At 48.8% G+C, this 57671-nt stretch carries 54 protein-coding genes, 1 other RNA gene and 1 riboswitch (2 of these 56 cut by a window edge); of the genes, 26 read left to right on the top strand and 29 right to left on the bottom strand.

What is annotated here, in order from left to right:
* Positions 1-234, bottom strand: the 5' end (the start) of a protein-coding gene (locus DUW71_RS01535) for a disulfide bond formation protein B (protein ID WP_119393469.1). Its footprint begins 273 nt before the window's first position; the window shows 234 of its 507 coding nt (coding positions 1-234); its start codon is at positions 232-234; its stop codon lies off the left edge, out of view.
* A gap of 15 nt (positions 235-249) precedes the next feature.
* Between DUW71_RS01535 and DUW71_RS01530 the strand changes: the two genes are divergently transcribed.
* On the top strand, positions 250-675 hold the full coding sequence (locus tag DUW71_RS01530) for a flagellar basal body-associated FliL family protein (RefSeq protein ID WP_119393468.1): 426 nt from the start codon (positions 250-252) through the stop codon (positions 673-675).
* 4 nt (positions 676-679) lie between these two features.
* Here DUW71_RS01530 and gshA read toward each other — a convergent pair whose 3' ends face one another.
* The 5 genes from gshA to yrfG all read right to left on the bottom strand — a co-directional run bounded on the left by gshA (position 680) and on the right by yrfG (position 6483).
* On the bottom strand, positions 680-2215 hold the full coding sequence (gene gshA / locus DUW71_RS01525) for a glutamate--cysteine ligase (RefSeq protein WP_119393467.1): 1536 nt from the start codon (positions 2213-2215) through the stop codon (positions 680-682).
* Positions 2216-2301: 86 nt separating this feature from the next.
* Positions 2302-4584: a Tex family protein gene (locus DUW71_RS01520; RefSeq protein WP_119393466.1), complete on the bottom strand. Its 2283-nt coding sequence runs from the start codon at positions 4582-4584 to the stop codon at positions 2302-2304.
* Positions 4585-4592: 8 nt separating this feature from the next.
* A complete protein-coding gene (gene hslO, locus DUW71_RS01515) occupies positions 4593-5453 on the bottom strand; it encodes an Hsp33 family molecular chaperone HslO (protein WP_119393465.1) in 861 nt (286 codons plus the stop codon).
* Positions 5450-5836 carry an RNA-binding S4 domain-containing protein gene (locus DUW71_RS01510; RefSeq protein ID WP_119393464.1) on the bottom strand — a complete coding sequence of 129 codons (387 nt, stop codon included), beginning with the start codon at positions 5834-5836 and terminating at the stop codon, positions 5450-5452. Before DUW71_RS01510 ends, hslO begins: the two co-directional genes overlap by 4 nt.
* Positions 5824-6483, bottom strand: coding sequence for a GMP/IMP nucleotidase (gene yrfG, locus DUW71_RS01505; protein WP_119393463.1), 660 nt, complete (start codon positions 6481-6483; stop codon positions 5824-5826). Before yrfG ends, DUW71_RS01510 begins: the two co-directional genes overlap by 13 nt.
* A 56-nt stretch (positions 6484-6539) precedes the next feature.
* Here yrfG and DUW71_RS01500 point away from each other — a divergent pair, with 56 nt between their 5' ends.
* Positions 6540-7328, top strand: a complete 789-nt coding sequence (locus DUW71_RS01500) for a 3'(2'),5'-bisphosphate nucleotidase CysQ family protein (RefSeq protein ID WP_119393462.1) — start codon at positions 6540-6542, stop codon at positions 7326-7328.
* Between the two features lie 15 nt (positions 7329-7343).
* On the opposite strand, the gene DUW71_RS01495 is transcribed toward DUW71_RS01500, so the two are convergent.
* Positions 7344-8201 (bottom strand): HDOD domain-containing protein, encoded by an 858-nt coding sequence (locus DUW71_RS01495; RefSeq protein WP_119393461.1) that lies wholly within the window; start codon positions 8199-8201, stop codon positions 7344-7346.
* A gap of 129 nt (positions 8202-8330) precedes the next feature.
* Here DUW71_RS01495 and DUW71_RS01490 point away from each other — a divergent pair, with 129 nt between their 5' ends.
* A complete protein-coding gene (locus DUW71_RS01490) occupies positions 8331-9518 on the top strand; it encodes a class I SAM-dependent rRNA methyltransferase (RefSeq protein WP_119393460.1) in 1188 nt (395 codons plus the stop codon).
* Here the strand turns inward: DUW71_RS01490 and DUW71_RS01485 are convergent.
* The gene (locus DUW71_RS01485) at positions 9508-10194 is read right to left on the bottom strand and encodes a hypothetical protein (RefSeq protein WP_119393459.1); all 687 of its coding nucleotides are present in this window, start codon (positions 10192-10194) and stop codon (positions 9508-9510) included. The two genes, DUW71_RS01490 and DUW71_RS01485, sit on opposite strands and share 11 nt — an antisense overlap.
* Positions 10170-10823, bottom strand: coding sequence for a histidinol-phosphatase (locus tag DUW71_RS01480; protein WP_119393458.1), 654 nt, complete (start codon positions 10821-10823; stop codon positions 10170-10172). The genes DUW71_RS01485 and DUW71_RS01480 overlap by 25 nt, the downstream gene beginning before the upstream one ends.
* Positions 10824-11086: 263 nt before the next feature.
* On the opposite strand from DUW71_RS01480, the gene DUW71_RS01475 reads away from it, so the two are divergent.
* Both DUW71_RS01475 and ptsP read left to right on the top strand, forming a co-directional pair.
* Positions 11087-11569 carry an RNA pyrophosphohydrolase gene (locus tag DUW71_RS01475; protein ID WP_119393457.1) on the top strand — a complete coding sequence of 161 codons (483 nt, stop codon included), beginning with the start codon at positions 11087-11089 and terminating at the stop codon, positions 11567-11569.
* Between the two features lie 9 nt (positions 11570-11578).
* Positions 11579-13870, top strand: a complete 2292-nt coding sequence (ptsP, locus tag DUW71_RS01470) for a phosphoenolpyruvate--protein phosphotransferase (RefSeq protein WP_233545997.1) — start codon at positions 11579-11581, stop codon at positions 13868-13870.
* A 237-nt stretch (positions 13871-14107) separates the two neighbouring features.
* Here ptsP and DUW71_RS01465 read toward each other — a convergent pair whose 3' ends face one another.
* The 7 genes from DUW71_RS01465 to DUW71_RS18030 all read right to left on the bottom strand — a co-directional run bounded on the left by DUW71_RS01465 (position 14108) and on the right by DUW71_RS18030 (position 21748).
* Positions 14108-14716 carry a 2OG-Fe(II) oxygenase gene (locus DUW71_RS01465; protein ID WP_119393456.1) on the bottom strand — a complete coding sequence of 203 codons (609 nt, stop codon included), beginning with the start codon at positions 14714-14716 and terminating at the stop codon, positions 14108-14110.
* A 118-nt stretch (positions 14717-14834) separates the two neighbouring features.
* Positions 14835-16643 carry a translational GTPase TypA gene (gene typA / locus DUW71_RS01460; protein WP_119393501.1) on the bottom strand — a complete coding sequence of 603 codons (1809 nt, stop codon included), beginning with the start codon at positions 16641-16643 and terminating at the stop codon, positions 14835-14837.
* A gap of 58 nt (positions 16644-16701) precedes the next feature.
* Positions 16702-17313, bottom strand: a complete 612-nt coding sequence (locus DUW71_RS01455; RefSeq protein WP_119393455.1) for an exonuclease domain-containing protein — start codon at positions 17311-17313, stop codon at positions 16702-16704.
* On the bottom strand, positions 17306-19084 hold the full coding sequence (locus tag DUW71_RS01450) for a DUF294 nucleotidyltransferase-like domain-containing protein (RefSeq protein WP_119393454.1): 1779 nt from the start codon (positions 19082-19084) through the stop codon (positions 17306-17308). Before DUW71_RS01450 ends, DUW71_RS01455 begins: the two co-directional genes overlap by 8 nt.
* Positions 19085-19149: 65 nt before the next feature.
* The gene (locus tag DUW71_RS01445) at positions 19150-20850 is read right to left on the bottom strand and encodes a sodium:solute symporter family protein (protein WP_119393453.1); all 1701 of its coding nucleotides are present in this window, start codon (positions 20848-20850) and stop codon (positions 19150-19152) included.
* A 14-nt stretch (positions 20851-20864) separates the two neighbouring features.
* On the bottom strand, positions 20865-21131 hold the full coding sequence (locus DUW71_RS01440; RefSeq protein ID WP_119393452.1) for a DUF4212 domain-containing protein: 267 nt from the start codon (positions 21129-21131) through the stop codon (positions 20865-20867).
* Between the two features lie 80 nt (positions 21132-21211).
* Positions 21212-21748 carry a response regulator transcription factor gene (locus DUW71_RS18030; RefSeq protein WP_119393451.1) on the bottom strand — a complete coding sequence of 179 codons (537 nt, stop codon included), beginning with the start codon at positions 21746-21748 and terminating at the stop codon, positions 21212-21214.
* Between the two features lie 94 nt (positions 21749-21842).
* Here DUW71_RS18030 and glnE point away from each other — a divergent pair, with 94 nt between their 5' ends.
* From glnE to dapA, 5 genes are all read left to right on the top strand, one after another.
* Positions 21843-24674: a bifunctional [glutamate--ammonia ligase]-adenylyl-L-tyrosine phosphorylase/[glutamate--ammonia-ligase] adenylyltransferase gene (glnE, locus tag DUW71_RS01430; RefSeq protein WP_119393450.1), complete on the top strand. Its 2832-nt coding sequence runs from the start codon at positions 21843-21845 to the stop codon at positions 24672-24674.
* A 9-nt stretch (positions 24675-24683) separates the two neighbouring features.
* A complete protein-coding gene (locus tag DUW71_RS01425; RefSeq protein ID WP_199671118.1) occupies positions 24684-25616 on the top strand; it encodes a branched-chain amino acid transaminase in 933 nt (310 codons plus the stop codon).
* A gap of 69 nt (positions 25617-25685) precedes the next feature.
* Positions 25686-26576 carry a lysophospholipid acyltransferase family protein gene (locus DUW71_RS01420; RefSeq protein ID WP_119393449.1) on the top strand — a complete coding sequence of 297 codons (891 nt, stop codon included), beginning with the start codon at positions 25686-25688 and terminating at the stop codon, positions 26574-26576.
* 93 nt (positions 26577-26669) lie between these two features.
* Positions 26670-27152, top strand: coding sequence for a GNAT family N-acetyltransferase (locus DUW71_RS01415; RefSeq protein WP_119393448.1), 483 nt, complete (start codon positions 26670-26672; stop codon positions 27150-27152).
* Positions 27153-27204: 52 nt separating this feature from the next.
* Positions 27205-27381: riboswitch (Lysine riboswitch) on the top strand.
* A gap of 55 nt (positions 27382-27436) precedes the next feature.
* Positions 27437-28333, top strand: coding sequence for a 4-hydroxy-tetrahydrodipicolinate synthase (gene dapA, locus DUW71_RS01410; protein ID WP_119393447.1), 897 nt, complete (start codon positions 27437-27439; stop codon positions 28331-28333).
* A 235-nt stretch (positions 28334-28568) separates the two neighbouring features.
* Here the strand turns inward: dapA and nagB are convergent, their stop codons facing one another.
* Genes nagB through DUW71_RS01390 form a run of 4 tightly spaced genes read right to left on the bottom strand, consistent with a single transcriptional unit; the run spans position 28569 to position 32166 of the window.
* Positions 28569-29363: a glucosamine-6-phosphate deaminase gene (nagB, locus tag DUW71_RS01405; RefSeq protein ID WP_119393446.1), complete on the bottom strand. Its 795-nt coding sequence runs from the start codon at positions 29361-29363 to the stop codon at positions 28569-28571.
* 15 nt (positions 29364-29378) lie between these two features.
* Positions 29379-30518: an N-acetylglucosamine-6-phosphate deacetylase gene (gene nagA, locus DUW71_RS01400; RefSeq protein ID WP_119393445.1), complete on the bottom strand. Its 1140-nt coding sequence runs from the start codon at positions 30516-30518 to the stop codon at positions 29379-29381.
* A 9-nt stretch (positions 30519-30527) separates the two neighbouring features.
* Positions 30528-31292 carry a GntR family transcriptional regulator gene (locus tag DUW71_RS01395; RefSeq protein ID WP_119393444.1) on the bottom strand — a complete coding sequence of 255 codons (765 nt, stop codon included), beginning with the start codon at positions 31290-31292 and terminating at the stop codon, positions 30528-30530.
* Position 31293: 1 nt separating this feature from the next.
* Positions 31294-32166, bottom strand: a complete 873-nt coding sequence (locus tag DUW71_RS01390) for a BadF/BadG/BcrA/BcrD ATPase family protein (RefSeq protein WP_119393443.1) — start codon at positions 32164-32166, stop codon at positions 31294-31296.
* Between the two features lie 508 nt (positions 32167-32674).
* Here DUW71_RS01390 and DUW71_RS01385 point away from each other — a divergent pair.
* The 4 genes from DUW71_RS01385 to DUW71_RS01370 all read left to right on the top strand — a co-directional run bounded on the left by DUW71_RS01385 (position 32675) and on the right by DUW71_RS01370 (position 37236).
* Positions 32675-33949: an ABC transporter substrate-binding protein gene (locus DUW71_RS01385; RefSeq protein WP_119393442.1), complete on the top strand. Its 1275-nt coding sequence runs from the start codon at positions 32675-32677 to the stop codon at positions 33947-33949.
* Positions 33950-34028: 79 nt separating this feature from the next.
* Positions 34029-34955 (top strand): carbohydrate ABC transporter permease, encoded by a 927-nt coding sequence (locus DUW71_RS01380; protein ID WP_119393441.1) that lies wholly within the window; start codon positions 34029-34031, stop codon positions 34953-34955.
* Positions 34956-34964: 9 nt separating this feature from the next.
* Positions 34965-36122, top strand: coding sequence for an ABC transporter permease subunit (locus DUW71_RS01375; RefSeq protein ID WP_119393440.1), 1158 nt, complete (start codon positions 34965-34967; stop codon positions 36120-36122).
* Between the two features lie 22 nt (positions 36123-36144).
* Positions 36145-37236 carry an ABC transporter ATP-binding protein gene (locus DUW71_RS01370; protein ID WP_119393439.1) on the top strand — a complete coding sequence of 364 codons (1092 nt, stop codon included), beginning with the start codon at positions 36145-36147 and terminating at the stop codon, positions 37234-37236.
* A gap of 346 nt (positions 37237-37582) precedes the next feature.
* Here DUW71_RS01370 and DUW71_RS01365 read toward each other — a convergent pair whose 3' ends face one another.
* The 5 genes from DUW71_RS01365 to smpB all read right to left on the bottom strand — a co-directional run bounded on the left by DUW71_RS01365 (position 37583) and on the right by smpB (position 41006).
* Positions 37583-39136: a DUF6056 family protein gene (locus DUW71_RS01365; protein WP_119393438.1), complete on the bottom strand. Its 1554-nt coding sequence runs from the start codon at positions 39134-39136 to the stop codon at positions 37583-37585.
* Positions 39137-39374: 238 nt separating this feature from the next.
* On the bottom strand, positions 39375-39683 hold the full coding sequence (locus DUW71_RS01360) for a type II toxin-antitoxin system RelE/ParE family toxin (RefSeq protein WP_119393437.1): 309 nt from the start codon (positions 39681-39683) through the stop codon (positions 39375-39377).
* Positions 39683-39931 carry a type II toxin-antitoxin system ParD family antitoxin gene (locus tag DUW71_RS01355; protein WP_119393436.1) on the bottom strand — a complete coding sequence of 83 codons (249 nt, stop codon included), beginning with the start codon at positions 39929-39931 and terminating at the stop codon, positions 39683-39685. Before DUW71_RS01355 ends, DUW71_RS01360 begins: the two co-directional genes overlap by 1 nt.
* A gap of 158 nt (positions 39932-40089) precedes the next feature.
* Positions 40090-40459: a transfer-messenger RNA gene (ssrA, locus tag DUW71_RS01350) on the bottom strand.
* Between the two features lie 70 nt (positions 40460-40529).
* On the bottom strand, positions 40530-41006 hold the full coding sequence (smpB, locus tag DUW71_RS01345; RefSeq protein ID WP_119393435.1) for an SsrA-binding protein SmpB: 477 nt from the start codon (positions 41004-41006) through the stop codon (positions 40530-40532).
* A 92-nt stretch (positions 41007-41098) separates the two neighbouring features.
* Here smpB and DUW71_RS01340 point away from each other — a divergent pair, with 92 nt between their 5' ends.
* Together DUW71_RS01340 and DUW71_RS01335 are read left to right on the top strand one after the other, a co-directional pair.
* Entirely contained in the window at positions 41099-41527 is a 429-nt protein-coding gene (locus tag DUW71_RS01340; protein ID WP_119393434.1) for a type II toxin-antitoxin system RatA family toxin, read from the top strand.
* 2 nt (positions 41528-41529) lie between these two features.
* Entirely contained in the window at positions 41530-41811 is a 282-nt protein-coding gene (locus DUW71_RS01335; RefSeq protein ID WP_119393433.1) for an RnfH family protein, read from the top strand.
* On the opposite strand, the gene DUW71_RS01330 is transcribed toward DUW71_RS01335, so the two are convergent.
* The gene (locus DUW71_RS01330) at positions 41812-42093 is read right to left on the bottom strand and encodes an outer membrane protein assembly factor BamE (protein ID WP_158583821.1); all 282 of its coding nucleotides are present in this window, start codon (positions 42091-42093) and stop codon (positions 41812-41814) included.
* A 58-nt stretch (positions 42094-42151) separates the two neighbouring features.
* Here DUW71_RS01330 and fur point away from each other — a divergent pair, with 58 nt between their 5' ends.
* Positions 42152-42565, top strand: a complete 414-nt coding sequence (gene fur / locus DUW71_RS01325; RefSeq protein WP_119393431.1) for a ferric iron uptake transcriptional regulator — start codon at positions 42152-42154, stop codon at positions 42563-42565.
* Between the two features lie 21 nt (positions 42566-42586).
* A complete protein-coding gene (locus DUW71_RS01320; RefSeq protein WP_119393430.1) occupies positions 42587-43081 on the top strand; it encodes a TlpA family protein disulfide reductase in 495 nt (164 codons plus the stop codon).
* A 304-nt stretch (positions 43082-43385) separates the two neighbouring features.
* Here the strand turns inward: DUW71_RS01320 and recN are convergent, their stop codons facing one another.
* Positions 43386-45158 carry a DNA repair protein RecN gene (recN, locus tag DUW71_RS01315; protein ID WP_119393429.1) on the bottom strand — a complete coding sequence of 591 codons (1773 nt, stop codon included), beginning with the start codon at positions 45156-45158 and terminating at the stop codon, positions 43386-43388.
* 53 nt (positions 45159-45211) lie between these two features.
* On the opposite strand from recN, the gene grpE reads away from it, so the two are divergent.
* From grpE to DUW71_RS01285, 6 genes are all read left to right on the top strand, one after another.
* Positions 45212-45814: a nucleotide exchange factor GrpE gene (grpE, locus tag DUW71_RS01310; protein WP_119393428.1), complete on the top strand. Its 603-nt coding sequence runs from the start codon at positions 45212-45214 to the stop codon at positions 45812-45814.
* Positions 45815-45921: 107 nt separating this feature from the next.
* Positions 45922-47853, top strand: a complete 1932-nt coding sequence (gene dnaK / locus DUW71_RS01305) for a molecular chaperone DnaK (protein WP_119393427.1) — start codon at positions 45922-45924, stop codon at positions 47851-47853.
* A 154-nt stretch (positions 47854-48007) separates the two neighbouring features.
* Positions 48008-49135: a molecular chaperone DnaJ gene (gene dnaJ / locus DUW71_RS01300; RefSeq protein ID WP_119393426.1), complete on the top strand. Its 1128-nt coding sequence runs from the start codon at positions 48008-48010 to the stop codon at positions 49133-49135.
* 249 nt (positions 49136-49384) lie between these two features.
* On the top strand, positions 49385-50185 hold the full coding sequence (dapB, locus tag DUW71_RS01295; protein WP_119393425.1) for a 4-hydroxy-tetrahydrodipicolinate reductase: 801 nt from the start codon (positions 49385-49387) through the stop codon (positions 50183-50185).
* 490 nt (positions 50186-50675) lie between these two features.
* Entirely contained in the window at positions 50676-51884 is a 1209-nt protein-coding gene (locus DUW71_RS01290) for a hypothetical protein (RefSeq protein WP_119393424.1), read from the top strand.
* A 253-nt stretch (positions 51885-52137) separates the two neighbouring features.
* Positions 52138-53685: an MDR family MFS transporter gene (locus DUW71_RS01285; RefSeq protein WP_119393423.1), complete on the top strand. Its 1548-nt coding sequence runs from the start codon at positions 52138-52140 to the stop codon at positions 53683-53685.
* Here the strand turns inward: DUW71_RS01285 and DUW71_RS01280 are convergent.
* Entirely contained in the window at positions 53627-54535 is a 909-nt protein-coding gene (locus DUW71_RS01280) for a LysR substrate-binding domain-containing protein (RefSeq protein ID WP_158583820.1), read from the bottom strand. The genes DUW71_RS01285 and DUW71_RS01280 overlap by 59 nt on opposite strands.
* Before the next feature lie 112 nt (positions 54536-54647).
* On the opposite strand from DUW71_RS01280, the gene DUW71_RS01275 reads away from it, so the two are divergent.
* Complete coding sequence (locus DUW71_RS01275) at positions 54648-55466, top strand: pirin family protein (protein WP_119393421.1); 819 nt, start codon at positions 54648-54650, stop codon at positions 55464-55466.
* 238 nt (positions 55467-55704) lie between these two features.
* Here the strand turns inward: DUW71_RS01275 and rpsT are convergent, their stop codons facing one another.
* Positions 55705-55971 carry a 30S ribosomal protein S20 gene (gene rpsT, locus DUW71_RS01270; protein WP_119393420.1) on the bottom strand — a complete coding sequence of 89 codons (267 nt, stop codon included), beginning with the start codon at positions 55969-55971 and terminating at the stop codon, positions 55705-55707.
* 245 nt (positions 55972-56216) lie between these two features.
* Here rpsT and murJ point away from each other — a divergent pair, with 245 nt between their 5' ends.
* Positions 56217-57671, top strand: partial view of a murein biosynthesis integral membrane protein MurJ gene (gene murJ, locus DUW71_RS01265; RefSeq protein ID WP_233545995.1) — the 5' portion only. 84 nt of this gene lie beyond the right edge of the window; only the first 1455 of its 1539 coding nucleotides appear in the window; it begins with the start codon at positions 56217-56219; its stop codon lies off the right edge, out of view.

Genomic DNA, 57671 nt, shown 5'->3' with positions numbered 1-57671 from the left:
TGCCGATATAAATGCCAAGGCCACAACCCAGCGATAGGCTTTGCCCTTGTGAACAAAGATGGCGACGAATGCGATGGCGCCAACGGCAATGGTGGCCAAACGCTGGAAAATACATAGGTTACATGGCTCTAGGCCTAGGTATATTTGAAAATAATAGCGGGCAACCAACATCATTATGATGGTGCCTAGCACGGCGGCGATGTTGAGCGTGCGCCAGTTTATTGTTGTTAACATCTTGGAGGCTCCTTAGTGACCCAATATCACAATGGCTTAAGCATACGAGCGTGGTTATTTTGTTCTTTGCTCTTGAGCATGTTTTTTACATTTATTTCTACCAGCGCGGTCGCGCAAGAGCGATATATTGCACTGGAACCCGAATTCGTTGTTAATTACGGCAACGGAGAGGATACCAAGATTCGCTATGTTGCGGTGAACATAACCTTAAAAGCACGCAACGATTTAGCATCTATAGACGTAATTCAACATTCTGATGCACTACGCCATGCCATCATCATGACGTTATCGCGCCAGTCTGTAGAAACCATGCACTCTGCGCAAGCGCAGGCAGCTATGCGTAATCAGCTTTTGGATGCGGTACAAGGTGTGATGTTGCAGGAAACTGGTGACACACTAATCGATCAGGTGTTGTTCACCAGTTTCGTATTGCAAAGTTAACCGGCTACTTGGCTAACCAGGCAGCTAGGTAGTCATTAAAGCTGCCTTGGCTCTCTTTGCTTAGTTGCTGTTCGGCAAGATGAGACGCTTTCGTTTGTTCGGTAAGGGTCGCCTGCCACTCTGGGTTTGGTGCTTGCGCCAAAATCGTTTGTTTATGCGCCACGGCTAGCCGCTCAGCCCAGTCTTGAAAATCAGCTTGTTCTGCTTTCATCTCGCGCACCATTCGCTGGGCAACCGTTTCACTATTGCCCTTAAGTTTTTCGCGCATGGTGTCTAGTGCCGCACGCGTGCCTGAGTATTGGCCTTCAAGTTGGTCGGCAATGGCTTGCATGTCATCGATTAACGCCAGTCCCCATTCACCAATGGTTCGTTCGGTGTCGCCGTCTTTCAGCAGCGCATCTTTGTTAAGACCATGATTGATTGCTCGCTGCTGGTTTACCCGAACTGCATGGCATTCTTCATCAGAAAGTTTTGGGCTGTCGCTCATTAAACACCATAGTAAGAAGGTGTCTAAAAACTGTAGTTGGGCAAGGTTAGAGCCCAGCGGTTCAAATGGGTTTAAGTCTAAGCAGCGAACTTCGATATATTCAACGCCATATTTGGTAAGCGCTTGCAGTGGTTTTTCGCCGTTTTTGGCATTGCGCTTTGGCCGTATGTCGCTGTAATACTCGTTCTCAATTTGCAACACGTTGGTGTTGAGCTGTTTCCACTGTTTGCCATCTTGCAAACCAATGTTTTCATAGCCAACAAACGAGGTTTGCATGGCGTTCGACAAGGTTGCGGCATAACTATTAAGGCTGTTGAAACAAACGAACAGGTCACTCTGCACGTTGTTGGAGTACCCAATGTCACTCATTCTAAGCGTGGTGGCCGTGTCGAGCAGGTGACTGCGTTTGGCAAACTTAGGCAAGCTGGCCGAGCGACCCACTTTAAAGCTTTGGTCAAATGCCGGTGAAGCGCCAAACAAGTGCAGTAACAGCCATTGGTAGCGTCGGAAGTTGCGAATTAGGTTGAAGTACAGCTCGGTTTGTTTGTCTTGTGTGAGCTCGCTGCCTTGTGCTTGCGCAATTTTAGCCAGCAAGCTTTCAGGTACCGAGAAATTATAATGCATGCCAGCAATAGCCTGCATGAGTCGCCCATATCGATGCCAAAGCCCGTGGCGATACACATGCTTAAGTTGGCCTAAATGGCTATCACCATACTCGGCAATACGAATATCTAACTCGCCATCTACCTTGCAAGGCATAGATGCTGGCCAAATGGTTTGTGATGGCATTTGCGTAAGTGTGAAGTGGTGCAAAGCGTGCAGGTCATCGAGTACCGCTTGCGCACTGGTTCGAACAGGCGTGATGAACTCAAGCAGGGCTTCCGAGTAGTCGGTGGTAATATGTGGGTGCGTTAAGGCAGACCCAGCACCGTATGGATGATCGTCTTGCGCAATATGCCCATAGGCATTCACTCGCAATCCTTCTTTCTCGATACCACGCGTTACCAATAAGTCTTCTTTGGTAAGGGTTGGCAGTAGTTCTTTCACGCTCATTGAGTGCGCTTCCAATTAGTAAACGTAATAGCAAGCAAATGGGGGCTGCATAATAGAATTCAATGCAGCCTGCTAGCACGGTTTGGTTAACGTTTCAGTAACGCACTTAGTTGGTCAGCCATTGCTGAGTTGCCAGGTGCTGGTTGCTGCTGGGTTTTTCGTGGCGACTTATTTGCTTTATTCGGTGCCTGGGCAACGGGTTCAGCATTTTGCTTCATCGACAAACTAATGCGCTTACGTTCTGGTTCCACTTCTAATACCGTGACTTTCACGACGTCACCGGCTTTCACAACCTCTCTTGGGTCGCTAACAAACTGGTCCGATAGTGCCGAGATGTGTACAAGGCCATCTTGATGCACGCCAATATCAACAAAAGCACCAAAGTGGGTGACGTTGCTCACCACGCCTTGCAGTTTCATGCCTGGTCGCAGGTCACTAATTTTTTCGATGCCATCGGCAAACTCTGCTGTTTTAAACTCAGGTCGAGGGTCGCGCCCTGGTTTGGCTAGTTCGCTTAGGATGTCTTTTAGGGTTGGCTCACCGATGCTGTCGGTCACGTAGCGGCGAATATCAATTTGCTTTAGTTTGCCACTGTTGCCAAGCAACTGATCCAGCGAAAGCGACTCCTGGGCCACAATTTGTTCTACCAAATCATAAGCTTCTGGGTGCACCGCTGTGTTGTCGAGTGCCACCTTGCCGTCGCGAATGCGCAAAAAGCCTGCACATTGCTCGAATGCTTTTGGCCCCAGTCGCGGTACTTTCAGCAACTGCTTGCGGGAGTCAAAGCGGCCAAGCTGGCTGCGCATGGCAACAATGTTGCTCGCTAACGTTGCCGACAAACCTGCTACTTTGGCAAGTAGATGTGGCGACGCTGAGTTCAGCTCCACCCCAACGGCGTTTACACAGTCTTCAATCACATCGTCCAGCGATTTCTTCAGCTGGCTTTGGTTTACATCATGCTGATATTGCCCAACACCAATTGCTTTTGGATCAATTTTAACCAGCTCTGCTAATGGGTCTTGTAAACGGCGTGCGATTGAAATTGCGCCTCGAATTGTGACATCTAGGTCGGGGAACTCTTTTGCTGCAAGCTCTGAGGCAGAGTAAACCGAAGCGCCTGCTTCGCTCACCATAACAGGCGATAGCTTAAGCTCTGGCAAGGCTTTGGTAAGTTCGCGGGCAAGTTTTTCGGTCTCGCGCGAGGCCGTGCCGTTGCCAATTGCGATATATTTTACTTGATGTTGCTTACACAGGGCGGCAAGGGTAGCGAGCGCGTCATTCCAACGGTTTTGCGGCGCATGCGGGAAGATCGCCGTATGATCAAGCAGGTCACCGGTATCACTGACCACGGCCACCTTAACGCCGGTGCGATAACCAGGGTCTAAGCCTAGGGTGGCAAATTGCCCGGCTGGCGCTGCCAGTAACAAGTCTTTTAGGTTGCTAGCAAATACCTTAATGGCCTCGGCTTCGGCACTATCACGTAGGCGAGCAAATAGCTCGGTTTCGATATAGGTCGAAATTTTTACCCGCCATGTCCAGCGAATGACCTCACTTATCCAGGTATCGGCTGGGCGCTTTTGATGCTGCCAACCGAGCTGTTCGGCTAAATATAACTGGGCCATGCTCTGGGCTGCTTTATCGTCTTCGGCAACTGGCTGAATTTTAAGCTGTAAAACGCCTTCGTTACGCCCACGAAACATGGCTAGCGCCCGGTGACTTGGCACTTTCTTGATGGGTTCTTGATACGCGTGCCAGTCTTTGAACTTCTGTCCTAGTTCGGTTTCTGCTTGTCCTTCTATCACTTGGCTAACTAACAATCCGTCGTTCCATAGCCAGTTGCGCAGCGCCGATAGAACGTTTGCTTGTTCGGCAAAGCGCTCCATTAGAATAAACCGTGCGCCTTCTAATGCGGCTTTGGTATCTAGTACTTTGTCATTAACAAAGCTAGCAGCAAGCGCTTCTGGGTCATTGTGAGGGTTTTGCCAGAGTTCGTTTGCTAATGGCTCTAGACCGGCAGCAATGGCTTTTTGACCACGTGTTTCGCGCTTGGGTTTAAACGGTAAATAGAGTTCTTCGAGGTCAGACTTGCTCAACGCTTGTTGAATTTGTTGGCGCAGGGCATCAGTCAACTTGCCTTGCTCATCTATGCTGGCCAAAATTGCGTCTTTTCGGCTTGCGAGTTCACGCTGATAAGTTAAACGCTCGGCAAGTTTGCGCAGCTGCTGGTCGTCTAAGCCACCCGTTGCTTCTTTACGGTAGCGGGCAATAAACGGCACGGTCGCGCCGTCATCTAATAGTTGAACAACAGCCTCTACCTGACTGGTGCGGATGCCAAGCTCATTGGCAACAAGTTGTAATACCGTAGACATAAGGTTCCTTAATGGCGCGAGCTGTCAAACATCTCATCGAGGTCGTCATTGTTAAAGCGATACACATGACGACAGAACTGGCAGTCTGCTTCAATTGCGCCTTGCTCAGCAACAATTTCCCGCGCTTCAGTTTCGCCTAGTTGCGTGATGGCTCTTGCAACACGAGCTTTTGAGCAGCTGCAATTAAACTGCAGGTCAGTTGGCTCATACACTTTTATTTGCTCTTCGTGATACAAGCGGAATAACAACTCTTCGCTGTTAAGCTCTAGCAGTTCTTCTTGCTTAACCGTATCGGCAAGGTGTACTAAGCGGTCCCATGCATCGGTATCTTGGCGCTGTAAGCTGCTTTCTTCGGCTGCGTGGGGGAGTGCCTGGAGCAACAAACCACCAGCACGATTACCATCACTGGCCAACCAAATACGAGTTTTTAATTGCTCAGAGCGCTCAAAGTAGTCTTCTAGTGCGCCAGCAACATTGTCTTTTTGCAGCTCCACAATGCCCTGGTAGCGCTGGCCAATATAAGGCTCAATGGTAATGGCTAAGCGCCCTTTGCTGAGCAGTGGTTGGCTTTGGTCAATGTCGTTTTCAAAGCGAGCAATGGCGCGAATATTTTTATGATCAACAATTTCGGCCATCAGCATATTGATTTGGCCTTCACCTTGCGCCTGCAAAATAATGCTGCCATCTACCTTTACTCGAGCAGCAAGTAAGCTTACTGCTGCAACAAACTCACCTAGCACCTGCATAACGTTGGCAGGGTAGTCGTGACGTTCTTTAATGGCAGCAAGCGTATCGCCAAGCTGAGTAAGCTCACCGCGTACTTCGGTTTGCTCAAATAAAAATCGTTGATTGCTATCGGCTTGGCTCATAAATCGGCTCCGTGTTTCATCGCGCGAATATTGCGGCGCTGCTTTTTGTTTGGCTTCTGTTGCGGCGTGGCGTCAGCGGCTTTGGCGAGCTTGCGCAGCTCTGCCTGTCGTTGTCGCTCGGCTACGCTCTCAGGTGTTTCGCTATAGAGGGCTTGGGCCACTGGTGCTGGCCCCCGTTGCTCAGATAAGGCCAAAATTTCAATTTCAAAGGTCTGTTGGCCTTTTCTTATGCGAAGTTTGCCGCCAACTTCAACATTTCGTGATGGTTTAGCGCGCTGGCCATTGTAATGTACATGGCCACCTTCTAAGGCTGTTTTGGCGAGTGAACGGGTTTTAAAAAAACGCGCAGCCCACAGCCATTTATCAATTCTTACTGCTTGCATGGATATAGTTCATAGAAGTCATTCGTTACCGGGTAGCGTACGCTCTCTCGCGCTGGCTGGTGCATATTAGGCTGGCTAATGGTGAGCAAGTGCTTAACGCCGTAGCTATTGGCGGCATCGAGTACTGTCTCATTATCATCAACAAATAGGGTGCGCGTTTTATCAAATGGGTGCTGTTGTTGTAAGTATTGCCAGAAGATATCGTGTTCTTTTGGGGCGTTAAGCTCATGCGAAATAATGATTTTATCCATCAGTGCATCCAGTTCGGTCACTTCCGCCTTAACCATAAAACCATCCCGGTGGGCATTGGTGGTCAGCCAAACCTGTTTGTTTTGTGACTTCAGCCAATAAACAAATTCGCGCGCGCCAGGGCGCCATGCAATTCTGTGGCTACATTGGCGCTTCAAGCGCGCCACCGATAACCCTGCTAAGCGCGACCAAAAATCGGTGCAGTACCAGTCCAGGGTGCCATGCGTTTGGCTAAACCAAGGGTCAAGAAAGGCTTGCGCCTCTTCATTGCTTACGCCATGCTGTTGGCTGTAAGCATGAACAATATCTTTGGTCCAAAAATGCTCATCAAAATGTAGATCGAGCAAGGTCCCGTCCATATCTAACATGACGGTGTCTATTTGTTGCCAATTAAGCATGTGCTTGTCCAATTCAATTTTGCCAGAGCCTAACAAAAGGCAAAGGAGTTAGCAGCATGAAATCGCTGCCGGTTTGGTTTTCTGAGTTGCAAACACTGGTCGAGCAAGTAAGCCAGCAATTGCGAGCCGATTACGCCAATAAAGACAAGATCAAGGTTAGTCGAAAAAGTGATGATTCGCCGGTAACAGAGGCCGACACCCGCGCTTCGCAAGCATTGGTAACGGGCTTAAAAAGAATGATGCCGGGCGTGCCAGTGATATCTGAAGAGCTGCAATCGTCACATATTATTGCCAGTCAGCGCGATACTTTTTGGCTAGTGGATCCGATGGATGGCACTGCCGAGTTTATGGAAGGCTCTGGTGAGTTCAGTATTAATATCGCACTTATTAAAGATGGCCAACTTGAGCTTGGTTTGGTGGCCATGCCAATGCTTGAGCAAAGCTTTTATGGTGGCCGCCAATACGGCGCATTCGTTAATGGCGCGGCGCTAACGCCTCGTACTGTGGGTAAGCACATTACCGCAGTAGGGTCGCGCAGAGGGCCATATCAAGGAAATTGGCAGGATAAACTAGAAGCTGAGGGCTACATAGTTGACCGCCGCGAAGCTGGTGCTGCCTATAAGTTCTGCCTAATTGCTGCGGGTGATGCCGATATTTATCCTCGCCCAGAGGGTATTATGCAGTGGGATACGGCTGCCGCGCATGCACTGCTGCAAGGCGCGGGAGGCACCATTGTAGATTGGCAAGGGCAGGAGTTGCAGTATGGTGGCAGTGACTTGTCGGTGCCCGCCTTCGTTGCGGTAGCAGATACCACTATTTTGCCTGTTTTGACGAATCAAAAGTGACTGATTAGCGTTAGGCTAGCTTGATATAGTGGTCAGCGAACCGTGGTCAATTAGGCGAGCGCGGATATCTTCTAAGTCATACTCGCCAATGCCAAGCTGAGAGCTGACTAGGTCTTTTAACACCGCCCACTCATGATCCTCTGTTGCATTGCCAAGCGTGTAGTAAAACCGGCATAGATGTTCGGCGGCTTTTAGGTGTAAAAAAAGTAGCCGTCCGGGTGAATCTTCTTGCCATGTCGCTAGTGCGCGCGGAATGTCATGATGATCTGCAATCACTTGGCAAAGGAGCAAGGGTAGGTTCCAGGCTTTGGCGGTATAATAACCTACAACACAATGATTAGTTTTGTACTCGTGATTCTCTAGGTCGATTAACCGTGCTAGATCAGCTTGGTAAGCCTTGGCGGTAATCTCAAAGTAGTCGTCAAATTTCGATCGCATAAGGGCCATGCCACAGTTATGAAACAAACCTAGCGCGTAAGCTTGGCCTTCATCGACCATTTTAGTCTCTTTGGCGAGAGCGCTGCAGGCAATAGCACAATCGTGGGCCGTGTCCCAAAATTGATTCAGGTTGGTGATTTCTTCATCGCTCAGCTCGCCTTTTATACTAAGCCCATTGACTATTTGAAACACCATGTCGATACCTATGCGTGTAACGGCCTGCTGTATGCTGCTTAAGCGGTTTTTACGCGGCAGGGTGGCGTTAGCAATTTTGATAACCGTTCCAGCCAGCCCCACGTCATTGGCAATCAGTTCCGCCATATGATCAATGGTTAGGTCTCCGTCGAGCTGAGCCATATGTAAGTCAACCAGCACCTGTGGCTGAGGGGGGATTCTTATACCCTGCAATATTTTTTCAATGGCGTCAGCGGTCATCTACGAAGAAGTCCTATTATTACGCTAGCTGCGGCTCCGAAAGCGAATAACTTCGGGTATACTTGCCGCTTATAAACACTGGTAGTCACCCTTATAGGCTAGCAGGTCTTTTGCCAAGTTGAGGATAAAATGCAGCAAGTTTATTTGCGCTCAGGGGCGGAAAAACGCCTACGTTCAGGCCACCCGTGGGTGTTTAGTAACGAAATAGATACACAAAAGTCGCCATTATCTGATTTGGCCAGCGGTGACTTGGTTGGTGTTTATGCTGCCAATGGCAAACCGCTGGGTTCGGCGCTTGCTTCGCCATCTCAGTTGATTGCATTGCGGTTAGTGAGTCGAAAAGTACTAGAAGGATTATCTAAACGGTTTTTCAAAATCCGGTTGCAAAACGCCTTGGCTTTGCGTGAGCAGTGTTTCCCAGAGCCGTTTTATCGCTTAGTTCATGGTGATAGCGATGGGCTGCCTGGTGTGGTGATTGACCGCTACGGTGATTATTTCGCTGTGCAGATCAATAGTTCATCGATAGCACCGTATCAAGCGCTGCTAGTGGATGCTTTAGTTGCAGTCATGCAACCTAAGGGTGTGTTGCTGCGCAACGATGGCAAAATGCGCCAAGAAGAGGGGCTAAGCGATGAAGTCGTCGTGGCCTTTGGTGAAGTCCCTGAGTATGTGCCTTGTATTGAAAACGGTGTGCATTTCCGTATTCCTATTATAAATGGCCAAAAGACTGGCTGGTTCTATGACCACCGCGATAACCGTCAACGCCTTGCATCGTTGGTGAAGGGCAAGCGAGTTTTGGATGTGTGCAGCTATGTGGGTGGCTGGGGCGTACAAGCGGCAGTCTTTGGTGCGAGTGAGGTTGTCTGTTTGGATGCTTCACAGTTTGCTTGCAATGAAGTGAAAGCTAATGCTGAGCTAAATCAGCTCTCCAATGTGTCGGCAATTTGTGGGGACGCCTTTGATCAAATGAAAGCGCTTGCCGAGGCAAAAGAGCGCTTTGATGTGGTGATTGTCGATCCACCCGCATTCATTCGGCGCAAAAAAGACAAGGCAGCCGGCGAGCGGGCCTATCAAAAGCTGAACGAGCTAGCGCTTAGACTGCTTGGCCAAGAGGGTTGGCTAATAAGTGCCAGCTGTTCAATGCACCTGTCGCGCGAGCGCTTTATCGACATTATTCGAGCCAGTGGTCGAAAAATCGATCGCCAAACTCAGATTGCTGGCATCTTTAGCCAAGCGGCCGACCACCCCATACATCCTGCCTTGCCAGAAAGCGAATATATTAAGTCGGCCATGGTTAGAGTATTGCCTACTTATTAATTAGCATCGACTGTAGCGTGCTGCTGGGCAAAGACCGAGCAGCCGCGGCACTGTTGTATGCGGCTTGCCATTGCTCGAGCAAAGATTGCGACGCTCCCTCGATCGTTAACTGCTGCCAGCGCCCGTTAATGTAGGCAAGGTCTCTATGTAGTTGCTCAGTTGCCTCGGCTAGGTACCTGTGTTTGCGCTCTAGCAGCGTATCGTTAGGCGTAATGCTGCTGGCAACAATCATCAAAGCGTCGATACCTAGCGCCTGGTCGGAGGCCATTACAACCTGATGTTCATCAATCAGGCTATCGGCTACTAGGGCGATGGTGCGATCGGCAATAATGCCGGCAAACGGGTAATCAGGTGAAGGCAACAAGTATTGTCGATTAGCGCCCGGGAAATAAATGCGCTGCCACCTTTGCTCGGAGTCATCAGGTAACACAAGCAGTGGGTCTATAGCGGCGATTCGTCGGTGCAAATCTGCCAACGTTAGGGTGACCTGCTCAATCGTTTGTGGCGCAGAGGGTAGGGATTGGGCGGATTGCATCAACTCATTGCTGGTTGCAACAATTTGTGAAAATTGACTGAGGCGTTGCTGCAAATGCTGCGATGCCTCAACGCTTTGTTCTTCAAGACTACAGCCAATAAGCACAGCACAAGCCATCAGCGCAACGAAATACTTGCCCATTGTTGTGCCTCTGCATAGCTAAGTAGGGTAGGGTCCGCATCAACCACCACTGGGTGATCCACTTTTTTCAACAGTGGTAGGTCGTTATGTGAATCGCTGTAGAAGTAGCTGCCTGTCATCGACTGCGGATTGTGTTCAAGCCAAGCCTCTAGGCGGGTGATCTTGCCTGCTTGAAAAGACGGCGTGCCGGCAACTTTGCCTGTATATTTGCCATCTTTAAATTCGGCCGTTGTGGCAATGTAGTCGTCTACCCCTAAGCGCTTAGCTATGGGCCCTACAACAATATCATTGGTGGCACTGATAATAAGGTTAAAGTCGCCACGGTCTTTGTGTTCTTGTAACAGGGCAAATGCTTTATCTAGCAGAATTGGCTCGATGCGTTCAGCCAAAAACTTGCTTTGCAGCGCCGTTATCTCATCAACACTTAATTTGGCAAATGGGTACAGAGCAAACTCAACATATTCATGGATGTCGAGCGTGCCCGCTTGGTACTGCTGATAAAAATAGTCATTTTTTTCAAGGTAGTGCTCGGCATCCACAACCCCTTCAGCGACCAAAAATTCACCAAACGCGTGATCGCTATCACCACGAATCAATGTGTTGTCTAAATCAAAAATGGCCAGTGCCATGGGCATATCCTTTTATCGCAAACCTAATCAAGGTTATCAATGAAACTCTAAACTATGATACCGAGATACCATGCTGGCTAACAGAGCCGATATAAAATGCGCGGCAAGCTAGTGCAAACAATGGTGATTGCTGAAACGCTGATTGATAAAAACACAAGCTGACTTGGTTTTTTAGGTATTTATCGCGTCACTTTCTGCCAATTAGTTGCCGATTTCCTCATACAATGAAAGAATCAGATTAGAACAGAGTATGAGGTGGTAAGGTGATTGACTCAGATGGGTTTCGACCCAATGTAGGCATCATTCTCGCCAATGGTCGCGGACAGGTGCTTTGGGCTCGCCGGTTAGGGCAAGACGCCTGGCAGTTTCCTCAAGGGGGAATTCGGGCGAATGAGACGCCCATTGCTGCTATGTATAGAGAGCTGCGCGAAGAAATTGGCCTCAGCGAGAATGATGTTAGCATTGTTGCCTGCACGCGAGGTTGGCTCAAGTACCAGCTGCCTCGGCGCATGATTCGCTATAACAGCTTGCCAGTTTGCATTGGGCAGAAGCAAAAATGGTTTTTGCTACGCATGATGTGTCGCGATAGTGAAGTGAATGTTACCGACTGTGACACACCAGAGTTTGATGGGTGGCAGTGGGTAAGCTACTGGTACCCACTAACGAATGTGGTGCCTTTTAAACGAGATGTATATCGCGCCGCGCTAACCGAGCTGCAACCGCGGTTGGCCCGAAGCTTATTTTAAGGAGAGCTCATGGATGCAATGCTGAAAACGCTGAAAAGAATCGTCCAAGAAGTAAACGCTGCGCCAGATTTGAACGCGGCGATGGCGAAGCTTGTATTGCGTATTCAGCAAAGCATGTCTGTGCAAGTATGCTCGGCGTTTTTATGGGATAAGTCGGTTGAGCGCTATCGGTTGATGGCCACGGAAGGGTTAAACAAAAACGACGTTGGCACACTACTGCTAGAGAAGAACAAAGGCATTGTTGGCTTGGTTGGTCGCCGAGAAGAGCCGGTGAACTTGGCTAACGCCAGTGATCACCCGAGCTTCCATTATGTCCACTCGCTGGGTGAAGAATCTTTAAAGGCCTTTATGGCTGCCCCCATTATTCACCAGAAAAAGCTATTAGGTATCCTGGTGGTGCAGCGCACCGAAGCGCGCGCTTTTGATGAAGCTGAAGAAGCCTTTTTGGTCACCATGGGGGCTCAGTTAGCCGGTGTGATTGCCCATGCCCAAGCCACTGGTGGCATGAAAGCCATGGCAGGCAAAAGTGCCGATAGCATAGAAAATATCCGCTTCGATGGGGTTGCTGGCGCGCCCGGTGTCGCCATTGGTCAAGCCGTTGTAGTCGGTGGCACCGAGCTTGAAGACGTGCCGCTATATGCTTGCAAAGACCCTCAACGCGAAGTGAGCAAGTTAAAAGCCGCGTTTGAACGTGTGCGCGAAGATATTAAGCAGGCCGGTAAAGCGCTGCAAGATCAGTTGCAACCCGAAGAGCAGGCTTTGTTTGGCGCCTACCTTAATATGCTCGAAGACTCGACACTAGGCGATGAAGTAGCGCGGCGCATTAACGAAGGTTACGCGGCTAGTGGCTCATTAGCCGCCGTCGTGATGGAGTACTCATCCCAGTTTGATGCGATGGATGACCCTTATCTGCGCGAGCGTGGGGCAGATATTCGCGATATGGGGCGGCGAGTATTGTCGTACCTAGAAAGTAATGATGATGAAACGCGTGAGTTACCAGAGCGCGCTATTTTGGTTGGCGATGAGCTGACCCCTGCCATTCTTGGACAAATTTCTGAAAACCGTATTGTGGGAATTGTTTCTCGCCAAGGCTCCAGCAACTCCCATATCGCCATTATTGCTCGTGCCATGGGGATCCCTACGGTAATGGGCTTGGTAGATATGCCGGTCAAGGTGATGGACGGTAAGCAGTTGGTAGTCGATGGCTATCGCGGCCACCTTTATCACAACCTAACGGCTGAAAAACTGAGCTATTTTGAAGCCATTGTTGTCGAAGAAGAAGAATCTGCCGCCGACCTCGAACGACTCAAAGATTTACCTTGTGAAACGCTGGATGGCTACAACGTTCCTTTGTTGGTCAACACTGGCTTGTTAACGGATGTGGTGCGTTCTCAAGATCGAGGCGCTGATGGCGTTGGGCTGTATCGGACTGAAGTGCCATTTATGATGCGCGAGAGATTCCCTACTGAGCGTGAGCAGATTGAAATCTATCGTGAGCAGCTGCAAGCTTTTGCGCCGCGAAAAGTCACCATGCGTACTTTGGATATCGGCGGCGACAAGTCATTGCCATACTTCCCTATTGAAGAGCAAAACCCCTTCTTGGGCTGGCGCGGTATTCGTGTAACGCTCGATCACCCTGAAATATTCCTAATCCAAGTCAGAGCCATGCTGCGCGCCAGTGAAGGGCTAGATAATCTAAGAATACTTCTGCCAATGGTGAGTAGTACCACTGAGCTAGAAGAAGCCTCACACCTTATTCACCGGGTAGAACATGAGCTGCAAAGTGAAGGCTACGACATCAAAACCCCTGAAGTAGGGGTGATGATTGAGGTGCCGGCAGCGCTGTATCAAATACGTGATTACGCTTCGCGTGTTGACTTTCTTTCGGTTGGGTCAAACGACTTAACCCAGTATTTACTGGCGGTTGATCGCAACAATCCGCGCGTGGCGGACCTCTACGACACCTTCCACCCATCGGTGCTCAAAGCACTTAAACATATTGTTGATGAGGCACATGCTTATGGTGTGTCGGTGACCATTTGTGGGGAGTTCGCTGGCGACCCAGCTGGTGCGATCTTGTTATCAGCAATGGGCTTTGATGGCCTGTCAATGAGTGCTAGCTCCTTGCTGCGAGTGAAGTCGGTATTGCGACAAATTGATATGACTTGGGCACGGCCCTTGGTTGATGAAGTGCTAAATAATGATTCACCTCTTATCGCTCGCTCGGTGCTCGACTACGCCTTAAAGCGTTATGGCGTAAGTGTGGGGCCAAATTATAAGGATCAAAATCACATAGACTAATTTGGTTCTTAACCGGGGTGGAATTGGTATCTTTGTGGGTCTGTATTGGCTACCAGTGGTTTTGTTGCTTATGAATATTGATCATTAAATTCGATCAGTTTGCGACATCAAATCTAGCAAGAATGAGCTAACTTAAAAGGTGACAGCTGCTTTTTCTTAGTGGGTGTTGGAGAGAGTCATAAAAAGGCACCCGTGGGTGCCTTTTTTATTGCCTGTCGCTCACGAGTTGTCTAGGCATTATTGCCCTAGCAGTGCATCAAGTTGATCCGTTCTAAACCATCCCGCAATACTATAGCGATCCTGATGGGTGGGCAGTACTTCATGCGGAAATTCTTCGCTCATAAATATGACTAGCCGATTGAAAGTTGGCTCGATATCTAACAAAAACTGATCCGTCTCATCATACAGGCGCAAACAACCACCATGCTCGGGTTGCCAGTTCGGATTCAAATAATATACCAAGGTCACCACGCGATTTGATTGGCCTCTAAAGGCATCCAAATGCTTCTTGTAAAAACCACCAGGTGGATAGTGGGCATAGTGAGCCTCAAACCTTTTTAAGCCCAAATATGCATATTTATTCAAATCAGATTGTAACGCTTGCATTGCCTGCATTAATTGCCGGGTAGCTTGTGTGTCACCTTGAATCCAACTGATTTCATCGCGCCTAATGTTGCTGGCTAGCTGATGGTCATCGCCGCGCCCTATGCCGGCACGACTAAAATCGTTTTGGAAATCGAATGCGACTTGCCATAGTGCCTGGGCAAGGCTTGGCTCTAGGGCTTGGTCAATGACGCAGTAACCCTGAGTCGCTAAGGCGTTAATTATGGATTGATTGGCCAGCATGATGTCCTCATGCAACGGGGGTGTGGATCGTTGCGTGCGGAATATATGCTAGGAAGTGCAGATTACAAAGCGAAAAATGAGGGGGAGTAGCACCAGCAAGCGCTGGTGCCAAATACTACTAGCGCTTGTTACGCTTGCGCTCGTTTTCGCTTAGGAACTTCTTGCGAATACGAATGTTCTCTGGTGTTACTTCCACTAGTTCATCGTCTTCAATAAACTCAAGTGCTTGCTCTAGCGTGAAGCGAATAGGCGGCGTTAGGTTAACATTTTCATCGTTACCCGAAGCACGCATGTTGTCTAGCTTCTTCGCTTTGGTAGGGTTTACCACCAAGTCGTTAGCACGTGAGTGAATACCTACTACCATGCCTTCGTAAATTTCAAAGCCTGGTTGAATCATCAGGCGGCCGCGCTCTTGCAGCGTCATCAATGAATAACCCAAGGCTTTGCCGGTTGCCATTGAGATCAACGCACCGTTTTTACGATGTTCTACTTCGCCTTCAATCACTGGACCATAGTGGTCGAAGCGACTGGTTAAGATGCCAGAGCCTGATGTCAGCGTCATAAACTGGTTACGGAAGCCAATCAATCCACGTGATGGAATCATGTAGTCGAGGCGAACACGGCCTTTGCCATCTGGGGTTAGGTTATTCAGAATACCCTTGCGCAACCCTAGCTCTTCCATAATAGAGCCTTGGTGCTGCTCTTCTACGTCGATGGTCACATCTTCGTATGGCTCTTGCTTAACACCGTCAATTTCTTTGATGATCACTTCTGGGCGCGACACGCCAAGCTCAAAACCTTCACGGCGCATGGTTTCAATTAGTACTGAAAGGTGCAACTCACCACGGCCCGATACACGGAACTTCTCTGGGCTGTCGGTTTCTGAAACACGAAGGGCTACGTTGTGTACCAGTTCTTTCTCTAGGCGCTCTAGAATATTTCGGCTGGTTACGTACTTACCTTCTTTACCAGCAAACGGCGAGTCGTTTACTTGGAAAGTCATGGTAACGGTTGGCTCATCCACCGAAAGTGCAGGAAGCGCCTCAACGTTATTCGGGTCACACAAGGTATCTGAGATATTTAGTGGGTCGACACCTGTCACACAGATAATGTCACCCGCTTGCGCGCTGTCTGATTCACTACGTTGCAGGCCTAGGTAAGTCATTACCTGACCAACTTTGCCTTTGCGCTGCTTGCCTTCTTTGTCGATCACAACAATTTGCTGGTTTGGCTTAACCGAACCACGGGTGATACGACCTACGCCGATGACGCCAACGAAGTTCGAGTAGTCCAAGGCCGAGATTTGCATCTGGAACGGGCCTTCTGGGTCAACATCTGGTGCTGGTACAAGGTCAACGATGGCTTGGAATAGCTCCGTCATATCTTCGCCCATGTTGTCGGCGTCTAAGCCAGCGAAGCCGTTTAGCGCAGATGCGTAAACCACCGGGAAATCCAGTTGCTCATCGGTAGCACCTAGGTTGTCAAACAAATCAAAGATTTGATCCATTACCCAATCTGGGCGCGCACCTGGACGATCGATTTTGTTGATTACAACAATTGGCTTTAAGCCTTGCTCGAACGCCTTTTTGGTTACGAAGCGCGTTTGTGGCATTGGGCCATCAACGGCGTCTACCAATAGTAGTACTGAGTCGACCATAGACATCACACGTTCAACTTCACCACCAAAGTCGGCGTGCCCTGGCGTGTCGACGATGTTGATGCGGTAATCATTCCAATTAATAGCGGTGTTTTTCGCCAAAATGGTAATGCCACGCTCTTTTTCTTGGTCGTTGGAGTCCATGATGCGCTCGGCCTCCACTTCTTTGCGGTCAAGCGTACCCGACTGCTTGAGAAGTTTATCAACCAAGGTGGTTTTACCATGGTCAACGTGGGCAATAATCGCAATGTTTCTTAAGCGCTCGATCACAAGCAAGGTCTCCAATAAAATTTCGGGGGCGATCATACCACCATTGACCAACAATTCATCAGACAAAATGTTTTTGCGCTTGGGCAATTGTTAGTTTTTTTGGTATTTGCGCACATTGTGCAATGCAAAGTTCTGCTGTCGCCTGGGCATCCACTAGCGCATTATGCGCTGGCACATTGGGTAAGCCGGCATCTGCTCGGCAGTTTTCTAGGGTAAATGCGTTATATTTAAATTCGTCGCGATGTGGACCTGCTTTGCGCATCGCAAACGCCATGGTATCGAAATAAATCGGCGCAAACCGCCACTCGAGTAGTTGTTTGGCAAATCTGGCAAGCACTGGCTGCTCAATAAACCGGTTATGAACAACCACTATCTTTTGCTCACAAGCTAGCAGTGCTTGCGGCAATACTTGGCTTAAATGTGGTGCATCCGCAAGCATGTTATCAGTTGTTTGGTGCACCACCGCGCTACTGCCAACGTCTGCGCGCACAAGCCAGTGGCATCCTTGTGCAGGTTTAAATCCTGTTAAGTCGAACGGCTGCACGCCAATAGAAACAATGTCACAGAGTTTGGTGTCGAGTGAGGTCAGCTCGAGATCCAGAGCAACAAATCCTGCCTCTGCAAGCATTAAATTCGAGTCAATTTTCGCTACGTCTGATGCTTTAAACACGCCGAAGATACCTGTAACCCAGTAGCTTTTGTAATTCGTCGATGGCCTTTAATAGCTCTTTAAGCTGGTAGCGCTCAACGGGTTTTAGTTGTTTGGGAACCATCAAATTATCTGTTCCTTGCAACTGCTGACGCCAGCGCCACTGCAATAAAAACTCGTGGCCATCAATTAACCCCTGAATCGGCAGATCAGGTTCTAAATCTAATAAGGCGACTAGGCGGCTTGAAGAGGAAGCACTGCGAATACCATGGGCAAAAGCCAATAACCGAGCGGTGTCATTAATTGGCGTGAGCAGTTGGGTTTTAACGTTAATTGGCTTACTTTGATTTAACAAATTTGCCAACCAGCCACTGCTCGTATGCGTGCGCAGTAAATCTCGGGTTAGTTCAGCAAGAAGCAGTTGCGCTTTACCGGCTGCTTGTTTGGCAATGTCATCAATGGCGGTTGCTAGTGAGTGGTCGCCATCGATAACACGAATGTCGAGCAGAATCTCAAGTGCTAGCACAGCATCGCTGTTGGCTTGGTCAATTAACTTTTGATAATGGGCGCGCCACTCGCTCACCGAACGGAAGAAGGCTTTTTGGCTAGCCATCACCCCCCCCTGACACCAAGCCAAGCCAAGCGTGTCTAGGTCTTTGTTGACTGCCTCTGCCAGCGCCTGAAGGTTGACCGTGTCGCTAAGGTGATCAGGGTAGATGATGCCATTGTCTTGATCTGAACCTAGGTGCATTTCTTCACGTGCTTGCGAGCCAAAAACTAGCCAAGCAAAAGGCGAATCATACGCTAGTCGCTGCTGATGAATGCTCAGTAGCCGCCGGCTCACAACATCCCAAAACTTGCTATAAAAACGGCTTAAACTTAAGCCTTCTTCGCCCTGTGCCAGCAGCGCCTGCAATACTTGCTTGAACGAGGCGACTACTTCTTTGATTTGCTCAACATCATGGCAACGTTTAATGCGTTTGATGACATTGACTGGGTCTAGCTCTCGATAGCGCAACACGTCGGTGCTGGTAATTAATCCACAAAGCTGGCGGTCGACAACCGGCAGGTGGTGGATTGAATGTTCAGCCATGATCAGCATGGCATCAAACACTGTCGCGTTGGGCGAAATGGTGATTGGGCGCGACGTTAAAATGCTCGCCACCGAAGTGTTCAGTGGCAGCCCAGTTGCTACCACACGTTTTCGTAAGTCACGGTCGGTAACAATGCCGAGGAGTTCTTGGTTCTCAACGACTAATAGTGAGCCAACTTGTTTCTCGGTCATTAACTCGGCAGCATTTTGAATGGTTATTGAAGTGGGCGCTGTCAGTAAGTCCGTGCTCATGCAATGCATTACTTTGTCATGTGATGGCAGGCTTTGCTGTTGCGCGCTGCGCTGCCCCCATGCAACTCGGCGTTCCCCGAGTAATCGTAAAAAAGTATCGACGATGGGTGCTTGCGCTATTAACCAATCACAGTCGTTTAACGACAAAGAAATGAGCAGTGCATCTTCAATGCAGGTGGCATGTACATTTGCAGACTGACGCTGAAGCAAAGACTGAACGCCGAGCAGTTCACCTTCACTTAGCCGGTCAATCAGTTCGCCATCCTGATTGTAAAGTTCAAACGCGCCAGCGCGAATCATTGCTAAACCGGGTTTAGACGGCCAGGCTTCGCCTTGGCGTAAGTATGAAACGGCAAGGCGTCCGCTAAGTTGCTCTAAAATATTGTTTGGTAATTCATCAAATGGTGGAAAGCGAGTTAGAAAATCTAGATAGGGGTTGTTAGTCATCGGCTGCCCCTTACAAGCAAAAGGGGTGGCGGTTGCCACCCCTTGGTTATTACCAGTGAGAAGAATTAGTGAGCGCTTGCTTCACCAACGCCTTTAGGATAGCGGATAGACTCAACCACTTCCTGCACCTCTTCTGGTGCCGGTTTAGTGAACTTAAACACCACTAACGCAACCGCAAAGTTTAACAACATGCCTAGTGTGCCAATGCCCTCTGGTGAGATACCAAAGAACCAGTTATCTGGCGTGTTGGCAGCAGGGTTGATGAACTTGAAGAAGATGATGTAGCTGGCAGTGAATACAATACCAACAATCATGCCTGCCACGGCGCCTTCTTTGTTCATACGCTTGTGGAAGATGCCCAAGATAATCGCAGGGAAGAAACTTGAAGCAGCCAAACCAAAGGCAAACGCCACTACCTGAGCAACGAACCCTGGCGGGTTAATGCCTAGATAGCCAGCAATACCGATGGCCACCGCCGCGGCAATACGCGCTGCAATAAGCTCTTGTTTATCTGTAATATTCGGCATCAGGTTTCGTTTTAACAAGTCGTGCGAAATGGATGTCGAAATCACAAGCAATAGACCGGCTGCGGTCGACAGAGCCGCCGCCAAGCCACCCGCTGCCACTAGTGCGATTACCCAGCCTGGTAAATCAGCAATTTCTGGGTTGGCCAGCACCATGATATCTCGGTCAATGGTCATTTCATTGCGATCATCACCAGAATAGAACATGCGACCGTCACCATTGGTGTCATTATGGCTAATGAGACCAGTGGTTTCCCAGTTACGCACCCACTCTGGACGTTCTGCATACAGGGTGCCGGCGCCATCGGCGCCGTTAATGGTTTCAATCATATTGATGCGGGCAAAACCACCAACTGCTGGTGCTGTGGTGTAGAGCAGCGCAATAAAGAATAGCGCCCAGCCTGCTGATTTACGTGCATCGGTCACGTTTGGCACGGTGAAGAAGCGAACGATAACGTGCGGCAAACCAGCCGTGCCCACCATTAGTGCGGCGGTAATAAAGAAGATGTCAATCATCGACTTGGTACCGTCGGTATAGGCAGCAAACCCTAGGTCTTGGTTCAGCCCATCTAACTTATCGAGTACCGCAATGCCCTCTGTAGTTGTACCACCAAAGCCAATTTGCGGAATTGGATTGCCAGTAATCAACAATGAGATGAAGATGGCAGGCACAATATAGGCAAAGATCATTACGCAGTATTGTGCAACCTGAGTGTAGGTAATGCCTTTCATGCCGCCCAATACCGCATAAACAAATACGATACCCATACCGATGATGACGCCCATGTTCACGTCAACTTCGAGGAAGCGGGAGAATACAACCCCAACACCACGCATCTGCCCTGCAACGTAGGTGAATGATACGAATATCGCACAAACCACGGCAACGGTTCGAGCTGTTTGACTGTAGTAGCGGTCGCCAATGAAGTCAGGCACGGTAAACTTGCCGAATTTACGAAGGTAAGGCGCCAAGCAAAGTGCTAGCAGCACATAACCGCCGGTCCATCCCATTAGGTAAACCGAGCCGTCATAACCAAGGAAGGAGATTAAGCCAGCCATTGAAATAAACGACGCGGCGCTCATCCAGTCGGCGGCGGTTGCCATGCCGTTTGGAATAGGGTGAACACCACCGCTGGCGACATAGAAGTCTTTGGTTGACCCAGCTCGAGCCCAAATGGCAATGCCGATGTATAGCGCAAAGCTAGATAGGACAAAGATATAAATTAATAGTTGAGTACTCATCTGTGATCTCCTTATTAATCGTCTTGCACGTTGAATTCACGGTCAATGCGGTTCATGCCAACGATGTAGACAATGATGAGCACCAAGAAGGTAAAGATAGAGCCTTGCTGCGCAAACCAGAAACCTAGTTTGAAGCCACCAAGGGAAATGTTGTTGAGAACATCCACTAATAAAATGCCAAAGCCGTATGACACAATAAACCAGACTGCCAATAGCCATCCCATCAGTTTAAGGTTTTTGCGCCAATATTGTTTGGCATGTTCTTTTGACTCAAACGCCATAAATCGTCACTCCTGTATTGTTATTTTTGTGACATAAGTCAGCCTATCATCGAATACCAATTACAGTATTCGACTTTGGTCTAATGTAACCCTGTGTGAAGCTTGGCTAATGCTTGGGTGCGATTGGCAACGCCAAGCTTGCGATAGATCTCGGTAAGGTGTGCTTTGATGGTTGCCTCCGTAATGTTTAAGTCGCTTGCGATCTGTTTGTTAATTTGCCCAGCCAAAAGGCCGTTCAATACCCGCCTTTGAGCAGGTGTTAGGTTAAACTGTGCCTGAGTTTGAGGCTGCTCGAGCTGGCTAGCTAGCAGTGGAATAGAGCAGTTGCGATCAAGCATTTGATGGGGGACGCGTGTGTCACACAGTCCTAGGGTAAAAAGGCGCGTTTCGGGGGCCAGCGCCAAAAGCTGCGATAGAGTTGCGTCCGGTTTTGCTGCTGCCAACTGGGCATCAAAAAACAGCCAGTCCGGTGCCCAGCTGCGCAATACTTTCATTGCCCGCGCCCGAGAATTGACCGCGACAATGCGTGCTTGCGGATAATGGCGATTAAGCCAGTGCTTAAGCCCTGTACGATAAATACACTGCTGATCGACGATCAAGATGCGTTTGATATCCATCCAGTAAGTCCTTGTGCTTTTTTATTATTTTTCTTGCTTCACTTGCTTAGGCTTTGGCATTACCTTGTAGAAAAGTTTGCCAAGGAGTTCACCCATGCCCGATTTAGGTGCCCAGCCAAGCGTTGCCAAAGTCTTGAACAATTACCAAACTGCTCATCCAACCATTGCCAAAGCATGTGTTGCATCGAACTTTTTTAGTAAGCAACTTGCCTCATTAAACATAGACCAGTCTGTAGAAATTTGTAGCAAACTTACACAATTGGTTACAAATGAACTGGCCAATCTCCAGGTGCAAGTGGCCGAGGGAAGTGAAGCTGATGTGATGAGTGCGCTGCGTCGTTGGCGCAACCTTGCTATTGCGGAAGTGATTTATAACGACGTTAATCGCTTCTACTCAACTGAGCAAACAACAAGACGAGTGACCGAAATAGCGGATACAGCCATTCAACTGGCTGAGGCTTATAGCTATGCACAAATGCTGGCACGTTATGGTGAGCCGCAGTTGTGCCCATACTCAAATCAACCCCAGCGTTTGGTGGTAATTGGTATGGGCAAGCTTGGTGCTTGGGAGCTTAACCTAAGTTCCGATATTGATTTGATCTTTGCCTACAGTTGTGAGGGCGAGTGTTCGGGCGAAAAGCAGTTATCGCATCAGGAGTTTTTTACCAGACAAGGCCGCCTGCTGATCAAACTTTTGGACCAATCAACGCCAGATGGGTTTGTTTTTAGAACCGATATGCGCCTGCGACCATGGGGGCAAAGTGGACCGTTGGCCACGCCTCTAAGCTTTTTAGAAAAGTATTATCAGGATCAAGGTCGTGACTGGGAGCGATTTGCGATGATTAAATCGCGCGCGATTACTGGCAGTGAAGCCTTGCAGCAGCAAATTAGGCACACCTTGCGGGCTTTTTCGTTTCGAAGGTATGTAGATTTTCGAGTAATGGACTCGCTGCGTGATATGAAACGGATGATTTCCAATGAGGTGCGTCGGCAAGCTAATCAAAGCAACATCAAACTTGGCGAAGGTGGGATTCGCGAAATCGAGTTTATTGTTCAAGCCATTCAGTTAATACGTGGTGGTCAAGACACTAACTTGCAGGATGTTGCGATTTATCAGTTATTCGACACATTAAAAAGCGGCGAGTACCTACCAATCGAAGTGGTTGATGAGTTGCGAGACTGTTATTGCTTATTGCGCGATACCGAGCACTTGCTGCAAGGCATGGACGACAAACAAACGCAATTATTGCCAGCTGATGAAAGCGCCCGCCAGCGCTTAGCCTATGCGGCTGGTTATGAGTCTGAACAAGCCTGGCTGCAAGCAATCGATCATGCGCGCCAGCGTGTGCGCTTCCACTTTGAACAGTTTATTGCCGATGAAGCACCCACCTCGCCAAAACATGAGCAATATGTGAAATATTGGCAAACCTTGGCAGCGGAACATCTGCCTGAGCCTGAAATTGCTGAACAGCTAACGCCACTATTAACTGAGTTTAATGAGCTAAGAGACGTGCAGCGCCTAACTGGTGAAGCCCGTGAAAGGCTGGATACCTTTATGCCAGTGCTTATTGCGCAACTGGTACAACTGCAAGAAATCGCCACCGCTTGGCAGCGTATTTCACCGATTATTCAAGCCATTTTGCGCCGCTCGGTTTATTTGGCACTACTCAATGAAAACCCGGTAGCAATACGCCAGTTAGTGAAGCTAGTGGTGTTGAGCCCGTGGATTGCTAAACAGCTACAAGAAACGCCATTCTTGCTTGATGAGCTAACCGATCCGGCCCATCTATACCGCTTGCCCCGCAAAGCCGAGCTGATGGATGAGCTGCGCCAATTGCTGATTCGTTTACCGGAAGACGACCCTGAGCAACTAATGGACGTATTACGCCAGTTTAAGCGAGCGCGCGTTCTGCGTGCTGCCGCCTGTGAAGTGACCGAAGCTCTACCACTAATGAAAATTTCGGACTATTTAACTTGGCTAGCCGAAACCATATTGGCGCACGTTATCGACCTAGCGTGGCAGCAGTTGACGATCAAACATGGGCGACCACAGAACGAAGAAGGTGAGTTGTGCGATCCAGGCTTTGCCATTGTAGCCTATGGCAAACTCGGTGGGATTGAACTGTCATATGAATCCGACCTAGATTTGGTGTTTATGCACAATGGTGCGGCCAATAAAATGACCGAAGGGCCCAAGCAGGTAGACACGAACGTGTTTTTCACTCGCTTGGGGCAGCGAATCATTCAATTATTAGCAACGCTCACGCCAGCCGGCATGCTTTATGAAGTGGACATGCGCTTGCGCCCAAGTGGCAACTCTGGGCTATTGGTTACCACTTTGACAGGCTTTGAAAAGTATCAACGCAATGAAGCATGGACATGGGAGCATCAAGCGCTTTCACGAGCTCGTTATGTGGCAGGTGATTTAACCGTTCGAGAACGCTATGAAGCCATACGCCATGCGGTTTTGGCAGTGCCACGAGAGGCAGAGAAACTGCGCGAACAAGTGATAGAAATGCGCGACAAAATGCGCAAACACTTGGCTAGCCCAGTTGAACAGGTTGAAAAAAACCAAGTCTTTCATATAAAGCACGATCCGGGTGGTATCGTTGATCTCGAATTTGTGGTGCAATATGCAGTCTTGGCGCTGAGCGCTAACTATCCGCAAGTAACTCAGTATTCTGATAATATGCGCATCATAGATACGCTACGTGATATTGGGTATCTCTCTCTCGCTGAAGCTGATGCGGCACAAAATGCCTATTTAGCACTGCGTGGTGCAACCCACCGCTGCCTACTTCATCTGCGCGAGACCAAGCTCACGGATAGCTTAGAAATAGAAGCATTAACTGAGGCGCGTGCAGCGGTCACTGCCCTATGGCAAAGCATCATGCATGGCCCACTCAGAGAAGTGAATAAGGTTTAGGAGCACAACATGGCAATGCCTAACATGGCTGACCGCGATGGTAAGATTTGGCTAGACGGCGAGTTGATTGATTGGCGCGAAGCAAAAACACACGTGCTAACACACACGCTGCATTATGGTATGGGCTGCTTTGAAGGCGTGCGAGCCTACCAAACCCCAAAAGGCACAGCGATTTTCCGCTTGCAAGAACACACAGATCGTTTGTTCCGCAGTGCCAAAATTCTAGGCATGGAGATGCCGTACAGCAAGGATGAGCTAAATGACGCTCAGAAACTGGCGGTATCGGCAAACAACCTAGATAACGCCTACCTGCGCCCGATGGTGTTTTTTGGCAGCGAAGGCATGGGCCTGCGTGCCGACAACCTGAAAGTTCATGTAATGGTTGCCGCTTGGGATTGGCCGTCGTACATGTCGGAAGAAGCACGTGACCTTGGCATTAAAGTACGCTGCTCATCGTTTACTCGCCACCACGTGAACATCACCATGTGTAAAGCGAAAGCCAACGGCAACTACATGAACTCGATGCTGGCGCTGCGCGAAGCCATTGAAAGTGGTTGCGAAGAAGCCTTGTTGCTCGATCCAGAGGGTTATGTAGCAGAAGGTTCAGGTGAAAATATCTTTGTTATTCGTGATAACAAAATCTACACCCCAGAGCTTACCTCGTGCTTGGATGGCATTACGCGCAACACCATCTTTATTCTGGCCAAAGAGCTTGGCTATGATGTGATTGAAAAGCGCATCACTCGTGATGAAGTTTATGTTGCCGACGAAGCCTTCTTCACAGGCACTGCGGCTGAAGTATTGCCAATTCGCGAGCTGGATGGCCGCATTATTGGTGAAGGCAAGCGTGGCCCTATTACCACCAAGCTGCAAAGCATGTACTTCGACCAAGTGAAAGGTCAGCGCTCTGAGTATCCAGAGTGGAATGCATTAGTAAAATAATGTGTTAAGGCGGGCATTGCCCGCCTGCTTTTGAATACAAACGTTATGCCGTTCACTTGAGCATCTACCTTGGCTAAGCAAAAAACTTATCACCCGTTACCGTTCTATTTTTACATCAGCATCTTGTGGTTGGTATCACGTTTACCATTTCGGGCGCAAATGCAGCTTGGCACAATGATTGGTTGGCTAAGTTATTACCTAATTAAAAAACGCCGCCAGACGACCTACCGCAACATTGAGGCTTGTTTTCCAGAGTTGGACCGAGCGGCGCAACGCCAGTTGGTGAAAAAGTCCTATTATTCCATGGGCAAAAGCCTGCTAGAAACCGCAACAGGATTGATGTCGCCAGTTGAGCGCTGGCTGCCAAGGTTTACCATTGCGCATCGCGAAATACTAGATGACGCTATTGCCACGGGGCGGCCGGTGATTATTCTTAGTGGCCATTTTGGCTCACTCGATCTGTTTGGTTGCTTCTTGCAAAGTCTCACGCCTTTTGCCGTGATTCAGCGAGCACACGACAACCCAAGGCTAGATAAATTAATCAGCCAGTCGCGGGCGCGTTTTGGTCGCCAGCCCATAGATCGCAAAGCCATGCGAGAAATGATTAAGGTACTGCGCAAAGAACAAATGCCATTATGGATCGGCCCAGATCAAGATTTAGGTCGCCAGGCTTCGGTTTTTGCACCGTTTTTTGGTGTTGAAACGGCAACGGTTACATCGTTTGCCAAACTAGCTCAGCTCAGCAAAGCGATTGTTGTGCCAATGAGCTGCCACCGAACTGCAAATGGCTATATTGGACGCGCGTGTTCGCCAATTGAGTTTGGTGACGACGAGCGGCACAATGCTGCACTGTATAATCAATGGTTAGAGCAGGAAATACGTCGCGCACCAGAGCAATACTTATGGCAGCATCGACGCTTTAAAACTCGCCCCGATCCTACCGAAAACTTCTATCGGTGATCATTTCACCTTTATGAAAATTTTCATTCTGTTGTCATTTAACTGTTAACTTCGCCTGAGAACATTGCCGAATCGTTATAAAGAGAAGCAATTATGGCGTTTATTCGTCCCGTTCTACCAGAAGATGATTTGCCGCTTACGCAACTGATGCAACAGGTTGGTGAGGGGCTTTCGCGTGAAACCTGTCGTCGCCGCATTCATCAAGTGAGCGCCAACCCACTGCACCAAATGTGGGTAGCCGAAGATGACTCAGGTGCGTTATTGGGTTGGGTGCATGCGCAACAGCTGGTGAGCTTGCTGTCTGACCCCGTTGGCGAAATCAATGGTCCTTTTGTGGCGCCAGGTGCTCGCCGACAAGGGTTAGCAAGTGATTTGCTGCGCAAAGCCGAATGCTGGTTACAAACCCAGCCGGTGGCCATTTGGCAGGTGCATGCCGCGCAAGAGGATCAAGACAGTTACCTGTTTTATACCGCACAGCAATACACTGCCTGTGGCCGCTCTTTATTATTAAGCAAGCCGGCACATAAGGCAGAGGTAGCGACTGCGAAGCAATGGCTTCCACAAACAGCGATATAACTACCTGATCACTGTGCTTGACAGAGGCGTTAAAAAAACGTCCAATAGCGAAAAATTTAGGAGAGGTGCCTTGCCTAGGTAGCCATGTTGAGAAGATTAAGCTTCGTTGATGCATGGTGAGGGAGAGCAGGGCCGAAGTGGTGGTAAGGCTTAATGCTTACGGCCGCTGGTCACAAGGGCTGAATCCCTTGGACTGTCACTGACCTGTCAGTGGAGTGCTCAATCAATTGCCTTGCGGCAAAGCGCTAGATCCCTCTCCTTGCTATGTTATCAGTGAGGAGCCTATGACCCAGTTATCATCTACCACCTTGTGGACCGCCCTAGTTACACCGCTTAATGAAGACGGCACCTTGGATTTGCTCAGCTTTAAAAAATTGCTGCGCATGCAAGAAGCAGCGGGCAATGGCGTACTGATACTGGGCTCAACGGGCGAGGGTAGTAATTTAACCATCGGCCAGCGAGAGCAACTGGTTGAATTTACCTGCCAACAAAATTTATCTGTGCCAATCATGGTGGGTGTCGGCGGTCTTGATCTGCAAGCCCAGCTTGCTTGGATTCGTTATTTGGAACTCTGGCCGATCGACGCCTATTTACTCGTGACGCCGATCTACGCCAAACCAGGCGCTGCCGGCCAAGCCGGTTGGTTTAACGCACTGATGGATGCGTCGAGTCGCCGATGCATGTTGTACAACATCCCAGGCCGCGCCGGTGTGCCATTGGTTGATGGGGCAATTGAGCGTGTACAGAATCACCCTAACTGCTGGGCAGTCAAAGAGTCGGGCGGTAATCCTGCTCGGTTTGCTCAGCTAGTCAAAGACTTCCCAACACTGCAATGGTTCTCGGGCGATGATGACAATTTTGCCGATCACTGTGCATTGGGTGCAGTGGGTTTAGTATCAGTTGCTAGTAACGTTTGGCCAAAGAAAGTTGCCGATTGGGTGGCCGAAGGGTTAACCAATAAAGCCTTCGATAATCGTTTGGCACAAGCGGCAGCACCATTGTTTAGCGCACCCAATCCAATTCCAACCAAAGCCTTATTGGCTGATAAAAAAGTGATTCGCACGGCAACGGTACAACTACCTTTAAGCCTAGAAGACCTAGAATCATTGGAGCCATTGCGCACGATTGATGCTGTCGTGACTGGGGTAAGTACTGGAGTAAGCGAATCAGTCGCGGCGTAGGTTTTACAAACTTAAGGTTTGGGAAACAAAATGCTTCGTCACACCCGAGCGCTTTTATCGGGTGTCTAATTGTCTTCCCCGAGTGGTGTTGTCGGGGATCTAATACTTGGGTTTTACAACTAGATTCCTGCCTGCGCGGGAATGACCGTTGCCCGAAGCTTTGGTTCGTGGCACATACATCTCAAACAAAAATGGCGACCAATCGGTCGCCATTTAAGCATCTCAAAGAGACAAATTACGCGCCGTAGTAGTCAGCTAGTAGTTTGTCGTTTTGCTGTTCGATGTACTGGTAGAACTCTTTGTCTTCTAGCTTGCTTGCAGCCGCTTCATCACAAATGATGATGGCTTTTTCGTGCATTTGCAGCACTGAAGCAGGGCAGCGAGCAGAAAGTGGACCTTCTACTGTGTCTTTGATAGCGTCAGCTTTGCCTTCGCCCGTTGCGATCAGCACAACTTTTTTCGCTTCCATGATGCTACCGATGCCCATGGTGATCGATAGGTTCGGCTGGAATTCGTCTTCAGCGAAGAAGCGGCTGTTTGCATCGATGGTGGCTTGCGTTAGTGTTTTAACACGAGTACGAGATGCTAGCGATGAGCTTGGCTCGTTGAAGCCGATGTGGCCGTTAGTACCAATACCTAGTAGCTGAACGTCTACGCCACCTTTGGCAGCAATCTTTTGCTCGTATTCAGCGCAAGATGCGATTGGATCTTTAGCAGAACCGTCTGGTACGAAGGTGTTCGCCTTATCGATATCAATATGGTTGAACAACTGCTCGTTCATGAAATAACGGTAGCTTTGTGGGTGGTCACCGTCCAAGCCTAGGTATTCGTCTAGGTTGAAAGTGGTGACGTCTTTAAAGCTTACTTCGCCGGCTTTATTGGCGTCGATTACGCGCTTATATAGCTCGATTGGGCTTGAACCAGTTGCTAAACCTAGCACTGACGCTGGGTTCGCTTTAACTTGTTCGATAAAAATTTTCGCACCGTATGCTGCTACTTCTGCAGCATCTTTTAGAATGACAACCTGCATTCTTCATTCTCCGTATTAGTAAGCTTCGTGTTCACCTGCAACCCAGGTTGCAGTCACCTTGTATTCATCGTCGAAGTGAACCAAGTTGGCTTTATAGCCCGCCTTCACTCGACCTAACTCATGGCCACGACCCAAGTACTCAGCTGGGTATAGTGATGCCATGCGTAATGCTTCTTCTAGTGGGTAGCCTAACCATTCAACGGTGTTCTCTACCGCGTCAATCATGCTGATTGCTGAGCCGGCTAGCTTGCCTTCCGCACTCACTAGGCAGCCATCTTTTTCATCAATGCGCTCGCCATAAAGCAGGAAGAATTTTTCGTCTGAGCCAATAGTGGCCATTGCATCTGTTACCAGCATAATTTTGCCAGTTGGTTTGGCTTCAATGGCCAACTTTAGCGTTGCACTGTGAACATGGTATTTATCAACAATCACACCAACCCAAGAGTGAGGGTCTTCAATGGCTGCGCCTACCACACCTGGTTCGCGACCAGTTGAAGGTGTCATGGCATTATAAAGGTGGGTAAACCCATCCACCCCTAGATCTAGCGCTTCGCGAGTATCTTCATAGGTACCACCGGTATGGCCAATGGATACTTTTGCGCCGGCGGCGATCATTTTAGTGATCTTGTCTTTCTCAACCATTTCTGGCGCTAGGGTATAAAGTAGCGTGCCATTAGGAATCAAAGATTTCCAAGTGGTGTCTTCTTCTTCTGGCGCGCGTAGGTATTCTTCTTTGTGAACACCACGACGCACAGGGTTGAAGAATGGGCCTTCGACATGAATGCCGAGCACTTCATTAACACCTTCTTCAATGGCGGCAGAACAGGCTTTGATTGCCGTTTTGCATGTTTCTGGTGTATCAGAAGTTAATGTTGGCAGCATACCCGTGGTACCAAAACGGCGGTGACCCGCCACCATGGTTTTAACGCCCTCAACGGTTGGTGTGCTGTTGAGCATGATGCCGCCGCCACCATTAACTTGTACGTCGATAAAACCTGGTGCTAGTGTGCCGCCATTTAGTTTCACGATCTCGGTGCCGGCTGGTACTTTTTCTTCTGGTAAAAAGCCAACAATGTTTTGGCCTTCAACTAGTACGGCAAACCCTGAGCGAGTTTCAATGCCGTCGAATACGTTCGCGCCTACAAGTGCTTGCATGCTGACCTCTTATTCTGTTGCTCGTAGTTCGGTGACAAAATCATATAGGTCACCGCGATAATGTGATCGGGTATATTCAACGGCGTTACCGTTGTGATCGTAGCCTTGGCGCTCAATATAAAGCACCGCTAAGCCCGGATCGATGCGTAGCTGCTCGGCAATCTGCTCGGTTGCGTTGGCAGCAGTCATTGTTTGAATGGCTCGAATTGGACGGGCATCGGCTGCATCTAGTGCGTCGTACAGTGATGTCGTTACGTCTTCTTCGCTAGCAATCACCGTCACTGGAATGCTGGCAATCTCAAAAGCCATTGGTATACCAGCTGCCATACGCACACGTGTTAATCGCAAAATACGTTGATCGGGTGATAGCCCAAGCATCTGTGCTTCACGTGGAGACGGGTAGGCAGTTTGTTTGCTAATCCACTGATCAGCAGTATCCATGCCGCGAGCGCGCATGTCCTCAGAGAAGCTGTTCAACACCGACAGTGGCTTATGAATCGTTTCACTGTAGTAGTGGCGAACACGGGTGCCTGCGCCTTGGCGCTTTTCCAGTAAGCCACGCTCAACCAAGCTATTAATGGCTTTGCGCACGGTAACTCGCGAAAGGCCTAGGCGAGTTGCCAGGTCGCGCTCTGGCAACAGATATTCACCTTCTTGGATAATGCCTTCGCGAATACTTTGTTCTAAACGGCGCGATAACTGAATGTATAGCGACGTTGGGCTTTCTGTATCTGGCTGTAAGGCAGCAATTAAATTGCTTAGTTTATCGCTCATCTCACACTCCTCGTGCGCGGCGAATCATCGCCAAGGCACCGGTTTGTGCATCATCCTGGGCGTCGACAAAATGCTGTAGATAGTGTTGTGGCAGATTTTCTTTCACAAATGGCGTTAAACCACCCAATAGAGCGATCTTGCCATTAGTACGACTGATCATTTGATCAAGCATCTCGGCAACAATGTCTGCTTGTTCTTGCATAATTTGCACGGCAACCGCATCGCCATTTTTCTTGTTGTGCACGGCCAATGGCGCGAACTGACCATAGTCTCCCGACTTAGCCGTGGCAGCCCAAACGGCAATCTGCGACGCGTCGCCATCAAATTTTTCCAAGACTTCTTTGGTGACACCCGTGTGCTCGCGTAGCCCATCAACAGCACGAAGCGTCTCTTGTAAAACGCGCAAGCCTAGCCAGGCACCAGAGCCTTGATCGGCTAGTGGAAAGCCCCAGCCGGTCCAACCATGAATGTCTTCGCCTTCAATTAGCCAGCCTTTGATACCGGTGCCGATGATAAGCATGGCGCCGTTTTCGCCACCATGTGCACCCAAACAAGCGGTATGCGCATCATTTTGATAAACCATAGAGGCAAACGGGTGGTCCCATGCATCAAGGAATTTCTGTGAAGTCGTAATTTCACAGCCGGCTAAACCAAGCCCTGCATGAACGCGAGCTTTATCATCTGGGGTGAATCCGGCGGCAACTAGTGCTTGGTCAACGGCATCAATAATCGACACCAAAGTGCCTTCTGGGTTCTGATAAACATTGGCACTACCTGAAAGGCCTTCACCAATGGTATTACCATTGGCATCCTGTAAGCGTGCCCGGCACGATGTACCACCGCCATCTACGCCTACATATAAAAAATCTGTCATAGCTACCTCGAAATGATCGCTCTTCTATGCGTCTAAGTAGGGTTAACTGGTTTGCAACCAATATAGTACCTCTTGCATTTGCAAGCAAGTTGATCGGTGTCATCTAAGCGCGCTAAGGCACAGAATCACTGTTTCAAATGACTAGCAAGCCCTAAAAAGATGACATAAAGCAACAGAATGTAATGAAAAGGCCAATTTTTTGGCTTGCACCAAAGCAAGATACAAAGCAGACTGATGGGGTGTTTTCGATCCTGCATGTGATGGATGATCAACACGGTTCGATGTCTCTGAACATTGGCGGTATGCAATGACCTTATTTTGGTATTCAATTTCTTACCGCTTTTCGAAGTGTGATCGAGTTGGCATAAATCCGGCTTTATTCGATGAGATAACACTGACTCTGTTCAATTAAATCGAAAAAAAACGAAATTTAGGGATTGAACAGGTTTGGACGAGGTTTTATATTGGCTTCGCTTCTCTCAAAAAAACAACAAGAGGTAGAACTGAAATGCGACTCTTGAAAACTACTGTTGCAGCTGTAACTGCCGTAGCTTCTTTGGCAACTGCCCAAGCAGCTTTGGCTGACGAAACCGTAAAATTCTGGACATTCCGCGAGCAAGAAACTGCTCTGTGGGATCGTATTAACGCTGAAAACTTGATCCCAGGCGTAACTGTTGAGATGGAACGCATCTCTTCAGAAGACTATGAGTCTCGCCTACGTATCGCTCTACGCCAAGGCGGCCCTGATTTCTTCGGTGCTAAGTCTGGTGTTGCATGGTACGACCCATTCGTTGGTGCTGATGCCCTACTATCTATCGATGAGCTAGGTGTAGACATTTCTGGCATGAACGGTACTGCTGGTGTTGTTGCTTCTGATGGCGTTGCTTACGCTGTACCAAGCGCAATTCAGCTACAATCTGTAATCTACAACGGTGCTGTGCTTGAAGAGCTAGGCGCTGAAGTTCCTACTACTTTGGCTGAGTTCGAAGCATTGATGGCTGACGCTGTTGACGCTGGCTTCGTTGGTCTACACGTAGACGGCCGTGACGGCTGGTACCTAAACCAGGTAATGAACGAAGTAGTAATGGCTGGTATGGTAAGCGACGACACTCAGCGTAAGCTAGAGACTGGCGAAGCTTGCTTCACTGACGCTGAAGTTGTTGCTGCATTCGACAAAGTTGTTGAATGGCGCGACATCATGAACGCTAACCCAACTGCGACCGACTACGGCGGCATGCGTACTCCTGTTGTACTAGGTGACTCGCTAGCGATGATCGACGGTGCATGGACTACTGGTGTATGGGTATCTCAAGCGGCTGGCGGTCTATACGACGTTAACCCTGACTTCGTACCTGAGTACGGCCCAATCCCAGGTCCAAATGGTAAAGTTGTAGCGCACCCAGACGGTGGTTACGCAGTTAACGCGAACACTGAGAAGCGTGACGCAGTGAAAGCAGTACTTGAGTTCACTACTACTGCTAAATTCGCTCAGTTGTTCCTAGAAGAAATTGGTTCAGAAATCCCAGCTTACGCAGGTGACTACGATAAGCCGGAAGGTCTGCACCCAATCGTTGGTAAAATCTCTGCACAGATGGCAAATGCAGCTGCATACGAGCCGTTCCTAGCGCCAAGCTTGAACGCTAAGCAGCCTACATATGGCTCTCTATCTGCACAGGCTTACCAAGGTATGCTGGCTGGTGATCTATCTGGTGCAGAAGCTGCTGCTCTAATCCAGGAAGGCCTAAACAGCTGGAACTACGTAGGCGCTGGTAACTGCCAATAATTAGCAGTTCCCTCCCTACCGGCGAGCCGCAAGGCTCGCCAACTCTCTCTCTCTCTCAAACTAGAAAAGCGGTGACGGTATGAGCCAAAATACTGATCGTCTGATGAGCTACCGCAGCAAGGCAGAAATCCAGAAATGGTTACTGTTGATGCCTGGGGTAATTCTCTACGGTATTTTTAACTTCATTCCATTGATTGGCCTGTTCGGTATGGCCTTGATGGATTGGAAAGGTATTGGTCCGATGGAATACGTTGGGCTAGAAAACTTCAAACTGATCTTTTTTGATCCTTACTACCGAGACGGCTTCTTAAACGCCCTTGGTAATAACATCATCTTCTTCGGTGTAATCATCACGGCGATGCTAGTGATTGGCACCATCTTCGCGCTTTTGCTTTCCTTCAAAACATACGGCCGCGAAGTATATAAAGTTATCTTCTTCTTACCTTACCCACTTGCTGGTGCAGCCGTTGCGGTTCTTATGAACATGATTTTCCGCGACAACGGCCCGGTAAATACCTTGTTGGTAGACTGGAACTGGGCAGAAAAGCCAATTCCATTCATGGGTGACAAAGACTTATCTATTTACATGTTGGCTTCTTTCTTTAGCTGGCACCGTATGGGCTTTGCGATCATGTTGATCCTATCGGCCATTGTTGCGGTTCGCTTAGACCTAGTTGAAGCAGCATTCCTTGACGGCGCTCGCCGCTTGCAAGCGATCCGTCACGTGGTACTACCGGTTCTGATGCCTGCGATCATCGTTATCTTCGTAATCATCATGGTAGACACGTTCAACAACGCTGATATGACGCTGTTGATCTTTGGCCCTGCTGGTGGTCCTGGCTATGGTGCTGACGTAATGGGTTCTTACCTATACCGTGCAGCCTTTGGTGCAGGTTCAACAGACCCTGTTCTAGGTTATGGTGTTGCGGCTGTGGTTGGTATTCTAACCTCGCTTGTGATCATGCCTGCTGCGATCTTTAGTGCGATCCAGAACAACAAGAAGTAGGAGCCAGACATGGAAAAGATTTTTAAATTAAAAGCCTGGGAGCAAATTTTTGTACAAATTTTGCTTCTAACTTGGTCTTTCATTGTGCTGTTTCCGCTTTACTTGGCAGTTGTAAACGCGACCAAGCCATCTACCGGTAACGTACTTGCAAGCCCAATCTCTATGCCACCATCACCTGGTCAAGGTAATGTGTATGTATGGGGTGCTGAAGGTGCCGTCATTTCTGAAGGCACATTACTTGTACACACGACTGAAGACGGCAAACAGCTTCGTTTTGAAGCCATTGAAGATGCTGTAATCAGTGAAGAGAATCGCGCCCGTTTCGACGACGAAAAAGGTGAGCTTCGTGGTCGCCTAGAGGTGATTGCCCGATTTAACGGTGCAGAAGGCAACCTTGGCCGTGGTGCTATACTTGAGTTTGTTGACCCAGTTGACGGTGTACAAGCACAAACAGAAGTGTTCGGTCGTGGCTTCCGCTTAGGTGGTAGCTGGACATGGAGCAACTTCTCTGAAGCTTGGGTGCAAGCTGAGTTTGGTCGCTACTTTATGAACTCGCTAATTATCACGATCTCTACCATTGTTATCGTAGCAGTGCTAGGTTCAATGACGTCGTTTGTATTAGCGCGTATGCCATTCACTGGCTCTAAGATCATCTTCGTATGTTTCCTACTAGGTATGATCATTCCAATTCGCTTAGCACTGGCGCCATTGTATTGGGTTGTTCAGCAACTAGGCTTATTGAACTCGCTGTGGTCGGTCATCTTGGTACTGTCGGCGATGACGATGCCAACGGCTGTATTCATTTTGACGTCGTTCTTAAAAGGTGTATCGCCTGAGCTAGAACAAGCGGCAAAAATGGACGGCGCATCACCATTCCAAATTTACTTAAAGGTTGTCTTGCCACTGGTTAAGCCAGCTATTGCCACCGTTTGCTTGTTGGCATTCGTATGGGCATGGAACGAGTACTTCCTACCATTGATCTTCTTAACTGATACCAGCTTGATGCCGCTACCACGTGGTCTAGAGCAGTTCCAAACTCAGTTTGATACCCAATGGCATATGATGTTCTCGGGCATCCTAATTATGATTGTGCCAACTATTGTGGCCTTCTTATTAGCCAGCAAACAATTTATCCAAGGTCTTGCTGCTGGCGGCGTGAAAGAATAATCAGTTATAGGAATTTAGAATCATGGCAACTTTAAAATTAGATAAAGTAGATAAAATTTACGGCGACGTTCAGGTATTGCACGGCATCGACCTAGACTTTGAAGGCAACCCGTTCATCGTATTCGTTGGTCCATCTGGTTGTGGTAAGTCAACGCTTCTTCGCAGCATTGCAGGTCTTGAAGAAGCCTCTGGCGGCAAAATCTTTATTGATGGTAAAGATGTGACAGACATGCCACCAGTTGACCGCGACGTGTCGATGGTATTTCAGTCTTACGCGCTATACCCGCAGATGTCGGTAGAAGAAAACATGTCTTTCGGTCTTCGCATGGCGAAAGTAGAAAAAGACGTGATTGAGAAGAAAGTATCAGCCGCTGCTAAGCTTCTGAAACTTGATCACCTTCTACACCGTAAGCCAAAAGATCTATCTGGTGGTCAGCGTCAGCGTGTAGCCATTGGTCGTTCGATTGTTCGTAACCCGAAAATCTTCTTGTTCGACGAGCCGCTATCTAACCTAGACGCTGAATTGCGTGTAGAAATGCGTATCCAGATTGCTAAGCTGCACTCAGAGCTAGAATCGACCATGGTTTACGTAACACACGACCAAGTTGAGGCGATGACGCTAGCTGACCAGATCGTAGTACTACGTGATGGCCGTGTAGAGCAAGTTGGTCCACCAATGGAACTATACGAAAACCCAGACAACCAATTCGTTGCTGGTTTCATCGGTTCGCCAAAAATGAACTTCATCGACGCTTCGATTGCTGAAGTGAATGGCAACGTTGCAAGTGTTCGCCTACCAGGTGGTGAAATTGTTCCGTTAACACGTAACGATGCAGCGCAACTGTCAGCAGGTGATGAAGTGGTAATGGGTATACGCCCAGAGCACATCTCTCAGACGCAAGTGACTGATGCAGACGTGAAAGTTGCTTCTAAAGTAGACGTAATCGAAGTATTGGGCGCGTTGTCATTCCTATACTGCAAAACTGCAGAACTTGAGCGCATCGTTGTGCAGAAAGTTGGCTACGACAACACGAAAGCAGGCGATGATGTAGCAATGTACATCGACCCAGCTAAGTGCCACTTGTTCAAGAAAGACGGTAAAGTGGTTCGCTAAGCGATCCCTCTGCCAGAAAAACCCCGCCATTGCGGGGTTTTTTTATGCCTCAAGGTAGCTTGTAACTCACCACAGGTAGGTCTGTAAATCACCCGCGTAGCGGGTGTTTGCAGACAGGGACGTCTGCAAGGGCGAATCGCAGGAGCATGATTCGCTTGCAGACATGAGTGAGACCCGGTTTTGCGAAGCAAAATCAAAAGCACGAGGTGCTTTTGAAGGGACGAACGACGGGCCATGGATGGGCCGGCTGGAAGCCCCCGCATGGACGCATTGCCCAGTTACACTACTAACAACATGCTATCGCTAGCGGGCAGCTCTAAGCAAAGCTAAACGTTAAATAACAGCTTCACTCGCTTTCGTAATAACAATAATTCAATGTCACCACTAGGTTGTCGCTGTTCACCAAGTGCGTATCGAACCTTGGTTCTAATCGAATGTCCTCATGCTCAAGCGGCTGGCAAATGCCGCCAGGTGTCATGCCTGCATAGCGTCCATCTTCAGCTTGTCCAAGCCAGTAGCCACTGGTTTCGGCAATAGTCGTAAACTGGCCGCGAAGTTGTGGTAAAAACGCCAGGCGAGGGCGGTCTAGGCGCGTTGCAAAACTAAAACCATGATATTGGGCGAAGGTACTATTACGCCATTCATTGCCCGGCATATCCTGGTGTACATCGCGCAGAAAAAGTGGCCCATCAACAATGTCATCCGATAAACCACGGCGGTATGGAATTGCCATAGATGGCACATAGATACGCTCGATATCCGCAGCTTTATAGTATTTCATCGTTTCTAAACGAGCCTGATACTGTTTATGTATCGCCAAATATTGCGGCAGTGCCACCGCTAGGCTTAAAGCAAAAGCGGCACTTGGTATGGCAATGACTAGATATTTACTAGGGTGCTGCCAGTGGCTAAGCGCCTGGTGTGCAAGGCTTACTATGGTTAACACAATAAAAAACTGCGCGACAAATGCTGTGCGACCGCCATAGTTCACCCCAGTTGAGCCTATCATGGTTGTGGCACAAAGCACGGCTAAAAATAGCCATGCCAAAGGTTGAATCGACTTGATTCGAACGCCTGTTACGGCCAGTGCAAGCAAAAGGGCGCTAATTAGCCATACACTGTAGGTTTCTGTCGTTTCTACCTGCCAAATACGCTTAAACAACGGATATGCCCGCACAAACAAGGACTGGCCATCATCCTGTGCGGCAAAGCGGGCGAAGTTCCCCGGTGCCGCCAATAACACTATAGTGCCGATGACCAGTGCTGCTAATAACCACCAGTTTTGTTTTGTTCTGCTCACCGGGTGCACAATAAACAGCGCAAGCGTGAAGATCACTGCGCTAACCGATAGGTTCTCTAGAGCACTGCCAAGCCAAAGTGCCAACACAAAATAAAATGCCAGCTTAATACGGCTAAGTTCAACTGGGTATAATAGCTGTTTCGCAATTAATAGCATGATGGCAGCGGGCCATAAATAGGCAATTGCACCAGTTTTCCAAAGTGTGGCCTCACCAAAAGCACTAGGTAATAACCAGAGCAGAATAAATGTAAGCAGCCCAATGATGGCTTTGTGGATATCGGTTGCTTTCGGTGCAATGGTCGTGATGGTTAGGTACATAACCGAAAACATCACCAAGCTATTTGCAATGGCAAAAACTAGCGTGTGACCGGGGTAATGTAGCAGCATTAAAAATGTGGCGAACAACACGCTCACACGCCCCGTCCAGTTCATGTACTCAGACGCAATGCGGGAGAAAATATCAAAAAAGTTACTCGGCGGTACTGCGCGCCACCAGTCGTCGCCCCAGAGTGGGGTCATAATGTTAAAGGCAAAAAATGCCAGTGTGATCAACGCAACGGTTGTCACAGTGATTGGTGATCGGTGGAAAAAAGCGCGCACAGCAGAAATCCTTAACTATTGTTTTGCGCACAGTGTATTGACTTTATTACCGCTAAGAAAGGCAAGCATAAGCTGGCTGTGAATGTGGTCAATAAATGCAGGCATAAAAAAAGACGCCCTGAGGCGTCTTAATTTAAGGTGTTGGTGGCAATTGTTATCGAACCAGCCGCTCAGCTTTAAGTTGGCAATAATGCTTAGTGCCGCTTGCTGTTGAAACTTCAGGCGTCGAGAACAGGCTTTAGCCTTCTTGAAAGTAGCTAATAGTGTCCATTTCCTTGTGGGGAATGCCAATGATATCTATGGTGGTGCTACTGAATAGATAAAACACAACGTGCTGCCCTTCAGGGAAGCTGTAGTACCCTTCGCAAATATCCGTGCGGTGCTTGCCCAGCAGAGGGTTTTCCGCCAGCCATTGAAATCGCGCTTCAATGCTCTTCAAGTAAAGGTTACGCTGGGTTTTGCCCCAGGTCCGCTCGGTATAGCGACCAATATTTTTAAGATCGGCCCGCGCGCGTTGGGTTACTCGGACTTTTCTAGCCGGCTGCATTAGGATTCAGCATCCAGATCGCTGATCAGCGAATCCATAGAAAAACCATCAACAAACTCACCATTTTTGGCTTGGTTTGCTCCTTCTGATAGGTGAGCACGAAGAGCTTCGAGTTTGCATTTGCGCTCTTCCATGGCACGTAATGCATCGCGCACCACTTCGCTGGCGGAGCCGTAGCGACCGCTTGAAATTTCATTTTTGATGAATGCCTCCCAATGGTCCCCTAAGCTCAAGCTAGTTGTGGCCATAATTTTCCTCCAGTATTCATATTTAACAATATTGAATATAGTCTAGGCTAGCTGTGATGGCAATGGCGCACTTTTGACTCCAGTTCTTGAATAATGAACTAAGAGCTTCGGCTAAAGACATAAAAAAAGACGCCCGAAGGCGTCTTAATTTAAGATGTTGGTGGAGACGGCGGGAGTCGAACCCGCGTCCGCAAATCCGCCACTCTCGGTACTACATGTTTAGTCTGTCTTTGAGTTTCGCGCTATGGCTGCGAACAGACACGCCACCAAAACGCTAGCCCGAATTAGATTTAACGCTTCAGCTCTCAGGCGGGAGCATCCACGCTAGCTTGATTGGGTTTGACTCCCCATTGGTCCCCGTCCTACAAGCGGAGGCTGGGGTGGGAAGGCGCTAGACAGGTTATTAAGCTGCTAGTGCGTAAGAGTCGTCGTTTGCGACTATATTTTGCAACTTTGATTTACGAGTTTGGTTGCCAACTCGACATGCACCTAAAGCTTTGTGATCCCCGTCGAAGCCATTTCGTCCCCATAAGAATCGCAGCGATTGTAACAGTTGTTACATCTAACTGCCAAGCACTGTTATTGGCGAGTGTTAAGGTTAGCGCGCCGAATGCTTCATGATGCGAGATTTTTGCTTTTTCCAATCTCGATCTTTCATGGTTTCACGTTTATCGTGCGCTTTTTTACCCTTACCAATGCCAATTTCACATTTAATGTATGGGCCTTTCCAGTGTAAGTTCAGCGCTACAACGGTGTAGCCGTCTTGATTGGCGGCACGCTCACACCTATCGAGTTCGCGACCATGCATCAATAGCTTTTTGGCACGACCTGGCTCACAGATCACATGCGTTGAAGCTGTGTTTAATGGGGTGACCTCGCAGCCAACTAAATAGGCTTCGCCATTTTGAAAAATAACGTATGCATCGTGTAGTTGTACTTTGCCTTGGCGCAGGCTTTTCACTTCCCAGCCTTGCAGAGATAAACCAGCTTCAATGCGCTCATCGATTGCGAAATCGAACGTGGCGCGGCGGTTCTGGGCGATATTTCCGGGCGATAACTTCTTCTTTTTAGCCATAAATAACCTTGTGCAATTGTCGGATATAGCGTCATTCGGTACTATCTAACCCTTGAGAGGTCATCTACCTACAAGCGGTTAAAGAAGTAGCTATGAAAATTGAACGATCGGCATTGGTTGCTCATTCAGCGCAAGCAATGTTTGAACTGGTGAATGACGTTGAACGATATCCTGAGTTCATTCCAGAGATTGCTAGTACACGCATTTTGACACAAAGCGGTAATCAATTAGAAGCAGAGTTATCAGTTCGCAAAGGTCCGTTCAGGCAAACCTTTGCTACAGCGAACACAAATGACCCTGGTAAATCTATTGCAATGCGCCTTAAATATGGCCCGCTTAAGCATCTAAGTGGCGGGTGGCAGTTTGTTGAGCTGAACGACAAAGCGTGCAAGATTGTTTTCTCGTTAGATTTTGAAGTGCAAAACCCTATTGCAGGGCTTGCATTTAAAAAGGTACTGACCGATATGTCAGATCATATGGTGGCGCTGTTTGTAGAGCGTGCCGATAAGTTAGCGGTTTAGTCATGAACTTGATTAATATTGAAGTTGTCTACGCCACACCAGAAAAGCAAAAAATTGTGGCGATTAAAGTAGAGCAAGGCACTACAGTGCGTGCTGCAGCAATGGCGAGTGGGCTTGATGCTGAATTCGAAGGTTTAGACTTAAGCAAAGCGCCATTGGGTATTTATGGAAAGGCTGTGAAAAAGCCTGAAGAGCAAGAAATAAAGGCCGGTGAGCGTATTGAAGTGTATCGCCCACTGATTGCCGATCCAAAAGCGGCTCGGCTCAAGCGGGCGGCAAAATAATTACTGAATATCGACGACTTGGCTGCCATCATGGAAAATGGACAGCAGTTCAACGCGGTCACCGCGATCAATAGCATAGTCAATCCGATTACTACTAGACTCAGTAATAGTAGATTGACCAAGTAATTGTTGAACCTCGGTTAGGCTCATGCCAACTTGAATTTGCTCTAGCGTAGCGTCTTCTATTAGTTGGCCTTGCTGAATAGTGCGCTCATAAGGGGTAATTGCTGCGCAGCCAGCAAACAAAAATACCGAGAGTAACAAGTAGCGATACATTTTCATCTCCTGATCCTTTATGATCATGGTAAGCAAATTCAAAGTTAAGTAGAAGGGTTGGCCTGTGAACGATCGTCATGAAGAAGCCGAACTGCGCAAAGCCGGGCTGAAGGTAACGCATCCGCGCTTAAAGATCTATGAACTATTAGAGACGAACCGCGAAGAGCACTTGAGTGCTGAAGACGTTTACCGCCGGTTAATTGAGCGTGGGGACGAAATTGGCTTAGCGACTGTGTATCGAGTGCTGACCCAGTTTGAGGCGGCCGGTATTGTTATTAAACATAACTTTGATGGCGGCCAAGCGGTTTTTGAACTCGCTGACGGTGAGCACCATGACCACATGGTTTGCATGGAAACTGGCAAAGTGATTGAATTTTTTGATGACGAAATCGAAAGATTGCAGCATGAAATTGCGGCAAAATACGGTTTTGAGTTGGTAGACCACAGCTTGGTGCTGTACGTCAAACCAAAAAAATAGCGCCAAGGCGTTGGAGTACGTATGAAAAAACTAGTTCTGGCTATGCTGCTAGCCGTAACAAGCAGCTTTGCGCTAGCAGTGGAAGCGGGTGATCGCGCAATATTCTTTAAAACTGAAGCACTTGCCAACGCTGGCGGTACGATTAGTTTGCAAGAGTATCAAGGCCAGGTGGTGTTGTTAGACTTCTGGGCCAGCTGGTGTGCACCATGCCGCAAATCGCTGCCAGAGTACAACGAGCTGCGCGCTGAGTTGTTGGAGCAAGGCTTCGAAGTAATTGCCATTAGCTTGGATGAGAAGAAAGACGACGCTATTCGTTTCTTGGATCGTTTCCCGGTTGACTTTCCTGTGGCGTGGGGCTGGGATGAAAACTGGCGCTTGCCAACTGCTTATGGCGTAGAGGCGATGCCAACGTCATTTTTAATCGACCGCAACGGTGTTATTCAGCATGTTGAAGCAGGCACGCCGGATAAAGAAGCACTACGAACTGAAGTATTGCGCTTGTTGATTCAAGAATAGTGATAACATTTTAATAAATCGCTGATTAAAAAAAGCCACAATACGTGGCTTTTTTTGTTTTTGGTTGCATAGGTTGCCCGGCGCAATTTTCGGAATGTCATCCCCGAGTGGTTTTGTCGGGGATCTAGTTTGAGGTTTTACTTTGGTAACTAGATTCCCGCCTGCGCGGGAATGACTATTGCCCAGCGCAAACACGCGCCGTGGAATCTACGGGCTGTCATCCCCGAGTGGTTTTATCGGGGATCTAGTTTGAGGTTTTACTTTGGTAACTAGGTTCCCGCCTGCGCGGGAATGCCTTTAACCTTTAATGCGCTTCCGCTTGTTGCAGCATTTCACGCGCATGCGCCCAAGTTTGCTCGGTGAGCTCTACGCCGCCTAGCATGCGTGCGACTTCTTCGGTGCGCTCATCCATTGTTAGCCAGCGAGCGGCTGAGCGAGTATTGCCTTGTTGAACAGTTTTGCTAACAAACAGGTGCTGACTTGCTTGCGCGGCAACTTGCGGTTGGTGGCTAATACATAGCACTTGCACTTGTTGTGATAACTGTTTGAGTAGGCGGCCGACAATTTCCGCGGTGCCACCACTAATGCCAACATCCACTTCATCAAACACCAAGGCGGCAAGCTGGCTAGTTGAGGCGCAAACTACTTCAATGGCAAGGCTAATACGTGATAATTCACCACCCGAGGCGACTTTTTGTAAGGCTTGTAGTGGTTGGCCTGGGTTCATGCTCACAACAAACTCAACGCGCTCTTGCCCTAGTGCAATGTGGTTTTCATCAGCAATTGGGGTTAGCTTGGCTTCAAACTGAGCGTGAATAAGGCTCAGTGCTTTCAGCTGCGGAATGACCGCTTTGGCAAGCTTGTTGGCAGCTATTTGCCGTTTTTGCGTTAGTTGATCGGCTGTTGCTTGAACAACTGCTTTAGCGCTCGCTACGTCTTCTGTTTTCTCGGCAATGTCGTCATCACTAACAAAAAGTGACTGGCGCCGCTCTGCTAGCGCCTGCCATACGCTGGCTAGCTCCTGTGGCGCGCACTGGTGTTTGCGCGCAAGGCTCATATATTGCTGTAGTTGGTCAGCTAAGCTCGCAAGCAGCTCGTCATCTTGCTCTAGGTTGTCACACAAATGCTGCACCGACGACACGGTTTCTTGCACTTGAATTTTAGCCGATTCAAGCATTTCAACGGCGTCGTCAAAGCCTGGATGACTAACCGATGCCAGCTGCTGCAGGGCATAATTTAGTGCGCTAATAACATCTTCACCATCATCGTTTTGACAGCGGCTAAGCGCTTGCCAGCCTGCCATTTGTATTTGCTCAATGTTGGCTAGTTCGTCGTGGCGCTGATTAATCTCTTCGAAAGCTTGCTCGGTTGGGCTCAGGGCTTCCAGCTCTTCTAACTGGTAATCTAGCAGTTGGATTTCAGCCGACATTTCATCTTGCTGAAGTTTAAGTTGTTCAAGTTCACGAAGTTGTTTTTGCCAGTTAGCCGTTTGTTTTTGCAACTGCTGGCGCAAGGCTGTGGTGCCGGCGAACTCATCCAGCATATACATGTGGTTTTTGCTGTCTAATAAAGCTTGCTGGGCGTGTTGGCTGTGAATTTCTAATACTTGTTGGCCAATATCTTTGAGCTGCGATTGCGGTACCGCTTGGCCATTAATGTACGCTCGCGAGCGGCCTTCGCGCGCAATAACACGGCGTAATATTAGGTGGTTGCCGTCGATTAAGTCCTGCTCTGCTAGCCATGCCTTGGCAGCAGCTAGGTTGCTAACGTCGAACTCAGCCGATATCTCGGCTCGATCAACCCCGTGTCGAACCTGCCCGGGGTCGGCTTTGCCACCGGCTAACAGGTTAAGGGCATCAATTACTAATGACTTTCCCGCCCCGGTTTCACCGGTAATGATGGCCATGCCTTGGCGGAAATCGAGCTCAATCTGCTCAGCAATTGCCAAGTTCTTAATCGACAGTGTCAGCAGCATAACAGGGTCCATAATGTAGTCTGTATGAGTATACAGTAAATGTGATTTCGCCGTTGTGCAAGTAATTGGCAAAAAATTAATCAACGGTGGTTGAAATGCCAAAAGCAGCCCCTATTAACTAGGCACGTGCAATGAATCATGTTCGGGGAAGTTTCATGAGTGAACAAAATCAGCAGGCAGAAAACCAAGAGCAGGAAGTGCCAGAAGTAAACGAAGCACAGGTTGAGGAAGCGCAAGCAGCTCAAGACGACGCGCCAGAAGTAGGCGACGTTGATGTGACTGCACTGCAGGCTGAAGTAGCTGAGCTTAAAGATCAACTACTACGCAATCATGCAGAAATGCAAAACGTTCGCCGCCGTGCAGAGCAGGATGTTGAAAAAGCGCATAAGTTTGGCAATGAAAAGTTCGCCAAAGAAATGCTAACGGTTGTAGACAACCTTGAGCGTGCATTGCAGTCGTTGCCAGAAGAGCAAGACGAGCACTTTATTGCCATGCGCGAAGGGGTGGAGATGACGCTGAACTCGACTTTGGCAACTTTTGCCAAGTTCAGCATTGAACCGGTCAATCCAGAAAATGAGCCGTTCGACCCGCAGCTGCATCAAGCAATGAGCATGGTAGACAATCCAGAGCTGCCTGCTAATACGGTGATGGCAGTGATGCAAAAAGGCTACACCTTGCACGGCCGCTTATTGCGCCCGGCCATGGTGATGGTGAGCAAGGGTGGCCCAACACCAAATTCGATCGATGAGACAGCTTGAAAATAATTACGCTGTCTCCATATAAGTAACAAGCAAACGAATAATTGAAATATTGACCAGGCAAGCGAATCAAGCGCCGCCGGTCACAGAAGCTGGAGTTAAATATCATGGGTAAAATTATCGGTATCGACTTGGGGACCACAAACAGCTGTCTGTCAGTCCTCGAAGGTGACTCAGTTAAAGTTATCGAAAACGCCGAAGGCGACCGCACGACACCATCTATTGTTGCTTATGCAGAAGACGGTGAAGTATTGGTAGGTCAGCCAGCCAAGCGTCAAGCGGTAACTAACCCAGACAACACGCTTTATGCGGTTAAGCGTCTAATCGGCCGCCGTTTTGAAGACGAAGTGGTACAAAAAGACATCAAAATGGTGCCGTACAAAATCGTTAAAGCGGAAAACGGTGATGCTTGGGTAGAAGCACGTGGCAACAAGATGGCGCCACCACAGGTGTCGGCAGAAGTTCTTAAGAAAATGAAGAAAACTGCTGAAGACTACCTAGGTGAGAAGGTAACCGAAGCAGTGATTACGGTTCCGGCCTACTTTAACGACAGTCAGCGCCAAGCAACAAAAGATGCGGGTAAAATCGCTGGTTTGGAAGTAAAGCGTATCATCAACGAACCAACTGCGGCAGCATTGGCATACGGCCTTGATAAAAAAGGCGGCAAAGAAGACATGACTGTTGCCGTTTACGACCTTGGTGGTGGTACATTCGATATCTCGATCATCGAAATTGCTGACTTAGATGGTGAAAAGCAGTTTGAAGTATTGTCGACCAATGGTGATACCTTCCTAGGTGGTGAAGACTTCGACCTACGTGTGATCGAATACCTAGCGGAATCGTTCAAGAAAGATTCTGGCATTGATCTACACGGTGATTCATTGGCCATGCAGCGCTTAAAAGAAGCGGCTGAGAAAGCCAAAGTTGAGCTATCTTCGGCGCAACAAACAGATGTGAACCTGCCATACATCACTGCTGATGCATCAGGTCCTAAGCACCTTAACGTGAAAATTACGCGTGCGAAGCTTGAGTCTCTAGTAGAAGAACTAGTCACTCGCTCACTAGAACCATGTCGTCAAGCATTGAAAGATTCAGGCTTAGATGCGTCGGAGATCGACGAAGTGATTTTGGTAGGTGGTCAGTCTCGCATGCCACTGGTACAGAAGAGCGTTGAAGAGTTCTTCGGTAAAGCACCACGTAAAGACGTGAACCCAGACGAAGCCGTTGCCATGGGTGCTGCAATTCAAGGTGGCGTATTAGCTGGTGATGTGAAAGACGTGCTACTGCTAGACGTATCGCCGCTAACCCTAGGTATTGAAACCATGGGTGGTGTAATGACGCCGCTGATCGAGAAAAACACGACGATTCCTACGAATAAGTCGCAGGTATTCTCTACAGCAGACGACAACCAGAGTGCGGTAACCATTCACGTACTGCAAGGTGAGCGTAAACAAGCAGCACAGAACAAATCACTTGGCCGCTTTGACTTAGCTGACATTCCACCAGCGCCACGTGGTGTGCCACAAATTGAAGTATCGTTCGACATTGATGCCAACGGTATCCTAAATGTGTCGGCGAAAGATAAAGCGACTGGTAAAGAGCAGTCGATTGTGATCAAGGCCAACTCTGGTTTGTCGGACGAAGAAATCGAACAAATGGTGAAAGACGCTGAAGCCAACGCAGCGGAAGACAAAAAGTTCGAAGAAATGGTGCAAGCACGCAATACTGCTGACAGCTTGATCCACACGGCTCGCAAAACAGTAACCGACCTTGGTGATAAAGCGACCGACGAAGAGAAGCAAGCAGTTGAAACGGCAATCACAGACCTTGAAGAAGCCCTAAAAGGCGAAGACAAGGCAGAGATTGAAGCGAAGACTGAAGCACTGTCGACCGCAGCGCAAGCGTTGGCACAGCGCCTATACGCCGAGCAAGCTGAAGGTCAGCCAGGTGCAGATCAAGCGGCTGGCGAGCAGGCGAATAATGACGCTGGCGACGATGCCGTAGATGCTGAGTTTGAAGAGGTTAAAGACGATAAGTAATTTTGCACCGCGAAAATTACTTAGAGTTAGAGAGAAAAGGGCGGCTTCGGCCGCCTTTTAGTGCATTAGCCAGAAATTTTGGCAGAGTGGCTCACTTAAAAAGCCATTCTGCCAAGGTTTCTGCCCAAACGTGTTACAGATTGAGCAAAGTATTATGTCTAAACGTGATTACTATGAAGTACTAGGTGTTGAAAAAGGCGCCGATAAAAAAGATATCAAAAAAGCTTATCGTAAGCTGGCGATGAAGTATCACCCAGACCGTAATGCTGATAATCCAGACGCGGAAGCCAAGTTTAAAGAGCTATCCGAAGCATACGAAGTGCTAGCAGACGACGATAAGCGTGCAGCCTACGACCGCTTTGGTCATGCTGGTGTCAATGGCCAAGGTGGCTTTGGTGGTGGCGGTGGTGCTCATAGTGCATCCGACTTTGCAGACATCTTTGGTGACGTGTTTGGCGATATCTTTGGTGGCGGTGGTGGTCGTCGTCGCAGTCATGTGCAGCGTGGCGCCGACTTACGCTATACCATGGAACTTACGCTGGAAGAAGCAGCTGAAGGCGTTGAGAAAAAGATCAAAGTACCTACCACTGTGCCGTGTAACACCTGTGATGGCACTGGCGGCAAAAATGGCGCTAAGCCTGTTACCTGTCGTGTGTGTGGTGGTTCTGGTGCAGTACGTATGAGCCAAGGTTTCTTCGCTGTACAGCAAACTTGTCACCATTGTGGTGGTACAGGGCAAACCATCGACGACCCATGTAATGATTGTCATGGTCAAGGCGTTAAGAAAGAAACCAAAACCCTTAACGTGAAAATTCCAGCTGGTGTAGACACCGGCGACCGTATTCGCCTTTCTGGTGAGGGTGAAGCGGGTATGCATGGCGGCCCATCGGGTGACCTCTACGTGCAAGTAGCGGTAAAACAGCACAGCATATTTGAGCGCGAAGGCGGCAATTTATACTGCGAAGTACCGATTTCTGTGGTCGATGCAGCACTAGGTGGTGAACTAGAAGTGCCAACACTAAATGGCAAAGTGAAGCTGCGAGTACCCGCCGAAACACAAACCGGAAAACTATTCCGTTTGCGCGGCAAGGGCATCAAGCCTGTGCGCAGCCCAGAAGTAGGCGACTTGTTATGCCGAGTGGTTGTGGAAACGCCGGTGAAGCTCAGTGAGCGCCAAAAAGAACTGCTAGAAGAGTTCCGTGGCACCCTGGACGAGAAAAAACACTCACCGCGTCGTAATAGCTTCTTCGACTCAGTGAAGAAATTCTTCGGCGAGATGTAGGTTGTACGGCGCGCTTTCGCGCCGGGCAACAGTCATTCCCGCGCAGGGGGGAATCTAGTTGCAGACTCACAATCCAATAGCTAGATCCCCGATAAAACCACTCGTGGATGACGGCTTTGGTCGTTTTTATCGGTCATTCCCGCGCAGGCGGGAATCTAGCCACCGCATTCAAAAACCTCACCGGCTATCCTCCACCTACGCGACCGCCCAAATAAGTGATAAAGTAGCGCAAAAATGTGGAGCGAAATCATGACACGTATTGCTGTAGCCGGCGCAATTGGCCGTATGGGCAAGGCCCTTATTCAAGAAATTACTGCAAGTGAAGGTGTAGAGCTTGGCGCAGGTTCTGTACTACCTGATTCAAGCCTCATCGGCGCCGATGCTGGCGAAGTTGCGGGTGTGGGCAAGCTAGGCGTCGCCCTAGTAAGCGACCTCAACACAGTACTCAACGACTTCGATATCCTGATTGATTTCACCTCGCCTGAAGCCACCATGGCGCACCTAGCCATGTGCGCGCAGCACGGTAAAGGCATTGTCGTGGGTACCACTGGCCTAACTGCAGATAACCGAGAGGCACTAAAGCAAGCCGGCGATAAAACTCGCGTGGTATTCGAAATGAATATGAGCGTTGGAGTAAACGTGCTGCTTAACCTAGTAAAACAAACGGCTGCCACGCTGGGTGATGATTACGATATCGAGATCGTTGAAGCTCATCACCGCCACAAAGTCGATGCGCCGTCTGGCACCGCCCTACGCCTTGGTGAGGCCGCTGCCGAAGGCGTTGGTCGCAACCTTTACGACGTGGCTATTTACGGCCGAGAAGGCCAAACAGGCGCCCGTGACCGCCAAACCATAGGGTTCGCTACCATTCGCGCAGGTGACGTCGTCGGCGATCACACGGTTATTTTTGCAACCGAAGGTGAACGAGTTGAAATCACCCACAAAGCAAGCTCGCGGCAAACATTTGCCAAAGGCGCAGTGCGCGCGGCAAAGTGGTTGCAAGGCAAAGAAAACGGCTTCTACGACATGCGCGCCGTGCTTGATCTGTAAAATTTTGTAACCTAGAGCTAGGCTAACACCCTAGTAGACTATTTTGTCACCAAAGTGAAATACTGGCGACAAGGGTGAAACTGTTGTGACAAAACACCTATAAAGCGTCATTTTCGGTGAATTTATCGTGCCAACAGCGGTGCGATTTACTGGAAATTAACAAAAAGGTGGGTGCAATATTGACTTTTGTCGCCTTAAAGCAAAAAAAGTTCAAAAAAACGGGTTGACCGACACAATTCGTTTTGGTTGTAATAGGAACTAGTTCACGAGCTCGTCTAAATTCGGTGATCGGGTTGTAATGTAAAGTTGCGATTGCCGTGAAGTTTGACCACGAACTCGTACAGATACTTGTCATAAGTCTGTCACAACAATTAAGCAGACTTGCGACTAGAAATTCTAACAGACTGTTGTGTAAATTCTCGGTCTGTGTAGACTACAAGCAACCTGGTGCAAAAACCGGTTAATCGATAATAAAAAGGGGAATCATTCAATGAAAGCATTGAAAATTGCTTCACTGACAGCTCTGGCTGCTGCCATCTCTGCGCAGGCTGCTGCAGATTTTTACATCACTAAAGGCGCTGACATCACTGTTACAGGTTCACTGTACACTGAGGCAGTTGTTGATATTACAAACGAACAGGTTTTCGTAACAAACCAAAACGGTGACTCTGAAGCTGTTTGGGCGAAGTTAAACCTAACTAACAATGTATTCAACGCGACGCTTGTTGCTGAGCCGATCAACGCATCTGCTGACCTAAAAGACGTAACTGTAACTGACGGCAACATCAAGTTCGGTCAAGTTGGTGGTCTAGGCAACACTCACGAATACTTCGGTCTACATGAAGACGTAAGCCAGGAGTCTTACGGTGTAGATGCTGGTATCCGCCTTTCTAACCTAGCAGGTGTTTCTGGTCTTTCAGCTCAGCTTGAAGGTGCTGGTAGCCCTAACCGTAACTCAGGTACGCTTGACGATCCTTCAACGGCAGGTGTGAACGAAACTGCTGAAGGTAACGATTTTGGCCTAGGTGTTGCTTACTCTAGCGACGTGGCGGACGGTGTAACACTTCACGCAAACGTTGCTGCTCGCCAAGCTCACTTCCTTGCTGCTGACGAAGACAACACTGTTGCCGGTGAAGACTTTGGTGGTCAGAGCTACGGCCTTAAAACTCACGTTGGTTTGGGTGTGACAGCTAAAGCTGGTCCAGCAACCATTAAGGCTGTTGTAAACAACCAAAACCAGAACGAAGCATCTACAACTGACGTTGGTGCGGAAGTTGTTGTAGTAACTGGTCCAATCACTACTACTGCTGCTGTTGTCACGCTTCTAACGGACGCGGAAACTGATCCGTTGCACGCGCTAGGTAAAGTTGCTTACTCACAAGACGGTCTAGGTGCACACGTTCAGTACAAATTCAAAACTACTGAAGCAGACGAAGACAAAACTGGCGACGAATTCGAAGCTGGCGTTTCATACTCGCTAACTCAAGACATGATCACTTACGCAGCTGAATCTACATTCTCTGCTGGTGACATCCTTGACGAGAACGAAGATGATTCAATCGCTGAGAAACTAGCGACAACTGTTTCTGCTGCGTACAAGTCTTCTGTTGGTGCAACTTACAAAGCTGCATTCACTAACGAAACACTTGCTGAAAACGAAGCGAACAAGCTAACTCTTTCTGCTTCTTACAGCTTCTAATCTAAACTCAGGCATTGCCTGATTAGATTTCAAAAGCCGGCTTAATGCCGGCTTTTTGCGTTTTTGGCTGTTGGCTTCTATTGCATCGCTTTTTTCTTTGCTTTCTGGTTAATCTTTTTGCACTATGCCTGCGTACATTACCGATTGTTTAGGTGTGGCTTGTTTAGTATGGCTGCTTAGTGCGTAGTATTGAACTGTACTCGCTAGGTTAGTTGCTAAGTTAGCCTCTAGGTCTTCATTACAGTGAGGGGATATGTCGCAAGCTGTTTCTCGTGTTGCCATTCTTGTTGGTATTCTTACTGCACTTTTTCTTGCTGCGCTCGATCAAACCATTATTGCCACTGCGCTGCCGTCTATTGCGAGCGACCTGAGCTTTCCGGCATCGTTAATTAGCTGGCTAGCGACTTCTTATTTAGTAGCTAGTACCGTGTCGTTACCGATTTGGGGCAAGCTGTCGGATATTTATGGTCGCAAGGCCACTTTACTAACGGGTGTGGCCTTGTTTGTGCTAGCCAGTGTGTTGTGTGGTTTTGCTAATTCACCATTAGAGCTAGTGCTGCTGCGCGCGCTGCAAGGTTTGGGTAGTGCGGGTATTTTTGCCAACGTGTTCGCCATCGTTGGCGAGGTGTTTACACCGCGTGAGCGGCCAAAGTTTCAGGGGCTGTTGGGCGCTATGTTTGGCTTGGCTTCTCTTATTGGCCCTTGGATTGGCGGCTTGGTGACCGATGCCTTCGGCTGGCAATGGGTGTTTTGGCTAAACCTTCCTCTGGGATTGATTGCCATGGCAGTCATCGCCTATAAGCTGCCACCGCTAAAAAACGATCGCGGTGGGCGTATTCAATGGTTAAGCGTATTGTTATTAGTCTTGGGCGTAGTGCCAATTATGTTGGTTATGGCAGAGCTCGGTGAAACCCGCGCTTTGTTGCCAAGTATGGCGATTGCACTGGCGTTTGGTGTTTTGATGACAGCAGCATTTATCTACCACGAGTGGGTGAGTAAAGAGCCAGTGCTAAATGTGCACCTGTTTCGCAACCCAGTCTATGGGCGTGCAGGGCTTGCGACGTTTGTTTTGGGGATGTCGTTTTTAGGCACCATTATTTATGTGCCACTATTTGCCGTAAATGCCATTGGTGTGTCGGCTACCATTGCTGGGGCGGCGCTAACGCCACTTACCTTTGGTTTTGTATTGGGCAATGTATTGTCTGGCCAGTTGGTCTCGCGTATTGGTTTTTATAAGCCAGTGTTGGTGCCCACCACCTTTGTGCAAGCTGTTTTATTTATGCTGTATGCCTTTTGGGTGTCGCCTGAGCTATCTTTCTTGGGCTTTGCGCTGTCGTTATTCGTATTGGGTTTGTCTATTGGTCCAACGTTGCCGCTGTACACCCAGATTATGATCAGCTCAGTGTCGCGAGACCAAATGGGTGTGGCATCTAGTAATGCCACCTTTATTCGCCAGGTCGGCGCAACACTCGGGTTGGCAATGATAGGCCTGCTGTTTACCTTTGTTTTGTCGGATAGCAATGCAGCCCTGCTAAGCCAGTTTGCCGCCCAGCTGCCAACGCAAGCGCTTGCCGAGCTGCAGCAGTTGCAGGTGCAAGGGCTGACGCCAGAGATGATTGATCAGGTGGTGAATAACCCAACTACCCAAGCGGCGATGCAGCCATTGGTTGCCAAATCTTGGTCGGATTCCCTAGCAGCCGTGTTTTTTACCTCTAGTATTATCGCGTTTATTGGGTTTTTATTTACCGCTTGGATGCCGGATGTGAATCTGCACGCAACCGATCCAGTAGCCAAGTCGTAGCCGGGCCTTTTTCGTTGCTGCGGCTAGCGGCCACCAAGGCTTCGTGTCTAGGTGGTCGGTGCTGGTCTAAGCGCACAAGTAGGTTGCTGCTTAACTGTGCTTGAATGCGAGCAAGGGGTAAATAGCCAGCGCCTAGGCCTGCTACTTGGGCCGAGATTTTATCTTCCATGGTTGCCACATATACCTTTTTAGCACTGGCTAGCCAGCCTAAGGATACCGGTTGTAGCCGCTCGGCTTTATCGCGAATGACGACAATGGCATGTTGCTTTAGCTCATCTTCACTGGCAGCTTGGTTTAGCAGCGCTAGTGGGTGAGTCGCTGCGGCGCAGAAAGCAAAATCGTAAGGGCTGAGTTCATCAATATGAATGCCGGTTAGTTGTGGTTTGTTACTCATTGGGGTCAACAAAATGTCAGCTTTGCCTTCTTGCAGCATCTCCCAGCCTTGTGACATAACGCTATGGTGCAGCTCTAGTTGCACAAAGGGCCACTGTTTTTGAAAGTCGGCCAGTGCCGGCCAAAGTATGCTTTGCTCGGCTGCGGTGTCGATTGTTATGTCTACCTTGGCTTCAACGCCACTCGCTACTTGCTGGGCTTGATCGGCCAAGCCGTCAATGGCGTCTAGGATAAATCTGCCTTGTTCAAGAACCAGGTGCCCAGCTTCGGTGAGTTTAGCTTTGTGGCCACTGCGGTCGAACAGCGCAAGTTCTAGGTCGGCTTCCACTTTTTGAATAGTGTAGCTCAATGCCGATGGCACCTTGTGTAAACGCTCAGCCGCGGCAGCAAAACTTCCATAGCGGTCAATGGCATCAAGTGCGCGTAATAAGTCTAGGCTTAGTGGATTGTGCGCCAAGGTGGTCACCCTATTCAAATAATTTGATAAACATGCACAAGATCTTCCGGTTTGTTGCTGCGTAATACAAGGCTAGAGTGATCATTATAGATGACTAATTTAGGAGGTTTGTATGGCATTGCGTACCATTAAGCGCCGTGTGCAGGGTGTACCAACACAGGATGGCGCAGGCGTCAGTTTAACCCGCATGATTGGCACCCAGTATTTGCGCCATGCCGACCCATTCTTGATGCTTGATCGCTTTCACTCAGATAAGCCAGGCGATTACATTGCTGGTTTTCCTTCACACCCGCATCGTGGTTTTGAAACGGTGACTTATATGCTGGCAGGCAAAATGCGCCACCGTGATAACACAGGTCGTGAGGGTGTCATTCAGTCGGGTGGTGTGCAATGGATGACCGCCGGGCGCGGCATTGTGCATGAAGAAATGCCCGAACAAGAATCTGGCTTAATGTCTGGCTTTCAGTTGTGGGTGAATTTACCGGCGAAAGACAAAATGATGGCGCCACGTTACCAAGAGTTCGATCCAGACGTGATTCCAGAAGTTGAGCTTGAACATGGGTCGGTAAAAGTCGTAGCCGGTGAGTTTAATGGCGTGCAAGGCCCGGTTGGCGAAATTGCCATTCAGCCAACCTTTTTGGATATTGCGTTAACTGGTGGTGAGCTAAACCTAGATATACCGGATTCGTTCACAACGCTGGTGCACCCATATGAAGGTGAGTTGGTAATTAGTAACGACCAAGTGGTGGCTGCAGGTAGTATTGTGGAGTTAGGCGCTGGTGAGGCATTTACCTTGCGTGGCGAAGGCAAGGCGATCGTATTAGCGGGCAAGCCAATTAATGAGCCAATTGTGCAGTACGGGCCATTTGTGATGAATAAGCCCGAAGAGATTGAACAAGCCATCCGCGATTTTCAGTCGGGTAGGTTTTAGAATCGGTTTTGTTGCATCAGCGTCACCCCCGAGTGCTTTTATCGGGGTCTAGTTGGTGTTTAAACTTTGGTAACTAGATTCCCGCCTTCGCGGGAATGACTTTGATGTCACCCCCGAGTGCTTTTATCGGGGGTCTAGTTGGTGTTTAAGCTTTGGTAACTAGATTCCCGCCTTCGCGGGAATGACAGGCATAAAAAAACCGGCATAAGCCGGTTTTTTTAATCGCTAGGCAATCAGATTAAGCTTTAAGCGCTTTGATCTGAGCATTCAAGCGGCTCTTGGTACGAGCTGCTTTGTTTTTAGCAATGATGCCTTTGCGTGCCATGCTGTCTAGTGCAGGCTGTGCGTTGTTAAAAGCTGCAACGGCCTCGTCGTAATTCTTGGCTTCGATCGCTGCGTAGACCTTCTTAACGAAAGTACGGACCATTGAGCGTTGACCAACATTACGAGCGCGGCGTACAACAGCCTGACGTGCGCGTTTCTTTGAACCAGCAGAGTTTGCCACGATTCGCTCCTAAGAAATTCGGTGTATTAATCTATAAGGACGCCGGATTTTATTGATCGCGCACTAAGATGTCAAATAAAACGTTCAATATTCGACCGTTAGCCGTAAGTTTCTGATTTTTATTGTACCAGCGGATACTAGTGCCACTACAAACAAATCGCCAGCCAAAGAAATACGCTCCATGCTCTGGTGCCCACTCTAGCGCTTAGTTAAACTAGCGCCCTTTGCTCTTTGGGGACGCAATCTTGGCCAAACAAGGACTTCTACGTTCGGGAATCATCGTATCGGCAGGCACGCTTGTATCGCGTGTACTCGGCTTTGTGCGCGACATGGTATTTGCTAGCTACCTAGGTGCTGGCGGGGCAACCGACGCCTTTTATGTGGCATTTAAAGTACCCAACTTTTTTCGACGCCTATTTGCTGAAGGGGCGTTCTCACAGGCTTTTGTGCCGGTGCTAAATGAATATAAAGCATTGGCTAATCATGCCGAAGTACAGCGCTATGTTGCCAAGGTAACCACTATGCTAGCGGCAGTAGTAGGGGCCGTGGTGCTGCTCGGCATTGTTGGCGCTGATTATGTAGCGCAAGTGTTTGCCTGGGGCTATCGCGATGAAGCTGACAAACTTGCGATTACCGCCGAATTGTTGCGAATCACCTTTCCTTATTTGTTTTTTATTTCTTTAGTTTCGGTAGCAGCCGGAATTCAAAATGCATACAACCAGTTTGCCGTGCCGGCGTTGACACCTGTTTTACTGAATCTAAGCCTGATTTCTGCGGTGGTTTGGTTGTCACCGTACTTTGAAGTGGCGGCTTATGGCGCGGCTTGGGGTGTGCTGATTGCTGGGGTTGCACAACTATTGTTGCAAATTCCGTTTTTAGCGCGCTTGGGTATGCTAGGTAAACCTGAGCTTGCGCCCAAAGATGAGGGAGTGCGCAAAACACTGAAATTAATGGGGCCGGCGCTGTTTGGTGCATCCGTTGCTCAAATTAACTTATTACTAGACACCTTGCTTGCCTCGCTGCTCGCCGATGGCGCGGTTTCTTGGCTTTATTATGCCGACCGACTATCAGAGCTACCACTGGGGTTAATTGGCATTGCGATTGGCACCGTTGTATTACCAACGCTTTCGGTATTACACGCCAAAGCTGATAAACAGGCCTTTCAGAAAACCATTAATTGGGCCATCTTCGTGGTCTTGCTGGTAGGAGTACCAGCCGCCATGGCACTAATTGTATTGCCCGTGCCTTTGCAAGCAACACTATTCTTGCGTGGCCAAATGCAAGCGTCCGACATTCTGGCTTCGTCGGATGCGTTAATTGCCTATGCCATAGGGTTGCCAGCATTTATGTTAGTAAAGGTGCTAGTACCAGGTTGGTTTGCTCGCCAAGACACCAAAACACCCGTAAAAATTGGCTTGTGGGCGATGGCGGTGTCTATGGGGTTAAATTTAATTCTCATTTGGCCGCTTGGTCATGTTGGCTTGGCGCTCTCTACTAGTTTGGCAGCTTGGTTTAATGCCGCTTGTTTGTATATTGGCTTGCGAAAGCTCGAAGTGGCGCCACCGATGAGCCAAATTATTAAACAAAGCTGGGCTGCGGTAGTGGCCGGTTGTGTAATGGGTGTGGTGCTGTTGTTTGGCAAGCCGGAAACCGACTGGTGGCTGATGGCTTCGGAAGTGGATCGAATTCTCTGGCTTGCC

This window comes from Salinibius halmophilus (genome assembly GCF_003577475.1).
Classification (GTDB): Bacteria; Pseudomonadota; Gammaproteobacteria; order Pseudomonadales; family Natronospirillaceae; genus Salinibius; species Salinibius halmophilus.
This window is presented reverse-complemented; position numbering and strand designations above follow the sequence as displayed.

Coding starts and splice junctions, on each gene's coding strand:
- DUW71_RS01335 (WP_119393433.1), top strand. CDS start 41,530: ATGAACTTGATTAATATTGAAGTTGTCTACGCCACACCAGAAAAGCAA.
- DUW71_RS01290 (WP_119393424.1), top strand. CDS start 50,676: ATGAAAGCATTGAAAATTGCTTCACTGACAGCTCTGGCTGCTGCCATC.
- DUW71_RS01390 (WP_119393443.1), bottom strand. CDS start 32,166: ATGACAGATTTTTTATATGTAGGCGTAGATGGCGGTGGTACATCGTGC.
- DUW71_RS01415 (WP_119393448.1), top strand. CDS start 26,670: ATGGCGTTTATTCGTCCCGTTCTACCAGAAGATGATTTGCCGCTTACG.
- dapB (WP_119393425.1), top strand. CDS start 49,385: ATGACACGTATTGCTGTAGCCGGCGCAATTGGCCGTATGGGCAAGGCC.
- DUW71_RS01380 (WP_119393441.1), top strand. CDS start 34,029: ATGAGCCAAAATACTGATCGTCTGATGAGCTACCGCAGCAAGGCAGAA.
- DUW71_RS01440 (WP_119393452.1), bottom strand. CDS start 21,131: ATGGCGTTTGAGTCAAAAGAACATGCCAAACAATATTGGCGCAAAAAC.
- dapA (WP_119393447.1), top strand. CDS start 27,437: ATGACCCAGTTATCATCTACCACCTTGTGGACCGCCCTAGTTACACCG.
- dnaJ (WP_119393426.1), top strand. CDS start 48,008: ATGTCTAAACGTGATTACTATGAAGTACTAGGTGTTGAAAAAGGCGCC.
- DUW71_RS01375 (WP_119393440.1), top strand. CDS start 34,965: ATGGAAAAGATTTTTAAATTAAAAGCCTGGGAGCAAATTTTTGTACAA.
- ptsP (WP_233545997.1), top strand. CDS start 11,579: ATGGATGCAATGCTGAAAACGCTGAAAAGAATCGTCCAAGAAGTAAAC.
- DUW71_RS01395 (WP_119393444.1), bottom strand. CDS start 31,292: ATGAGCGATAAACTAAGCAATTTAATTGCTGCCTTACAGCCAGATACA.
- DUW71_RS01330 (WP_158583821.1), bottom strand. CDS start 42,093: ATGAAAATGTATCGCTACTTGTTACTCTCGGTATTTTTGTTTGCTGGC.
- DUW71_RS01360 (WP_119393437.1), bottom strand. CDS start 39,683: ATGCAGCCGGCTAGAAAAGTCCGAGTAACCCAACGCGCGCGGGCCGAT.
- DUW71_RS01450 (WP_119393454.1), bottom strand. CDS start 19,084: ATGACTAACAACCCCTATCTAGATTTTCTAACTCGCTTTCCACCATTT.
- DUW71_RS01275 (WP_119393421.1), top strand. CDS start 54,648: ATGGCATTGCGTACCATTAAGCGCCGTGTGCAGGGTGTACCAACACAG.
- yrfG (WP_119393463.1), bottom strand. CDS start 6,483: ATGCTTAATTGGCAACAAATAGACACCGTCATGTTAGATATGGACGGG.
- DUW71_RS01495 (WP_119393461.1), bottom strand. CDS start 8,201: ATGACCGCTGACGCCATTGAAAAAATATTGCAGGGTATAAGAATCCCC.
- grpE (WP_119393428.1), top strand. CDS start 45,212: ATGAGTGAACAAAATCAGCAGGCAGAAAACCAAGAGCAGGAAGTGCCA.
- DUW71_RS01480 (WP_119393458.1), bottom strand. CDS start 10,823: ATGGCACTGGCCATTTTTGATTTAGACAACACATTGATTCGTGGTGAT.
- DUW71_RS01340 (WP_119393434.1), top strand. CDS start 41,099: ATGAAAATTGAACGATCGGCATTGGTTGCTCATTCAGCGCAAGCAATG.
- gshA (WP_119393467.1), bottom strand. CDS start 2,215: ATGAGCGTGAAAGAACTACTGCCAACCCTTACCAAAGAAGACTTATTG.
- dnaK (WP_119393427.1), top strand. CDS start 45,922: ATGGGTAAAATTATCGGTATCGACTTGGGGACCACAAACAGCTGTCTG.
- DUW71_RS01510 (WP_119393464.1), bottom strand. CDS start 5,836: ATGCAAGCAGTAAGAATTGATAAATGGCTGTGGGCTGCGCGTTTTTTT.
- DUW71_RS01355 (WP_119393436.1), bottom strand. CDS start 39,931: ATGGCCACAACTAGCTTGAGCTTAGGGGACCATTGGGAGGCATTCATC.
- DUW71_RS01485 (WP_119393459.1), bottom strand. CDS start 10,194: ATGGGCAAGTATTTCGTTGCGCTGATGGCTTGTGCTGTGCTTATTGGC.
- DUW71_RS01320 (WP_119393430.1), top strand. CDS start 42,587: ATGAAAAAACTAGTTCTGGCTATGCTGCTAGCCGTAACAAGCAGCTTT.
- DUW71_RS01500 (WP_119393462.1), top strand. CDS start 6,540: ATGAAATCGCTGCCGGTTTGGTTTTCTGAGTTGCAAACACTGGTCGAG.
- DUW71_RS01385 (WP_119393442.1), top strand. CDS start 32,675: ATGCGACTCTTGAAAACTACTGTTGCAGCTGTAACTGCCGTAGCTTCT.
- nagB (WP_119393446.1), bottom strand. CDS start 29,363: ATGCAGGTTGTCATTCTAAAAGATGCTGCAGAAGTAGCAGCATACGGT.
- smpB (WP_119393435.1), bottom strand. CDS start 41,006: ATGGCTAAAAAGAAGAAGTTATCGCCCGGAAATATCGCCCAGAACCGC.
- DUW71_RS01425 (WP_199671118.1), top strand. CDS start 24,684: ATGGCAATGCCTAACATGGCTGACCGCGATGGTAAGATTTGGCTAGAC.
- DUW71_RS01465 (WP_119393456.1), bottom strand. CDS start 14,716: ATGCTGGCCAATCAATCCATAATTAACGCCTTAGCGACTCAGGGTTAC.
- glnE (WP_119393450.1), top strand. CDS start 21,843: ATGCCCGATTTAGGTGCCCAGCCAAGCGTTGCCAAAGTCTTGAACAAT.
- DUW71_RS01445 (WP_119393453.1), bottom strand. CDS start 20,850: ATGAGTACTCAACTATTAATTTATATCTTTGTCCTATCTAGCTTTGCG.
- nagA (WP_119393445.1), bottom strand. CDS start 30,518: ATGCAAGCACTTGTAGGCGCGAACGTATTCGACGGCATTGAAACTCGC.
- DUW71_RS01520 (WP_119393466.1), bottom strand. CDS start 4,584: ATGTCTACGGTATTACAACTTGTTGCCAATGAGCTTGGCATCCGCACC.
- DUW71_RS18030 (WP_119393451.1), bottom strand. CDS start 21,748: ATGGATATCAAACGCATCTTGATCGTCGATCAGCAGTGTATTTATCGT.
- DUW71_RS01370 (WP_119393439.1), top strand. CDS start 36,145: ATGGCAACTTTAAAATTAGATAAAGTAGATAAAATTTACGGCGACGTT.
- DUW71_RS01285 (WP_119393423.1), top strand. CDS start 52,138: ATGTCGCAAGCTGTTTCTCGTGTTGCCATTCTTGTTGGTATTCTTACT.
- hslO (WP_119393465.1), bottom strand. CDS start 5,453: ATGAGCCAAGCCGATAGCAATCAACGATTTTTATTTGAGCAAACCGAA.
- DUW71_RS01490 (WP_119393460.1), top strand. CDS start 8,331: ATGCAGCAAGTTTATTTGCGCTCAGGGGCGGAAAAACGCCTACGTTCA.